Here is a 55,309-nt window from a genome sequence, read left to right on the forward strand (position 1 = left end):
TGCGGGGGTGGGTGCGGCGGCGGTGTTTTTTCAGGGCCCAGGAGGCGAGCATGAGGGCCAGGAGCGCCAGGATGGCGTAGTCGAACCAGGAGCTGTAGCGGTCGATCTGGTTCCAGCGGGAGCCGAGGGCGTAACCGAGGCCGATGAAGAGGCCGTTCCAGAGGGCGCTGCCCAGCGTGGTGAGGGTGACGAACTCGACCAGGGGCATGCGGTTCGCGCCGGCCGGGATCGAGACCAGGCTGCGGACCACCGGGGCCATCCGGCCGAAGAAGACGGCCCAGCGGCCGTACCGCTCGAACCACCGGTCGGCCTTCTCCAGGTCCTCCAGGTCCACCAGGGGCAGCCGGTCGAGCCAGCGTTTGAGTCGGTCCTCACCGACGGCGGCACCGAGCCAGTAGAGCACCAGCGCGCCGAGCACCGAGCCGACGGTCGCCGCCACGGTCACCACCACCACGCTGAACCGGCCCTCACCGGCGAGATAGCCGGCCAACGCCAGGACGATCTCGCTGGGGATCGGCGGGATGATGCTCTCCAGGGCGACCAGCAGGGCGACACCCAGCGGGCCGGCCGCCTCGATCACCCCGGCCACCCAGCCGGTCAGTCCGCCGACCTGGCTGGGGTCGACATCCTGGGCGAGCGCCATGGTGGTGCCTCCACGGGTAGTCGGCGTGCCGACGTTCCTACCCGCTGACACCCCGGCGAACACCAGGCGGCGGCGTCCCTCACTCCTGTGGGTGCAGCGTCGCGTCGGCCGGGCCCTGCCGCCAGCCACTGAAGCGGACGGTCAGGCCACCTCGGCTGGGCGAGCAGCAGTACGGCCCGGCGGCTGCCGGTGCGTCCCCGGGCAACGGGGCGAGCCGGACCAGTTGCCAGGGCTCACCGGCCGGCCGGGCCCGTACGATCAGCGCGTCAGCGGCCCGACTGACCCGTACGGTCACCTCCCGGCCCGCCCACTGCGGCACCGGGGCCACCGACCAGTCGGAGAACTCGTTTGTCACCACCGCGCCGACCTGTGGCTGGCCGTCGCTGATCTCCACGCCGGTCTTCACCCAGTTCCGGTCGTCCACCCGCACCAGCACCCCGGCCTGGTCGAACTGTTCGGCGTAGTCCAGCCGGAAGTCCACCTCCACCGCGCTGCCGACGGGGAAGTCCACGAGCAGGGCCGGTGCGTAGTCGTGCACGAACCCGTAGCCGGTGTGGCGCCACAGGTCGCTACCCGCCTGCGGTTCCACGCTCAAGCCGCCGTCGGCGTCCTCGACCGCCCGCACCGGCTGTTGGTGCCAATTGCCGCTGGACCACTCGATGCTCTGCACCACGGCACGTTAACGGGTCGCTCGGGTTTGCCGTCGCCGTGCCCGGGAGAAGGTACGGGGGCATGTCTGACAGGTGGTACTCGGAGGCGGTCGTGTACTGCCTCGACATCGACACGTTCGCCGATTCCGACGGCGACGGGGTGGGTGACTTCCAGGGGCTGATCGGTCGGCTCGACTATCTGGCCCGGCTCGGAGTCACCTGCATCTGGCTCAACCCCATCCATCCCTCACCCAACGAGGACGACGGGTACGACGCGACCGACTTCTACAACGTCGACCCACGACTCGGCACGCTCGGTGACTTCGCCGAGCTGCTGCACCAGGCGAGCAACCGGGGCATCCGGGTGATCATCGACCTGGTGGTCAACCACACCTCCAACAAGCATCCGTGGTTCATCTCCGCCCGATCGTCGCCGGACTCTCCGTACCGTGACTGGTACATCTGGTCCGAGCACGAGCCGGCGGACCGGCACCAGGGCATGGTCTTCCCGGGCGAGCAGCACGAGACCTGGACCTACGACCGCACCGCCAAGGCCTGGTACTACCACCGGTTCTACAAGTTCCAGCCCGACCTGAACATCGAGAACCCGAAGGTACGGGCGGAGATCAAGAAGATCACCTCGTTCTGGCTCCAGCTCGGGGTCTCAGGTTTCCGGATGGACGCGGTGCCGTTCATCATCGAGCGCACCGAGCCCGGCAATCCGGACTCGCCAAAGGACTTCGACTTCCTCACCGACCTGCGCCAGCATGTGCAGTGGCGGCGCGGCGACGCGGTCCTGCTGGCCGAGGCGAACGTCGAGCCGGATCAGCTGCCGGTCTTCTTCGGTGACGGCAGCGGCTCGGGCAACCGGATCCACATGCTCTTCGACTTCATGCTCAACGGTCGGCTGATGCTCGCCCTGGCCCGGGAGGACCCAGAGGTGATCATCGAGGCGTTGCGGGACACCCCGAAGCTGCCCACCGGTGGGCAGTGGGCGACCTTCCTGCGCAACCACGACGAGATCGACCTGTCCCGGCTCACCGCCGACCAGCGCAACGACGTGCTGGCGAAGTTCGGGCCGAAGAAGAACATGCAGCTCTACGGCCGGGGCATCCGTCGTCGGCTCGCCCCCATGCTCGGCAACGACCGCCGGCACATCGAGCTGGCGTACTCGTTGCAGTTCTCGCTGCGCGGCACGCCGGTGTTGCGGTACGGCGAGGAGATCGGGATGGGGGAGGACCTGACGTTGGAGGGACGCGACGCGATCCGTACCCCGATGCAGTGGTCCTACCAGGAGAATGCCGGCTTCTCCACCGCCGAGCCGGAGAAGCTGATCCGCCCGGTGATCGACAAGGGGGAGTACGGCTACCAGAACGTCAACGTCACCGCCCAGCGCAGGGACCCGCGTTCGCTGCTGGGCTGGTTCGAGCGGATGATCCGTACGCTGCGGGAGGCGCCGGAGACCGGCTCGGGCAGCACCAGCCACATCGACGTACCGATGCCCCCGGGCGTGCTGGCGCACCGCGCCGACGGGCCTACCGGGACGATGGTCTTCCTGCACAACCTCGGCACCGAAGATGTCGAGGTCGACCTGAGCATCCTGGCCGACGAGGCGGAGTTGCCGATCGACGTGCTCAGCGACCGCAACTACCCCGACGTCGGCAAGCTCGACCGGCTCAAGCTCGCCGGGTACGGCTACCGGTGGATCCGACTGCGCCTGGGTCACGAACGCTAGGCGCGGCCCGGCCCGCGTCGGCTCTTTCGTCGCGGGCCCGGCTGCGGCGTACGACTGCGTTACGCTCCTTCGATCGAGCCACAAGTTACCGGGAGGTAATCATGTCGGAGGAGCCCCGCGTCGCCATCGTGACCGGAGCCGCGCGCGGCATCGGCGCGGCGACCGCCCGCCGGTTGGCGGCCGACGGCCTGGCCGTCGCCGTGGTCGACATCGAGGAGTCGGCGACGAAGGAGACCGTGGACGCGATCGCGGCGGCCGGGGGCCGGGCGCTCGGCGTCGGCGCCGACGTGTCGGACCGGGCCCAGGTGGAGGCCGCCGTCGAGCGGGTCGTCGCCGAGTTGGGCGCCCCGACCGTGCTCGTCAACAACGCCGGCGTGCTTCGGGACAACCTGCTGTTCAAGATGACCGACGCCGACTGGGACACCGTGCTTGGCGTACACCTGCGGGGTGCCTTCCTATTCAGTCAGGCCGCGCAGAAGCACATGGTCGAGGCGAAGTGGGGTCGGATCGTCAACCTCTCCAGCACCTCGGCGCTGGGCAACCGGGGGCAGGCCAACTACGCGGCGGCCAAGGCCGGTATGCAGGGCTTCACCAAGACCCTCGCCATCGAGCTGGGGCCGTTCGGGGTGACCGTCAACGCGGTCGCGCCGGGCTTCATCGTCACCGACATGACCGCCGCCACCGCCGCCCGGATGAAGATCGACTTCGAGGCGATGCAGAAGCACGCCGAGTCGGAGATCCCGGTCCGGCGGGTCGGTCGGCCCGAGGACGTGGCCCACACCATCTCGTTCCTGGCCAGCGAGGGGGCGTCCTTCGTCTCCGGCCAGGTCATCTACGTCGCCGGCGGCCCTCGGGACTGACCCCGGCGGTTGTTAAGAAGGGTCCCTTCCTATGCACCAGGCGTTAAGAAGGGGCCCTTCCTTACCGGGTCCGGTAGAGCCAGGCGAGGCCGAGGACGGGCAGCAGCAGCGGGATGTAGCCGTAGCCGCTGCCGAAGCCGGACCAGACCGTTTCGTCCGGGAACAGGTCGGGCCGTACCAGGCTGAACGCGCCCACGCCCACCACGCCGACCAGTTCCACGGCGCAGCAGGCCAGCGCGACGCGCCGACCCGCGTGTCCGGCCCGGGCCAGGCCGACCGCCGCCACGATGTAGACCACCGCGGCGAGCGCGGAGAGCAGGTACGCCAGCGGCGCCTCGTCGAGCCGGGTGACGATCTGCAGGGTGGCGCGACTGGTGGCGGCAATGGCGAAGATCAGGTAGACCGCGATCAGCAGACGGCCGGGACCGGTGTTGGTCCGCACCGGCTGTTCGGTACGCGCCTCAGCCACCGAGCACCTCCCAGGTCTGCTGGAGCCGTACCACGACCACCGGGGTGACCAGGCAGATCGCGCAGACGATCGCCGAGCCCCAGCGGGTCGGCTCCATCCTGGCCAGCACCCCGGCCAGCGGCGGCAGGCAGACCAGCGTCACCAGGTAACCGAAGAAGGCCCCCGGCTCACCCGGCTGGTCGCCGCCGGCGAGCGCCACACCGGCCAGCACCGCCAGGGCGAGCAGAGCCAGTTCGAGTACGCCCAGGCCGATCAGCTGAATCCGGTCCGGTGCCCGGTGCCGCAGCGTGGCGATCAGCGCCCACACGGCGACCAGCAGCGACAACACGATGGCGGCGACGGCCGGTACGCCGTCGACCGGCGACGCGGCGGCGTTCATCCGACTCGTCCGGTGCTGGTTCCGATCACCGGCCCACTCTACTAACCCGCGTAGTAAGACGAGTCGGCACGGCGGGCGTACGTTCGGTGCGCCGCAGCGGCAGCGGTTAGCGTGGGCGCAGACGAGGCTGGAGGTACGGGTGATGCGGTTCGGGTTGTTCGGTACGGGTCACTGGGCGGCCCAGACGCACGGGGCGGCACTTGACGCACACCCGAGGGCGGAACTGGTAGGTGTGTGGGGGCGCAACCGGGACCGGGCCGCCGCGCTGGCCACCCGTTACGGCGTACCGGCGTACGACGAGGTCGACGCGTTGATCGAGGCGTGTGAGGCGGTCGCCGTCGCGCTGCCCCCGGACGTGCAGGCGGAGATCGCCGTACGGGCCGCCACCGCCGGGCGTCACCTGCTGCTGGACAAGCCGCTCGCGTTGACCGTCGCCGACGCCGATCGGGTGGTCGACGCGGCGGCCGGCTCGGGCGTGGCGTCGGTGGTCTTCTTCACCGCTCGGTACCAGCCGGAGGTGGCAGGCTTCGTCGCGGCGACGGCGGCCGCCGGTGGCTGGCACACCGCCAACGTGATCCGGTTCGCCTCGATCTTCCAGCCCGGCAGCCCGTACGCCCAGTCGCCCTGGCGGCGCGAGCGCGGCGCGCTGTGGGACATCGGCCCGCACGCGCTGGCGATCCTGCTGCCGGTGCTGGGCCGGGTGACCCGGGTGGCTGCCGGCGACGGGCCGGGTGGCCTGGTGCACCTGCTGCTGACCCACGACGGCGGTGCCACCAGCAGCGTGGCACTGACCCTGGACGCCCCGCCGGCGGCGGTGGCCGCGGAGTTCACCTTCTACGGGGACAACGGCGTAGAGACCCTGCCGTCCGGCGGCGCGAGTTCGGCGACCGCCTTCGGGGTGGCGATCGACCAACTGCTCGCGGAGGTCGACGCCGGCACCCGGGATCACCGATGCGACGTGCGCTTCGGCCGCGAGGTGGTGAGAGTGCTCGCCGCCGCCGAAACCGCCCGTGCCCAGGGCGCCGTCATCGACCTGCCCAGCTGATCAGTGGCCCCACGCGCCGGGCAGGGCGTCGGACAACTCGGTGGCGGAGCCGATCTGCTCCACCGGCAGGGCCCGTACGGCCTGCAACTGCTCCGTGCTCGCGCCGTTCTCCTGGCACCAGCGGATCAGGTCCTCGCGGGAGACGGGATAGTCCAGTCCCGCGAGGTACTCCGGTAACGCCCCGCCGCGGTCGGTCATGACCTCCGCTCTACCCGTCCAACCGCGTCGGCACACCACCGGAAGGCCCTCGCGTTTGCCCGTCCGGGTGCCGGGTAGCCGCAGGCATGCTGGTACAGCGGCTCGGTGCGCCGAGCGACCTCGACCCGTTGCTGGAGCGAGCCCGCGACGCCCGGGTGGTGATGATCGGGGAGGCGACGCACGGCAGCTACGACTACTACCGCATCCGGGAACAGCTCACCCGGCGGTTGATCGCCGAGTGCGGGTTCGACTTCGTCGCGGTGGAGGGCGACTGGCCGGACTGCGACCGGGTGCACCGCAGTGTGGTCGGCGCGGCGGGCGGCGCGGTCGAGCCGCAGGTCGCGTTGGAGCGTTTCGAACGCTGGCCGACCTGGATGTGGGCCAACGCCGAGGTCGCCCGGTTCTGCAGTTGGCTGCGGGCGTGGAACGTGGAGCGGGCCGAGGCGTCCCGGGTCGGCTTTCACGGCCTGGACGTCTACAGCCTGTGGGAGTCGATGCAGGCGATCTTCGACTATCTGGGCGAGGAGGACCCGGCGTCGCTGGAGGCGGCGCAGGACGCGTACCGGTGCTTCGAGCCGTACGGCAAGCGGGTCGAGGAGTACGGCCTGGCCAGCCGGTTCGTCTCGGCCCGCTGCGAGCAGGAGGTGGTACGGCTGTTGGCGCGTACCCGGCAACTCGCCGCCGCCGACGGCCCGGACGCCTTCTCGGCCTGGCAGAACGCGGAGGTGGTGGCCGGCGCGGAGCGTTACTACCGGGAGATGGTCGCCGGTGGTCCGGGGTCGTGGAACGTGCGGGACAGCCACATGGCCGACACGCTGGATCGCCTGCTGGAGCGGTACGGGCCGGACGCCCGGGGGGTGGTCTGGGCACACAACACGCACATCGGTGACGCGCGGGCGACCGACATGGCCGCCGACGGGATGCTCAACATCGGGCAGTTGGCGCGGGAACGGCACGGTGCCGACGAGGTGGTGCTGATCGGCTTCGGCAGTTGGCGGGGCTCGGTGATCGCGGCCCCTCGGTGGGGTTCGCCCGCCGAGGCGATGGTCGTACCGCCGGCCCGGGCCGGCTCGGTGGAGGACCTGCTGCATCAGCTCATGCCGAAGCGGGCGGTGCTGGTCTTCGGCGGCCCGGACCAGCCGGGCTGGGTCACCGACCCGCTCGACCACCGGGCGATCGGCGTGGTGTACGACCCGTCCTTCGAGTCGTGGGGCAACTACGTGCCGACCCGTCTGGGGCAGCGGTACGACGCGTTCATCTGGTGCGACGAGACGACGGCGCTGCATCCGCTGCCCGCGCTCAGCACGCCCGGCGAGATGGAGACGTACCCGGCGGGCGTGTGACGACCTGCCGGGTACGCGCTGGCGTTAAGAGGGGCCCCCTGCTATGCACGAGGCGTTAACAGGGGGCCCTTCCTTACACCGTTGCCTTGTTGTCGAGGGTGGCGCGCAGCTTCTCGCCCTCGATGTCGACGTTGGGCAGGCCCCGGTCCAGCCAGCGCGGCAGCCACCAGGCAGCCTTGTCGAGCAGGGACATCACCGCCGGGACGATTGTCATCCGGACCACGAAGGCGTCGATCGCCACGCCGACGGCCAGCGCGAAGCCCATCGACTTGATCACCGGGTCGTCGAGGAAGACGAAGCCGCCGAAGACCGAGGTCATGATCAGCGCGGCGGCGGTGACCACCCGGGCACCGTGGCCCATCCCGTTGATGGTGGCCTGCTGGGCGGTGTCACCGTGCACGAAGTCCTCCCGCATCCGGGAGACCAGGAAGACCTCGTAGTCCATGGCGAGCCCGAACAGGATGCCGATGAGCAGGATCGGCAGGAAGCTGATCAGCGGACCCGGGGTGTCCAGGCCGACCAGGTCGGCCAGATGACCCTGCTGGAACACCGCCACCGTGAGGCCGAAGGTGGCGGCCACGGTGAGCAGGAAGCCCAGCGCCGCCTTGACCGGCACCAGCAGCGAGCGGAACACCAGCATGAGCAGCAGGATCGACAACCCGACCACCAGGCCCAGGTAGATCGGCATCGCGTCGGAGAGCTTCTCCGAGATGTCGATGCCGACCGCGGTCACGCCGGTCAGCAGCACGTCGGCGCCGGGCACGTCGGCGACGGCGGCACGGATGTCGTGCACCATCGTCTCGGTGGCCGGGTCGGTCGGGCCGGTCTTCGGGATGACCCCGAGCAGCGCCGTCTTGCCGTCCGGGCTCAGCTGCGGCGGAGCCACCGCCAGCACGTTCTCGGTGCCCTGGACGAGGTTTGTCACCTGCGGGATGGCCGCGGTGGTGGCCTGTGCGTCGTCGCCGGCCACGACCACCGCGAGGCGGCCGGTGAAGCCGGGACCGAAGCCCTCGGTGATCAGATCGTTGGAGACCCGGGCGGGGGTACCGGCCGGGGCGGTGCCGGCGTCCGGCAGGGCCAGCCGCATGTCCGGCGCGGGCAGCGCGAGCAGCCCGAGACCGAGTACGCCGACCAGGATCACCGGAATGCGGAACCGGGTGATCAGCCGGGCCCAGCGGAACCCGAAGGCCGAGCGGTCCTCACCGGTGAGGGTGGCCGCCTCCGGTGCCGCGTGGTCGGTGGAGGCGCTGCCGGCGCCCTCGGCGATCCGGGAACTGTCCTCGGTCGTCACCGCGACTGTGGAACGCAGCCGTCGGGGCAGCACCCGGCCACCGGCGAAGCCCAGCAGGGCCGGCTGGAGCGTGATCGCCACCAGGACCGCGACGGTCACCGTGCCGGCGGCGGCCAGACCCATGACGGTCAGGAACGGGATGTTCACCACGGCCAGGCCGGCCAAGGCGATGACCACGGTGGCGCCGGCGAAGACCACCGCCGAGCCGGCGGTGCCGACCGCGCGGCCGACTGCCTCGTCGGCGGGCAGCCCGTCGAGCAGGTTCTGTCGGTAGCGGGAGGTGATGAACAGCGAGTAGTCGATGCCGACGGCCAGGCCGAGCATCAGCGCCAGGATCGGTGCGGTACTGGTCAGCTCGACCACGCTGCTGAGCGCGAACAGGCCGGCCATGCCGACACCGACGCCGATCAGCGCGTTGAGCATGGTCATGCCGGCGGCCACCAACGAGCCGAAGGTGATGATCAGGACGACGAGGGCCACCGCCACGCCGATCGCCTCGGTGGAGCCGACCTCGGGTTCGGCGTTGAGCACCTCACCACCGGGGGCGACCTGCCAGCCCTGCGACTGCGCCTCGGCGCCCACCTTTTCGTAGGCGTCGCGCTGTTCGTCGGTCACCGTGTCCACGCCGCCGCTGAACTGCACCTGGATCAGCGCGTACTGGCCGTCGGGGGAGACGGCGCCGACCTGGAACGGGTCCACTGCGCCGAGCACGCCGGGTACGGCGGTGGCCTCCTGGGTGACCTTCTGGACGACCGCCTGACCCTCGGGCGTGCCGAGCTGGCCGGGGTTGGGGGCCTTGACGGCGATCGTGCCGGTCGCGCCGGCGGCTGCCGGGAACTGCTCGGCGAGCAGGTCGATGGCGCGCTGGGACTCGGTGCCGGGCATGGAGAAGTTGCTGGCCGTCGGGCCGCGCAGGGTCGCTGCGGCCAGGCCGAGCGCGACGAGTACGACGAGCCAGATCGCGGCGACGAGTCGCCGCCGGCGCATCGAGCCCCGGCCGAGCCGGTAGAGCAGGGTCGCCATGAGGTCCTTTCCCTCAATCGTGGATGGTGGGACTGGTCAGCGGGCGGGCTCCAACGCCCGCCGCAGCAACGCCAGCAGGGCGTCGCGCAGTTCGTCGTCGGGTACGTCGGCGAATTCGCCGCAGGTCTCGGCGATGCCGGCGACCAGTACGAACGCGGCGACCCGGGCCGAGGGGCGCTCGGACCGGGCGGCGAGCGCGTCGAGCAGCCGTTCGGAGATCTGCTGGATGTGGGTGAAGCCGGGCTGTTGCAGCAGGTTCGGAAATTCGCCACGGAGCAGCGCGATCTCGGCGCGGAAACGGACCGCCAGATCCACGAAACCCTCGGCGGCGGCCCGCTGGGCCCCCTCGGGTTCCGGCTGGGCCACGATCCGTTCGTCGAGCGTTCGCAGCGCCTCGATCGCCGGGGCCATCAGCTCGGTGAGGATGGCTTCCTTGTTGGCGAAGTGGTAGAGCACGGCCGCCTTGGAACAGCCCACCTCGCTGGCGATGTCCTGCAGGGAGGTGCCCCGGTAACCGGTGACGCCGAACCGTCGCGCTGCGGCGGCCAGGATCTCGTCGTGGGTCTGCGGGGCGAGGCGAGCCATGACCACCAGCATGCCTGACCGATCGGTCAGCGGCTGACCGAACGGTCAGGTTCGTGGTCTTCGCCACAAACCACCGTCGGTGGATTGGATCTGCGCCGATGCCTCCGGGCTGCCCAGAATCATCACCATGACCAACTCTCCGGCGGTACGGGCGGCCGCCCTTCGTGCCCTGCATCGGCCCGGTGACCCGCTGGTGCTGCCGAACGCCTGGGACGTCGGTTCGGCCCGCGCGGTGGTCGAGGCCGGCTTCGGTGCGGTCGCCACCGCCAGCGCGGCCGTCTCCCAGTCACTCGGGTACGCCGACGGCGAGGGCACACCCGCGGGGGAGATGTTTGCTGCGGTGTCGCGGATCACCCGCGCGGTGACCGTGCCGGTCACCGCCGATCTGGAGCGGGGGTACGGACTGCCCCCGGCCGAACTGGTCCAGCGGCTGCTCGACGCCGGGGCCGTCGGGCTGAACCTGGAGGACTCGGCACCGCGCGGCGGTGCGCTGGTGGACCCGCAGGAGCAGGCCGAACTGCTGGCCGGGGTACGGGCCGCAGCCGACGCCGCCGGGGTGCCGATCGTGATCAACGCGCGGACGGACGTGTTCCTGCGCCAGCACGGCGAGCCGGCCGGACGACTCGACGAGGCGATCCGTCGGGCCCGGCGCTACCTGGCGGCCGGCGCGGACTGCGTCTACCCGATCATGCTCGCCGGCCCCGCCGAGCTGCGTACCTTCGTCGAGTCGGTGGCGGCACCGGTGAACGTGCTGGCCCGCCCGGCGGCACCGGCACCGGCCGAGCTGGCCGCCCTCGGCGTGGCCCGGATCAGCTACGGTCCCGGCCTGTACGCGGCCACCCACGCGCACACCGCCCGGCTGCTCGCCTCGATCGCCGCCGGCGACGTCCTCGCCTGAGCGACACGGCGCGATACGTGGCGTTGCGGTTGACCGACGGGCATCGAGCCGCGATGGTGGTCCGGTGAGCGGGGCAGCCGACGAGACCCGGGACGGGGTACCGCTGACCAACCTGGACCAGGCGTTGTTCGACGGGTCCGGCGCGGTCAAGCGTGACCTGGTCGACTACCTCGACGCGATGGCCGACCGGATCGTTCCGCACCTGCGGAACCGGCCGCTGTCGGTGGTCCGGGTACGCCCCGGGCAGCCCCCGTTCATGCAGAAGAACCTGCCCCGTTACACCCCGGACTGGGTACGGCGGGTGCCGATCTGGGCCGAGGCGTCCCGGCGGGAGATCGCGTACGCGCTCTGCGACGACCACCGCACCCTGCTCTGGTTCGCCAACCAGCGGGCGGTCGAGTACCACCCCACCCTGGCCACGGCCGACGACCTGAGCCGTCCCACCCATCTGGTTCTCGATCTCGACCCGCCGGAGGGCGACAGCTTCGCGGTCGGGGTGGCCGCGGCCCTGCTGGTCCGGCAGGCGCTCACCGATGCCGGGCTGGCCGGTGCGGTGAAGACCAGCGGCGCCAAGGGCGTGCACGTCTTCGTTCCGGTCGCCGCCGGGCCGGACGCCGAGCAGTTGGCCGCCGCCACGCGGGCGCTGGCCGCCCGGGCGCAACTGTTGGATCCGGCGCTGGCCACCACCGCCTTCATCCGCGAGGACCGCGACGGCAAGGTCTTCATCGACCCGACCCGCACCGGCGGCGCGACGGTGGTCTCCGTCTACAGTCCCCGGCTGCGTCCCGGCGTACCGGTCTCCTTCCCGGTGCCCTGGGAAGAGTTGGAGTCGGTGGCTCCGGGGGACTTCACCATCCGTACCGTCCCGGGCCTGCTGGCCCACGGTGACCCCTGGGCGGACCTGATGCCGCTACCGCAGTCCCTCCCCGCCGACCTGATCGAGGAGGGGCGGGCCATTCCGGTGCCCCGGGTGCAGGCCATGCACGAGGGCCGCCGCCGCGCCCGCGCCCGCCGCGCCGCCGCCGACTGAGCCAGTCGCATCGGCCGGTGCCCGCTGCGGACATGGCGGTGCGCCGGACCGTGGGTACGGTCCGGCGCACCGGGCGTCGAGCAAGGTCAGAGCATCCAGCGGTTGCGCTGCACGAAGGGCAGCTGCGCCCAGCGCCGGCCGAGACCCCAGGTGTGTCCGGCGTACGCGGCGGCAAGGACGACAAGCACCAGGGCGTACATCAGGTGGGAGTCGACAACCGGGTTGGTCGAACCGGTCGGGTCACCGGCGGCGTTGAAGCGGGCCAGCGGGAAGTCGGCCAGCCACATCAGCGCCATCATCAGGCTGCCCGAGGCGGCCGCGATGCGCAGGCCGATACCGGCGAGCAGAGCGATACCGATGGCGGCCAGACCCCCCATGAACAGCAGGTTCGCCCACCAGGCGCCCGCGATCGAGTGGGCGATCGACTGGAACGGCCCGACGTCGACGTTGGCCAGGAAGCCCTTGGTCGGGGAGCCGCCGTTGATCCAGGCCCGCTCGGTGGGGGTCGAGTAGCCGAGGCCGAACATCTTGTCCAGGAACGCCCAGCCGAAGATCAGGCCGGTGGCGACCCGCAGCACGGCCAGGGCGCGGGCGGCGGTGGTGGTCAACATCGAGCCGGGCATCTCCGCCCGCTCAAGGGGCCGCTCGATCGAACGCTGGGTGTTGTGGTGGATGGTCATCGTTGCCTCCGGTGTCTGTTTCCGTCACCACCACTGTCGCCCGGGAGGGCATTGCGCCGCGCGGGCCGGAACACCCCAAGGCACCGGGACCAAGGTCCCGACCTGAGGGGGTACGTTCAGCCCCGCTCCCGTACCGCCGTGGTGGCGGCAACCGGCCAGCGGAGCGCGGAACCTGCGCGCCGGTATGGTTCTGGCGTGCACATCCGGTTCGACGTCCCCGCAGATCCCACCTATCCGGGCCGGGTGGCCGCTGCGCTCAGCGGTGACCGGCTACGCAGGTACGGCTACGTCGGCGCGGTGCTCACGGCGGTCGGAGCGATCGGATTCGCCGTCTCCCGGGGGACGTCCTGGGGTGAGCTGATCTCGCCGTTCTGGGTGACGATGGCCGTGGGCGGCCTGCTGGCGATGCTGTACTGGCCGTGGTTGCAGTTGCGGGCCCGACGCCGCTCCAGCGGCTACGCCGTGGACGGCAGCTACGACATCACCGATGAGCAGATCCTGATGCGCAGCGGTACGGAGTCCGGGAGCATCGCCTGGGACGGCGTCGCCCAGGTGAAAGGCACCCCGGATTTCTGGATCGTGTACGTCGGCGGGATGCCGGCGACAGTGATTCCCCGCTGGCTGATGTCCGCCGAGGACGCCGAGACGTTGCGTGCCTTCATGACCGAACGTGGCCTGCTCCAGGCGCGGTGAGCCGGCCGTGACGGGTTGGTACGGTGCGGGCTGTGCAGCCCACCCGGATCGGTTCCTACCGCATCGAGCGGCTGCTGGGGGTCGGCTCCTTCGCCACCGTCTGGCTCGGCTACGACGAGTCACTCGACGCGCGTGTCGCGATAAAGGTGCTGGCCGAGAACTGGAGTCACGACCTGCGGGTACGCGAACGGTTCCGGCAGGAGGCTCGGCTGTTGTGGCGGCTCGACCACGAGCGGCTGGTAAGCGTGCACGCGGTCGGCGAACTGGACGACGGTCGGCCGTACGCGGTGCTGACCTGGGCCGACGGCGGTAGCCTGCGCGACCGCCTCGCCGCCGGACCGTTGCCGGCAGAGCGGAGTGTTCGGCTGCTGCGCGAGGTGGCCGCGGGCGTGGCGGTGCTCCACGACAGCGACATCGTGCACCGGGACATCACCCCGGGCAACGTGCTGTTCCGGACCCGCGCCACCGGCGAGGAACAGGTGCTCATCGCCGATCTCGGTCTGGCCAAGGCGCTCGCGGCCGCGTCCGGTCTGACCGCCCGGGCCGGCACCCCCGGCTACATGGCGCCGGAACAGGACGACCCGCTGGCGATCGTCGACGCCCGTGCCGACGTGTACGGCCTCGGCCGTCTCGGTGTCACACTGCTGGCCGTGTCCCGGGACGGGCAGCCGCCGGCAACGACGTTCCGGTTGCGGCCGGAGGTGCCCGCAGCTGTCGCGGCGGTGTTGGGCACCGCGACCGCTGTTTCCCCGGCCGATCGGTACCCGGACGCGGCGGCTTTCGGCGCAGCGCTCGACGAGGCGCTCGCGGTGCCGTCGGAGGTGGCGGAGCCGGGCGTTCCCACGCCGCCCCGGCGTCGCCTGGCGATGGTGAGCGCGCTGGCGGCCGTCGCCTGTCTCACGCTCGCGGGCACCATCGGCGGGGCGGCCTGGGCGTGGTCTCAGCGGGGTCCGCAGACCGGCACGGACACCAGTGGGCGGGTCAGCGTCAGCCTGCCGGACGGTTGGCGGGTCGCCGGTTCCGGCTGGTCAGGGCAGCGCAACGCCGACGGTGGACTGGAGCCGGCGATGCTGATCTCGCCCGACCCGGACCGCTGGGCGGCGGACCCGGGCGTGCCGGGTGCGTTCGTCGGGGCGTCCGCTGCGCTGGCCGCCGAGACCACCCCGCGCCGGCTCGTCACCGATCGGGAACACGCCCAGTGTGTGGCGTCGGGGGTGCGTACCACCCGCCAGGCGGGCATCGACTGGACGGTGGCGTCGTTCACCGGCTGCTCTTCCGGCAAACCGGAGGTCATCGAGGCCGCTGGGCTCACCCCGGACGGCGGCAGGCTGGTGTATGTGCAGGTCGCGCCCCCGGCAGGCGGCGGGACGACCTTCGTCGACTCGCTGCTCGCCGGGGTGCGCGTGACCGGGTGACTCAGGGCAGCGGCACCGTGATCCGGACCTGCTTGCCACCGAGGCTGCCCCACTCGATCTCGACCTGGCCGGAGTCGGGGATGTCGAAGACGAGGTACTGGCGGTCGGTGGCCCCGGCGGCGACGTTCGTGGTGCCGCCCAGCTCGGGGTAGTCGCCGAGCCGGTCGCCGTCGACGATCAGGTGGACGTCACCGCCGCTGCCGGTGGCGATGAAGCAGCCGCTGCGGTTGGCCGGCCCGGTGACCGCGAGCCCGAGGTGAAGCTTGAGCCGACCGGCCTCGGCCTGCTTGGTGGTGTGCGAGCGGCCGCCCTCGTCGAAGCCCACCCAGTGGGCCAGGTACGCCTCCTCCACCTCGACTGTCAGCGGACAGCCGCTGTTACCGGTGAGCACGCTGCCCGGCGAGGCCACGGTGATCGCCTTCGGGTATTCCGGCGTCGGCAGGTCGCCGATCAGCGGCAGACGTTCCTGCCGGTGACCGGCCGGGCCGAACACCAGCGAGGCATCCTCCAACGTTGCCCCGGCGGGCAGTTCGAAGGCGTACCACCCGGTGGCGGTCGCACCGGGAGCGATCACGTCGGTCGCCGGGCTGCCCGAGGAGTCGAGCGGGATGAGTTCGTCGGTGGCGAGCGCCAGGAAGACGCCGTCCTGGACGAGGAAGGTGGTGAAGTTGAGCTGGTTGGCGACCTTCACCGCGAGGTACGCGTAGTGGGCGTCGCCGTACTCGGGGGTGCCTGTCGTGTCGCCGTAGCTGCGCGGGGTCTGCTGGGACACCTCCACCCCGGTCACGGTGATCTCGGCGTTCAGGTACGAGATCGACCGGGGGGTGAAGCCCACCAGCGGGGCGGGCGCATCCGGCGTCGGCGACGGCTCGGGCTCGGCATCGAGGTTGGCCGCGGCTTGTTGACCGTCGAGCGGGGCGACAGGCTCCTCGGTGGCGCATCCGGCCGCGAGCACCGGGATGGCCACCGCCAGAGCGATGGCCTGGGAGAGACGCCGGAGGGGTCGGCGAGGCATGCGGTCATCTCCTTGGGTCAGTGGATCTTCATGGTGTTGGTCCTCTGACGCGCCGAAGTTGTTCGGGCCATCCGCTGTGACCTGGCCCTCAGCATGATCAGGAGTCGTTGGCGCGCGGCCCGGCGTCGGTGAGTCGGGCCCGCAGCCGGCGCCGCCCCTCGTGAATGCGGGACTTCACGGTGCCTTCGGGCAACCCCAGTAGTTGGGCGACCTCGCGGTAGCTCAGCCCCATCACGTCCCGCAGCGCCACCGGCTCCGCGAGGTCGGCGCCGATGGCGTCGAGCCCCTCCAGCAGGTCCAACCGGGTACCGGCGATCACGCTGGTACGAGCGGGATCGGCCCGCTCCGGGGGCAGGGCACGTGCGGTCTCGACCATCCACCGACGTCGCAGTGCCTGATAGGTCGAGCGGGACCGGTTGGCCGCGACCCGGTAGAGCCAGGTCCGGAAGGACGAGCGCCCGTCGAACGACCCGATGCCGGTGGCCAGCGCGAGCAGCGTGTCCTGGCAGGCTTCCTCGGCGTCCTCCCGGTTGGGCAGGAACCGCCCGCAGAGCCGCAGCACCTCCGGCCGCACCTGGGCGAGCAGCGCCTCCAGCGCATCCCGGTCCCCGTCGGCGGCGGCTCGTGCCGTCCGCTCGATCACATCATGATCATCTTGCATCAGGGAAGTGTATGAGCCGCCTCTGAACTGGGCGGACACCATTCGCGGCGCAGGCGTTCAGGCAACGGTGGCCGGAAACGGTAAAGGCCGCTGACCGGATTTCCCTGGTCGGCGGCCTTGTCGCGCTGATCGATCTCGCGCTGAGCGAATCCTTGCTAGCAAGTGTGCCCCCGGCAGGATTCGAACCTGCGCCCCCGCCTCCGGAGGGCGGTGCTCTATCCCCTGAGCTACGGGGGCTCAGCGACTGGAGAAGACTAGCAAACTCCTCCTTGAATCGCCGAATCGGTACCCGTCCGTCCCTGATCACGCTTCCGGTCGGGTGCGGGTCCGTGCCGAGACCGATTCAGGCCCTGGTCAATCGGGTGGTCGAGGTCAGGCGGCGGCGGTGCGGCCGCAGCTCGGCAGCGGGTGCGGCACGATGCGTCGGGGCAGCCGGCGGGGCCATTCGTTGCGCGCCCAGGAGCCGTCCACGATCAGGTGTACGGTCCGCTGCTCGGCACCGCTGAGCCGCAGGACGAAGTCCCGGGGCAGCGCCGGGTCGAGCGACGGCGTGGTGATCATGAAGCGGACCCGTCCCCGGGACGAGACGGCGGAGATCACGTCGGCGGCCGGCATCGTGCCCCGCAGCCGTACCCGGCCGAGCCAGTAGACCTCGGCGAGGTGCTCCTGGGCGGCCCGGGTGATCGCCGGGTACTCGCTGCGTACCCAGCGCTCGACCGCGCCGACGCAGAGGCCGCAGGCCCGCTCGCGGGGCTCGCGGGGACCCAACCCCCAGGCCCGCAGGTACGCCCCGACCGCGCCGTTCTCCATGGTCAGCCCGAAGTGCTGCTGGATCAGAGCCTGGAGGCTCTGTCGGGTCCACAGCTCCTCGTCCAGGCCGAACTCGTCGGGGTGGACGCCCCGCAGGGTGTCGATGAGTTCCAGCTCCTGTTCGCGGCTGAGCGATCCCGGCTCACCCTGCCGCTGTCCGCGACGGACGGCTGCCACCGTCCCGTCACCGCCGATGGTGTGGCGCCGGCACCAGCTGGTGACGGAACGCCGTGCGTCTCTGAGTGCAACCCCCACGTCCTGGACAACGAGTGCACTTCTCTCTAAGTAACCCCTAGAGGGAAAATCGGTCTTATGCCACCAAGCCATGACGGAGGACCCGATACCGGGTGCCCTTGGGGCGGGTGCCGACAGGGATCGTCATCAGCGGGAAAACGGTGCCGCCCCGCTCGATGTGAGCGGGGCGGCACCGGTCAGGCGCGGGTACAGGGGTCAGCCGACGCCCTGCTGGAGCTTCCGCAACTCGTTGATCTCCTTCTGCTGACCCTGCTTCATCGACTGGGCCATCCGAACCACCTCGGGGCGGTCAGTGGCGTCGAGCACCCCGTCGGCCATGTGCACGCCGCCGATGTGGTGCTTGATCATCAGGTCGAGGAAGAGGCGGTCGACCTCGGCGCCCTGGGCCTCGTGCAGGCTGGCGATCTCCTCGCGGGTGGCCATGCCGGGCATCAGGCCGTCGGCGTCCGCCGTGACCCCGTCGGACATCCACTCCATCGACGGCCGGGAGCCGGTGGGCAGCAGATCCCACTCCTGCAGCCAGCGCTGCATGTGACCGATCTGGGCCTGCTGGGTCAGGGCGATGTCGTACCCGATCTGCCGGACCGCCGGATCCTGGCCCTTGGCGTACGCGATCATGGCCATCTCCACCGCCTGGGCGTGGTGGCGCGACATGTCCCGCGCGAACCCGGCCTCGGCCGACGTCTCACCCGGCGTGCGCCCGGCGTAAAGGGTGGCCGCCGTCCAGCCGGCGCCGAGCAGCAGCAACGCCGTCATGGCCAGGGTCAGGTAGCGCAGCATCGGGGACCCCGGCCGTGGCTGCGCCGAGGCGGCCCGCTCCTCGACCGCCGTCTCCTGCACCGCGCTGGGCATGTCAGCCGCCCATCGACGGCTGCATGTCACGCGGCTCCGTGCCGGTGCCGGTGGTGTAGTTGCCGGCGGAGCAGGTGGCGCCCGGCTCCACGGTGGCGTTCTGCGCCAGGGTGGTGGCGAACTCCTTGATCCGCGGGTCGTCGGCGCTGTCGACCTTGAGCTGGTAGCCCCAGGCCTGGATCGAGACCGGCTTGTCGAGGCCCTCGTACGGGCTCATCATCATGAAGTCGTTACCACGGATCACACTGGCCAACTTCTCCACGTCGGCGGCCGGCAGGTCGGGGCGGTAGGTGAGCCAGACCGCGCCGTGCTCCATGCTGTGCAGGGCGTGCTCAGCGGCGATCGGCGCGTCGTAGACGTCACCGAGGCAGCGCTGCCAGGTGTTGTTGTGCGGGCCGCCGACCGGCGGGCTCTGCGCGTACTCCTGCTTGCCGGAGCGGTGCTCCGAGTTGGCGATGGCTTCCGGGTCGGTCTCGCGGAAGTTGACGATGCCCTCGATCTGGGCCGCCTTCTCCTCCCACGTCTGGGCGCCCCGGATGGCCGCCCAGGCGCCGTACCCGATGATCGACGTGGCGAGCACGCCGACGGCGACGAAGAGGGCGATCGGGCCCCAGGAACGGCCCTGGCTGACCTTGACCGGGGTGATTGGCTTGCGTGGTCCCTTGCCGCCCCCACCAGCACGTTTGGGTGTCGCCGGCTTGGTGGAAGCGGCCTTGGTGTCGGCGGCCGGCCGGCCCGCCGCCGGCTTCTTGCCGGTGCTGACCACGGTCGGGCGCCGCTGCGGGCCGCCCGGGGTGCTGATGCTCATCGGTCCTCGTCAGGTCGGTCGGTCAGGGGATCCGGCGGCCCAGCCCCCGATGCCGGGTCGCCGCCGCGGAGGCCGAGTCTACCCCCGATAACATGGTTCGGTGACTCCCGCAGAACTCGCCGAAGCTGTCCTAGCCGCCGCTCACGCCGTCTTTGCCGACCGAGGCCTGGACCGCTCGGCGCTGCCGGAGCAGACGACGGTCGAGCGACCGCGTAATCCCGATCACGGCGACTACGCCTCGACGCTGGCGCTCCAACTGAGCAAGAAGGTGGGCGTACCGCCGCGCGAGCTGGCCGGCGACCTGGCTGCCCGGCTCGGCAGCACGCCGGGGATCAAGTCGGTGGAGATCGCCGGTCCGGGCTTCCTGAACATCCGGCTCGACGCCGCCGCCGCCGGCCAGTTGGCCCGCACGATCGTGACGGCGGGCGAGGAGTACGGCCGGGGTGAGGTGCTCGCGGGTCTGAAGATCAACCTTGAGTTCGTCTCGGCCAACCCGACCGGCCCGGTGCACATCGGCGGGGTCCGGTGGGCGGCGGTCGGCGACGCGTTGAGCCGGCTGCTGCGCGCCGCCGGCGCGGACGTCGGCACGGAGTACTACTTCAACGACGCCGGCTCCCAGATCGACCGGTTCGCCCGCTCGCTGCTCGCCGCCGCCAAGGGGGAGCCCGCTCCGGAGGACGGCTACGGCGGCGCGTACATCGCCGAGATCGCCAACCAGGTCACCGCCCTGCGGCCGGAGGTGCTGTCGTTGGACGAGGCCGCCGCCCAGGAGGTCTTCCGGGTCGAGGGCGTCCAGCTGATGTTCGCCGAGATCAAGTCCTCGCTGCGGGACTTCGGGGTGGAGTTCGACACCTACTTCAACGAGAAGGACCTGCACGACCGGGGTGAGTTGGAGCACGCCCTGAACCGGCTGCGTGAGCAGGGGCACATCTTCGAGGCCGACGGCGCCACCTGGCTGCGCACCACCGACTTCGGTGACGACAAGGACCGGGTGCTGCGCAAGTCCAACGGCGAGTGGACGTACTTCGCCGCGGACTGCGCCTACTACCTGGACAAGCGCGAGCGTGGCTTCGACCGGGTCGTGATCATGCTGGGTGCGGACCACCACGGCTACATCGGCCGGATGAAGGCGATGTCCGCCTGCTTCGGCGACGACCCGGCCCAGAACCTGGAGATCCTCATCGGCCAGCTGGTCAACCTGGTCCGCGACGGCGCACCGGTACGGATGAGCAAGCGCGCCGGCACGGTGATCACCCTGGAGGACCTGGTCGACGCGATCGGCGTGGACGCCTCCCGGTACGCGCTGGCCCGCTACTCCAGCGACTCTCCGATCGACATCGACATCGAGCTGTGGACCAAGGCGGGCAACGACAACCCGGTCTACTACGTGCAGTACGTGGCGGCTCGGACGGCGAACGTCGCGCGTAACGCCGCCGAGGTCGGGCTGACCCGGGGTGACGCCGACGCGTTCCGCCCCGAGCTGCTCGACCACGACAAGGAGAACGAGCTGCTCAAGGCGCTCGCCGAGTTCCCCGCCGTGGTCGCCGCCGCCGCCGAGCTGCGCGAGCCGCACCGGGTGGCCCGCTACCTGGAGATCACGGCCGCCGCGTACCACAGGTTCTACGACAACTGCCGGGTCCTGCCGCGCGGTGACGAGGAGGTCACCGACCTGCACCGGGCTCGGCTCTGGCTCAACGACGCCACCCGGGTGGTCATCGCCAACGGCCTGCGCCTGCTCGGCGTCTCGGCCCCGGAGAGGATGTAGTTCTCAAAATGCGTGCTCATGAGGCTGGTGCGCTGCACGGCGACATCGGCAACCGGGGGCCGGCCTGGCTGCGTACCCCGGCCGACGTCAACGCCCTGATGCCGCAACTGTGGCCACGCAACACGACGCGCGGCGCCGACGGCGACCTGGTCGTCGCGGGCCTGGGCGTACGCGACATCGCGGCCGAGTTCGGCACCCCGGTCTACGTGCTCGACGAGGACGACCTGCGCTCGCGCTGCCGGGACTTCCGGGCGGCCTTCCCCACCGAGGACGTCTACTACGCCGGCAAGGCGTTCCTGTGCCGCGCGGTGGTCCGGATGATCGCCGAGGAGGGCATGTTCCTCGACGTGTGCAGCGGTGGTGAGCTGGCCGTGGCGCTGGCCGCGGGGATGCCGCCGGAGCGGATCGGTTTCCACGGCAACAACAAGTCCGAGGCGGAGCTGCGGCGGGCGCTGGACGCGGGCGTCGGCCGGATCATCGTCGACTCGTTCGCCGAGATCGACCGGTTGACCGCGCTGGCCCGGGAGCGGGCGATCCGCCCGAGGGTGCTGATCCGGGTCACCGTCGGTGTCGAGGCACACACCCACGAGTTCATCGCCACCGCCCACGAGGACCAGAAGTTCGGCTTCTCTCTCGCCGGCGGCGCGGCCATCGCCGCTGCCCTGCGCATCCTCGACGAGGGCGTGCTGGAGCTGCGCGGGCTGCACTCGCACATCGGCTCGCAGATCTTCGACACCAGCGGGTTCGAGGTCTCCGCCCGTCGGGTGCTCGCCCTTCAGGCGCAGATCCGCGACGCCCGCGGGGTGGAGTTGCCCGAGTTGGACCTCGGTGGCGGTTTCGGCATCGCGTACACCAGCCAGGACGACCCGGCCGCCCCGCACGACCTGGCCAAGCGGCTGCGCAAGATCGTCGACTCGGAGTGTGCGGCGGAGCAGTTGGCCGTGCCGCACCTGTCGATCGAGCCGGGCCGGGCGATCGTCGGCCCGGCCGTGTTCACGCTCTACGAGGTGGGCACGGTCAAGGACGTCGATGGCATCCGGACGTACGTCAGCGTCGACGGCGGGATGAGCGACAACATCCGGACCGCCCTCTACGACGCCTCGTACTCGGCCACCCTGGCCGGCCGGGCCAGCACCGCCGAGCCCATGCTCGCCCGCGTGGTGGGAAAGCATTGTGAGTCCGGGGATATCGTGGTGAAGGATGAATTCCTGCCCGCGGACGTGCAGCCCGGAGATCTTGTCGCGGTGCCTGGCACAGGTGCCTACTGCCGCAGCATGGCCAGCAATTACAACCACGTGCCCCGACCCCCCGTGGTCGCGGTACGCGACGGCCAGGCCCGGCTGATCGTCCGGCGGGAGACCGAAGCTGACCTGCTCGCCTTGGATGTGGGATGAAACAACCTGTGCGCCTGGCCCTGCTCGGCTGTGGCACTGTCGGTGCCGAGGTGGTCCGGCTGCTGCACGAGCAGTCCGCTGACCTCGCCGCCCGGATCGGTGCCCCGCTGGAGATCGCCGGCATCGCCGTACGCCGGATCGGTCGTGACCGGGGTGAGCTGCCGGTGGACCCGGCGCTGTTCACCACGGACGCGCTCGGTCTGATCAAGCGCGACGACGTCGACGTGGTGGTCGAGGTGGTCGGCGGCATCGAGCCGGCGCGCAGTTGGCTGGTGGAGGCGCTGCGGGCCGGCAAGAGCGTGGTCACCGCCAACAAGGCCCTGCTCGCCGAGGACGGCGGTGCGCTGCACGACGCGGCGGTCGAGGGCGGCGGCGACCTCTACTACGAGGCGTCCGTGGCCGGTGCGATCCCGCTGCTGCGCCCGCTGCGCGAGTCGCTGCACGGGGACCGGATCACCCAGGTCACCGGCATCGTCAACGGCACCACCAACTTCATCCTCTCCGCCATGCACGCCACCGGCGCCGGCTTCGCCGAGGCGCTGGAGGAGGCGACCGCACTGGGGTACGCCGAGGCCGACCCGACCGCCGACGTGGAGGGCTTCGACGCGGCGGCCAAGGCCGCCATCCTCGCCTCGCTGGCCTTCCACACCCGGGTCGGCGCGGCCGACGTGCACCGGGAGGGCATCACCGAGGTCACCGCCGCCGACGTGGCCAGCGCCAAGGCGATGGGCTGCACCATCAAGCTGCTCTGCATCGCGGCCCGGAGCACCGACGCGCAGGGCCAGGAGTCGGTGAACGTCCGGGTGCACCCGGCACTGATCCCGCTGACCCACCCGCTGGCCAGCGTCGGTGACGCGTTCAACGCGGTCTTCGTCGAGGCCGACGCGGCCGGTCAGCTGATGTTCTACGGTCGGGGTGCCGGTGGCGCGCCGACCGCCAGCGCGGTGCTCGGCGACGTGGTGGCGGTGTCCCGCAACCGGCTCGCCGGAGTCCGTTCGGCAAGCGAGTCCTCGTACGCGGCGCTGCCGGTGCGGCCGATGGGGGAGGCGCTCACCCGCTACCACATCAGCCTCGACGTGGCCGACCGTCCGGGCGTACTGGAGGCGGTGGCCGGGGTGTTCGCCCGGCACGAGGTCTCCCTCGCCACCGTGCGGCAGGGCCCGGCAGGCGGCGGCAACGGCGACGCCGTACTGGTGATCGTGACCCACGTGGCACCGGACGCGGCGCTCGCGGCCACCGTCGACGAGCTGCGCGGTCTGGAGATCGTCCGGTCGGTGACGAGCGTGCTGCGGGTCGAGGGCGGCTTCTGACCACGCGGCTCGCACTGGCGACCTGACCCGGCCCGACCTGACCTGGCCGTACGGCCGCTGCCGGGCGGTCGGGTCGGGCTGGTTGACTGGTGGGGTGACAGGCGTGTCCCGCCAGGTGGGTGGGGGTGGGTGCGCCGACAGGAGCTCGGCACGGCCGCGCGAGGCTGGTAGTGGCCGACACGGCAGACTTGAGACGAGGAGAACGACATGTGGCGGGGCCTGATCGACGCCTACCGGGACCGACTGCCGGTCACCGACGCCACGCCGGTTGTCACGCTGCACGAGGGGAACACCCCGCTGCTGCCCGCGCCGGTGCTCTCCGCCCGGCTCGGCTGTGACGTCTACCTCAAGGTGGAGGGGGCGAACCCGACCGGCTCGTTCAAGGACCGTGGCATGACGATGGCCGTCTCCAAGGCGGTCGAGGCCGGCAACAAGGCGATCATCTGCGCCTCCACCGGCAACACCAGCGCCTCCGCCGCCGCGTACGCGGCCCGTGCCGGGGTGACCTGTGCGGTGCTGGTGCCGCAGGGCAAGATCGCGTTGGGCAAGCTGGCCCAGGCGCTCGTGCACGGTGCCAAGCTGCTCCAGGTCACCGGCAACTTCGACGACTGCCTGGCGCTGGCTGCCAAGCTCGCCCAGGACTACCCGGTGGCGCTCGTCAACTCGGTAAACATCGACCGGCTGCACGGCCAGAAGACGGCAGCCTTCGAGATCGTCGAGGCCCTGGGTGACGCACCGGACATCCACTGCCTGCCGGTCGGCAACGCCGGCAACATCTCCGCGTACTGGATGGGCTACACCGAGGACGTCGCGGCCGGCAACGCCACCCGCACCCCCCGGATGTACGGCTTCCAGGCCGCCGGTGCCGCGCCGATCGTCACCGGGCAGGTGGTGCCCGAGCCGTCGACCATCGCCACCGCCATCCGGATCGGCAACCCGGCCAGCTGGACCAAGGCCCTGGACGCCCGGGACGCCTCCGGCGGCCTGATCGACGCGGTCACCGACCGGGACATCCTCGCCGCGTACCGGCTGCTGGCCCGGGAGGTCGGTGTCTTCGTCGAGCTGGGCAGCGCGGCCAGCGTGGCGGGTCTGCTCCAGCAGGCCGCCGCCGGTCGGGTACCGGCCGGCTCCACAGTCGTCTGCACGGTCACCGGCCACGGCCTCAAGGACCCGGAGTGGGCCATCTCCACCGCCCCCTCCCCGGTAACCATCGCCAACGACCCCCTGGCCGCCGCCCGCTCCCTGGACCTCGCCTAACCTCCCCCTCCCCTCACCGCCCACCCCCCCCGACCTTTGCGTTGATCAAGAAGTTTGCGTCTCGGTCGGCGCCGTTTCTGACGCAAACCTCTTGATCAACTCAACCGGGGTGGGGTTTTACCGCGTTGGTGAGGGTGCGGAGGACCAGGGCCAGGGCTTCGTGGCGGGAGATCTGGTGGTCGGTGAGGTAGCTCCAGCCGGCGTAGAGCTGGGACCAGAGGACCGACTGCAACCACGTCGCGGGTAGTGCCGGATCGATGCTGCCGTCGGCGTGGCCCCGGGCGACCATGGCGTGGAAGTCGTCGTCGCAGACCTCGGTGCTCCAGGCGGGGTCGTTCACCAGCGCGGGCTCGGAGAAGACCAGCGAGAGCAGGTCGCCGAGGTCGAAGTACGCCGCGCAGAGCCGCAGCAGGGCCTCGGCGCCGGTGCCCTCGGCGAGGCGGGCGCGGGTGGTGGCCTCGTTCAGCCGGGACCTGATGGCATCGCTGCGTATCGGCACCGCGACAGGAACGGTCACTACCGCCCCGGAAGCAGACGAAGGGAACGGGTCGGGCACACTGCTCGTGCCCCACGACCGTCTCCCCCAGGAGTGAGTCACGCCGATGTCGCTGCTCGCCAGATTCAGCCTCGCCAACCGGGGGCTGGTAGCCCTCATCGCAGTGGTGACCACGGCGTTCGGTGCGTACGCCGTGCCGTCGCTGAAGCAGCAACTCCTGCCCTCGCTGGAGTTCCCCGCCGCGTTCATCGTCGCCTCGTATCCCGGTGCCGCGCCGGAGGTCGTCGAGTCCCAGGTCACCGAGCCGATCGAGAACAGCCTGCGGAGCATCCCGGCGCTGGACACCGTCACCTCGATCTCCCGCGAGGGCCTGACCACCATCACCGTCCAGTACGAGTTCGGCACCGACCTGGACGACGTGGTCAGCAAGATGCAGACCGCGCTGAACCGTACCCGGCTGCCCGACGGCGTCGACCCGCAGGTCTTCGCGGGCAGCACCGACGACCTGCCGGCCGTGGTGCTGGCCGCGTCCGGTGGCGGTGACGAGCGGGAACTCGCGTCGAAGCTGCGGGATGTCGTGGTGCCCGAGTTGGCGGCGATCGAGGGCGTACGCGGCGTCGAGTTGACAGGCGTCCGCGACGAGCTGGTGGTGATCACGCCCGATCCGGCGAAGCTGGCGAAGGCGAAGGTGCAGCCGACCGCGATCACCACCGCGTTGAAGGCCAACGGGGTGGCGGTACCGGCCGGTGCCGTGCTGGACGGCGACCGCAGCCTGCCGGTGCAGGTCGGTGCCCCGCTGACCACGTTGGACGAACTGCGGGACGTGATCGTCGCCCCGCCGGTCAAGAAGGCCGGTCCGGTCCGGCTCGGTGACGTCGCCACGGTCGAGGAGCAGCTGACCCCGCCCACCGCGATCACCCGTACCAACGGCCGGGAGAGCCTGGGCATCGCGGTCACCGCCGACCCGGACGGCAACGCGGTCCAGATCTCGCACGCGGTCGCCGACCGGCTCGACGACCTGCGCGGTGCGACCGGGGCCGAGCTGACCGTGGTGCTGGACCAGGCGCCGTTCGTGGAGAAGTCGATCAAGACGCTGAGCACCGAGGGTCTGCTGGGCCTGATCATGGCCGTGGTGGTCATCCTGGTGTTCCTGCTGTCGATCCGGTCCACGATCGTCACCGCGGTCTCCATCCCGCTGTCGGTGGTGGTCGCGCTGCTCGCCCTCTGGATCGGCGACTACTCGCTCAACCTGCTCACCCTCGGCGCGCTGACGGTGGCGGTCGGCCGGGTGGTGGACGACTCGATCGTGGTGCTGGAGAACATCAAACGGCATCTGACCTACGGCGAACCGAAGCGGGAGGCGATCCTCACCGCCGTCCGCGAGGTGGCCGGGGCGGTCACCGCCTCCACCCTCACCACGGTCGCCGTCTTCGCCCCGATCGCCCTGGTCGGCGGCTTCGTCGGGCAGCTGTTCGCGCCGTTCGCGATCACGGTCACCGTGGCGCTGCTCGCCTCGCTGCTGGTGTCGTTGACGGTGATCCCGGTGCTGGCGTACTGGTTCCTCAAGCCGGTTGCCGGCACCGACGGCGAGGCGATCCGCCGGGCCGCCGAGGAGCGCGAGCTGCGCAGCCCGTTGCAGCGGGCGTACCTGCCGGTGATCCGGTTCGCCACCGGCCGGCGGGCGTACCGCTGGGCCACGCTGGCCGTGGGCGTGCTCGTGCTCTTCGGCACCTTCGGTCTGGCCCGGCAACTGGAGAGCAACTTCCTCGACGACTCCGGTCAGGACACCCTCAACATCCGGCAGGAACTGCCGGTGGGCACCGGGCTGGCCGGCACCGACGCGGCGGCCCGCCGGGTCGAGGCGGTGCTGGCCGACACCCCGGGTGTCGAGTCGTACCAGGTCACCGCCGGGGGTGGGGACAGTCCGTGGACCGGCAGCGCCGGCAACAACGTGGCCAGTTACGCGCTGCGGCTCGACGGCGAGACCGACGCCAAGGCCATGCGCGGCATCCTGCGCGAGCGGTTCGCGTCGCTCGGTGCGACGGCCGGCGAGATCACCTTCCCGGCCGGTCAGGGTGGCGCGTCCGCAAACGAACTGGCGGTCATCGTGCGCGCCGCCGACCAGGAGACGCTGGCGGCCGCCGCCGAGCAGGCCCGGGTGGCGCTTGCCGGCATCTCCGGCGTCGAGGACGTCTCGACCACCCTCGCCCAGCAGGTGCCGCGGGTGGACGTCGCGGTCGATCGGGTCGCGGCCAGCCGGGCCGGGCTCACCGAGGCGGCGATCGGCCAACTGGTGGCGCAGTCGTTCCGGGGCACGCCGGTGGGTCAGGTGAGCATTTCCGGCGGCAGTCGGGACGTGGTGCTGCGCCTGTCGGCGAAGCCGCCGCTGACGGTGGACGAGCTGAAGGCACTGCCGGTCGGCCCGGTCAAGCTCGGCGACATCGCCGAGGTCACCGAGACCGAAGGGCCGCAGCAGGTACGCCGGATCGACGGTGAGCGCAGCGTCTCGGTGACCGGTACGGTGACCGGCTCCGACCTCGGCGCGATCAGCACGGAGTTGCAGCAGCGGCTCGACGCGATCGACGTACCGGGGGCCACGTTGACCCTGGGCGGGGTCAGCGCCGAGCAGCGGGAGACCTTCGCCGACCTGGGCCTGGCCGTGCTGGCCGCGATCGCGATCGTGTTCCTGATCATGATGGCCACGTTCCGTAGCGTGGTGCAGGCGTTGATCCTGCTGGTCTCCATTCCGTTCGCGGCCACCGGGGCGGTCGCCCTGCTGCTGGCCACCGGGACGGCGTTGAGCGTGCCGGCGCTGATCGGCGTACTCATGCTCGTCGGCATCGTGGTGACAAACGCGATCGTGCTGCTGGACCTGGTCAACCAGTACCGGGCGCAGGGGATGGGCGTACGGGAGGCCGTGGTCGAGGGTGGACGGCACCGGCTGCGTCCGATCCTGATGACCGCCATCGCCACCATCTTCGCGTTGACGCCGATGGCCTTCGGGCTCACCGGCGAGGGCGGCTTCATCTCCCGACCGCTGGCGATCGTGGTGATCGGCGGACTGCTCAGCTCCACCCTGCTCACGCTGATCCTGGTGCCCACCCTCTACGCGATGGTGGAAGACACCAAGCAGTCGGTGCGCAGTTGGCGGGCGGGTCGCTCCGGCGGCGCCTCCGACTCCGGTCCAGCCGTGTCGGACACCGACGCGACGAAGCCGGACGACGAGCAGCCGCCCACCGCCGAGCCCGCCACGCAGGGGCCCGCGACCGACAAGCGTCCGGCGCAGAGCCGTCCGGTGCCGGCGGCGCCGTCCGGCGCGCTGGTGGACGGCACCGACCAGTTCGAGGTGCTCCGGCTGCCCAAGAGCCGCAACTCACCCTTCCCACCCGCGGAGTAACGGCCGGACAGCACCAGGACCGACACCAGCACCAGGACCGACGCCCCCGGCGACCGCCGGGGGCGTCGGCGTCCGGCAGGGCCGTGCGTACCGACGAGCCCGTGTGTACCGACGAGCCGGGCCGTACCGACGAGCCCGGTCGTGCCTCGGCGGTGGTCCTGGTTACGCGATCGTGGCGTATCTCCGTCGATGTCCGCGCCGCGACTCAGTCGGCGACGCCTGCCAGGTATGGTCCGCCTCGTGGCGTCCACCCTCTCGGTCCTCACTCGCAACCGGAACTTCCGCAATCTGTTCCTGGCCGAGTTGGTGGTCTTCGGTGCCGACTGGTTCGTGATGGTGCCGTTGCTCGTCCTGCTGCCGAAGCTGACCGGTAGTGGCGTGTGGGGTGCGCTGGTGCTGGCTGTGGACACCGGCATCGTGGCGTTGCTGCTGCCGTACACCGGGACCATCGCCGACCGGTTCGACCGCCGCAAGATCATGATCATCTCGAACGGCGCCGCGCTCGTCGGTGTGCTGCTCCTGCTCGGCGTACGCAGCGCCGGTACGGCCTGGCTGGCGATGCTGGGCATCGGCGTGGTCGCGGTGGCCAAGGCGTTCTACTCCCCGGCCGCACAGGCCGCCCTGCCCAACGTCCTCGAACCGGAGGAGTTGGCCGCGGGTAACGCGGTGGCCGGATCGGCCTGGGGCACGATGACCATCGTCGGCGCCTCACTCGGCGGTGTGCTCGCCGCCGCTACCGGCCCGTACGTCTGCTTCTGGGTGGCCGCGGTCGGCCTGGTGATCGCCGCGGTCCTGGCCGGGCGCATCCGCCGGCCGTTGCAGGCGCCCCGCGACGAGAACGCGCCGGTGCCGCAGACCTGGACGGCGATCCGCGAGGCACTGGGCTACATCGGGCACCGCCCGCGGGTGCTGGCCCTGGTCACGGTGAAGTCGGCGGTCGGGCTGGGCAATGGGGTCCTGACCGTCTTCCCCCTGCTGGCCGGGCTGTACGGGGTCGGCCCGCTGGGCGCCGGCCTGCTGTTCGCGGTACGCGGCGCGGGCGCGCTCGTCGGCCCGATCCTGATGCGTCGGGTGCTTACCAACCGGGCCTGGCTGCTGCCGGGGCTGGCACTGTCCATGTCGGCGTACGGGCTGGCCTACCTCGGCACCTCAGTGGTGTCCTGGTTTCCGTTGGTGCTGGTCCTGGTCTTCGTGGCGCACTTCGCCGGTGGCAGCAACTGGGTGATGTCCAACTTCGCGTTGCAGGGTGAGGTGCCGGACCGGTTGCGCGGCCGGGTCTTCGCCACCGACATGATGCTGGCGACCCTGGCCATCTCGGTAAGCCAACTCGTGGTCGCCTCCGTCATCGACGTGGTGGACGAGCGGGTCGTGCTGGCCAGCTGTGGCCTGGTCACGTTGACCTACGCGATCGGCTGGCGGCTGGCCACCCGACGGCTGTCACTGGCCGCCCCGGCACCGACCGTCGCCGAGACCGGCACTCGGTAGGAGCCTCAGCGCAAGCGTGTTCGGGCGCGAGGTGCGTCTCAGGGGTCGGGCATCCGCGTCGGACCGCGTCGGTCGAGCCCTAGCATGGGCGGCGTGCCGACCACTTTCGCCGCCGGCCCGGTCCGGGTCCGGGTCCCCGCCACCAGCGCGAACCTGGGGCCCGGCTTCGACGCGCTGGGTCTCGCCCTCGCGCTCTACGACGACGTGGCCGCCGAGGTGACCGCCAGCGGCGTGACCGTCTCCGTGGACGGTGAGGGCGCCGGTGACCTGCCGCGCAACGACGGGCACCTGGTGGTACGCGCGATGCGGGCGGCCTTCGACGAACTCGGCGGGCAGCCGTCCGGGTTGGCGGTGGAGTGCGTGAATCGCATCCCGCAGGCCCGCGGGCTCGGCTCCTCCTCGGCCGCCATCGTCGCCGGGGTGCTGCTGGCTCGGGCCCTGGTGACCGACGGGACCCAGCGGCTCGACGACGAGGCCGCGCTGCGGCTGGCCGCCCGGATCGAGGGGCATCCCGACAACGTGGCACCCTGCCTGCTCGGCGGGTTCACCCTGGCCTGGACGGAGCCCTCCGGCGCGCGGGCCGTGTCGTTGCCGGTGGCCGAGGGCGTACGCCCCACGGTGCTGGTACCCACCGAACGCGGCCTGACCGCCTCCGCCCGGGCGGCGCTGCCGGCGACCGTGCCGCACGGCGATGCCGCGCTCAATGCCGGTCGGGCGGCGTTGCTGGTGCACGCGTTGACCACACAGCCGGATCTGTTGCTGCCGGCCACCGTCGACCGGCTGCACCAGGATTACCGGGCGGCCTCGATGCCCGATACGGCGGCCGTGGTCCACGCGTTGCGTGCGGCCGGTGTGCCGGCCGTGGTCAGTGGGGCGGGCCCGACCGCGCTCGCCCTGTCTGACCTGCCCGAAGGGTTCGAGGCGGGAACAGAATGGCAGATTCTGCGGTTGGCGGTAGACGTGCGCGGGGCGCAGGTCGAGCAAGGTAGACTCGGACACGCGGAGCGGGACCCTGTTGCCGCAGGTCGCAAGAGTTGATTACGCTCTAGACTTAGCACAGCCGCGAAGCATGCGATCTCCTGCGGGTCGGCGCACCCCCGAAGCTTTCGGCGGTAAGCCCGTCACCCCTGCCTAGGCCACGCCGCACCGCAGTCTTCACTGGTCGCCGCAGACGGCGAAGCCCCGCTCGCCGCTTTCATGGTGGGTCGGGCGACCGACCGGCTGCTGTGTCACAGACTCCCGCAAAGCGTCATGCGAGGCGGGTGCACCGAGGCCGCCCGGCCACCTGTAGTTCGATTCCGGGCAGTCCCGGCCTATCGAGGGAAGGAATCCATTGAGCGACACCACCGACGTGACGTCGGATGTTTCCAACGTCGCTGGCGATGCCACCACCGCTGCTCCTGCCCGCCGCCGGCGCAGCGGCACCGGCTTGTCGGCGATGCTGCTGCCGGAGCTCCAGAGCCTGGCTGCGTCGCTCGGCATCTCGGGGACAGCTCGCATGCGCAAAGGCGAGCTGATCAGCGCGATCACCGAGCGGCAGGGCAGCGCCGCGGGCGCCCCTCGACCACGGGCCGAGGTGGCGGCGGCCGCTGCGCCCGCTCGCGAAGAGGTCCACGCCGAGGTACGCGAGACGGCTGAGCGGCCGGAGGCCGGGCGCCGCGCCGCCGAGCAACCAGCGGCGAGCGTGGAGACCGAGGGCCGTACCCGGACCCGGCGCACGCGGGCCACCGCTGTGGCGGAGCCGCGGGCCGAGGAAGCCGCCGCCGAGACCGGCGAGCGGAGCGAGGGCCGGTCCGGCCGCGCCGCCGCCGAGCGTGGCGGTGAGCGTACTGCGGAGCGTGCCGAGCGTACGGCCGACCGCAGCGGTGACCGTGCCGCCGAGCGCGGTGACCGTACCGAGCGGGCTGCCGAGCGCGGGGATCGTGCTGAGCGGGCTGCTGAGCGCGGCGAGCGTGCTGAGCGCGGTGAGCGTGCTGAGCGCGGTGAGCGTGCTGAGCGCGGTGAGCGTGCTGAGCGCGGGGATCGTGCCGCCGAGCGCGGTGAGCGTACGGAGCGCGGGGACCGCGGTGAGCGTACGGAGCGCGGCGACCGTGGTGAGCGCGGGGATCGTGGCGAGCGCGGGCAGCGTACCGAGCGGGACAACAACACCGACGACGATGACGAGAACGGCGGCCGGCGCAGTCGGCGTAGCCGCTTCCGGGACCGTCGGCGGGGCCGTAACGAGCGCGGCGATTCCGGCGGCGAGGGCGGCCGTGAGGGCGGCCGTGAGCCGCAGGTCGGCGAGGACGACGTACTCGTGCCGGTGGCCGGCATCGTCGACGTGCTCGACAACTACGCCTTCGTCCGGACCACCGGCTACCTGGCCGGCGCGAACGACGTGTACGTGTCGATGTCCCAGATCAAGAAGTACGGCCTGCGGCGCGGTGACGCGATCACCGGTGCGGTGCGGGCGGCCCGGGACGGCGAGCAGCGTCGCGACAAGTACAACCCCCTGGTCCGGCTGGACACCATCAACGGGATGGAGCCGGACGAGGCCAAGCGGCGGCCGGAGTTCTACAAGCTCACCCCGCTCTACCCGCAGGAGCGACTGCGGCTGGAGACCGAGCCGCACATCCTCACCACCCGGGTCATCGACCTGGTCATGCCGATCGGCAAGGGGCAGCGGGCGCTGATCGTGTCGCCGCCGAAGGCCGGTAAGACCATGGTGCTCCAGGCGATCGCGAACGCGATCACGCACAACAACCCGGAGTGCCACCTGATGGTGGTGCTGGTCGACGAGCGGCCCGAAGAGGTCACCGACATGCAGCGTTCGGTGAAGGGCGAGGTCATCGCGGCCACGTTCGACCGTCCGCCGCAGGACCACACCACGGTCGCCGAGCTGGCGATCGAGCGGGCCAAGCGCCTGGTCGAGCTGGGCCACGACGTGGTCGTACTGCTCGACTCGGTGACCCGGCTCGGTCGGTCGTACAACCTGGCGGCGCCGGCCAGCGGCCGGATCATGTCGGGTGGTATCGACTCCACCGCGCTGTACCCGCCGAAGCGCTTCCTCGGTGCGGCTCGCAACATCGAGAACGGCGGCTCGCTGACCATCCTCGCCACCGCGCTGGTGGAGACCGGTTCGATGGCGGACACGGTCATCTTCGAGGAGTTCAAGGGCACCGGTAACGCGGAGCTGAAGCTGGACCGGAAGATCGCCGACAAGCGGACCTTCCCGGCCGTGGACGTCAGCGCCTCCGGTACCCGCAAGGAGGAGATCCTGCTCGCGCCGGAGGAGCTGGCCATCATCCACAAGCTCCGCAAGGTGCTGCACTCGCTGGACTCGCAGGCGTCACTGGACCTCCTGCTGGACCGGCTCAAGCAGTCCCGCACGAACATCGAGTTCCTGATGCAGATCGCGAAGTCGACGCCGGGGGAGTAGTTCCACCGACGAAGATCGACGAAAGGGGCGCGGCCAATCGGCCGCGCCCCTTTCGCACAGCCGCCCCGGCCCGCGTCGGCATCCGGGTCCGCGTCGGCATTCCGATCGCGCCAGCGGGCATCTCCGGACGCCGGTCGTACACCTGGGTTCTGGCCCCTTTGCTCTGCTTCACCCCACGCACCGGAAACCGGTCGAAAATGATGCGCCGGTTGGAGCAGAGCAAAGGGGGCAAGGAGGGGATTATCTCCGCCGAGCGGTGCGTGGCTGGGGGACGGCGGGAGGGGTGGAGCCGCCGGGACGGGGTCGTCGGGATGGATGCGGCGGGTGGAGGAATGCTGCCGGCGGGGGGCGGGAATGCGTACGGACGGCCCGATGTTGCTACCGGCGACCAGCTGGTGTGGCCCGATACCGGGGCCCGGCGAGGGCCATGGCAGACTGGTCAATCGGCCACCGGTTCCGGTTCACGCCCCTTGATCGGCGCGCAGCGGCGCGCCAGGGCGACCCGGCGACCACGACGAGAGGACCGAGGCGACATGAAGCAGAACATCCACCCGGAGTACGTGAGCACCGACGTCACCTGCTCCTGCGGCAACACCTTCACCACCCGCAGCACCGCCAAGGGCGGCTCGATCCACGTCGAGACCTGCAGCGCCTGCCACCCGTTCTACACCGGCAAGCAGCGCGTCCTGGACACCGCTGGTCGGGTCGCGAAGTTCCAGCAGAAGTACGCCAAGGTTCAGGCCAAGAAGGCCAAGTAGCTCCTGGTCCGACGCCCGCGTCCGGTTCCCGCCGGACGCGGGCGTCGTCCGTCTGTTCCCACCCGTAGCCACCGTCGAAGGAGCGATGCCCCGCATGAGCAGCGAGCGCCTGGCCCGGCTCCTCGACGAGTACGCCGAGCTGGAGAAGCGGCTGGCCGACCCGGCCATCCACGCCGACCAGGGCACCGCCCGGCGGGTCGGCCGGCGGTACGCCGAGCTGGTCCCGCTGAACAAGGCCGCCGCGGAGCTGGAACAGGCCCGGGCGGATCTGGCCGCGGCGCGGGAGTTGGCCGCCGAGGACCCGTCCTTCGCGGCCGAGGCGGAGACGCTCGCCGCGGAGCTGCCCGCGATCGAGGAACGGCTGGCCGAACTGCTGATTCCGCGCGATCCGCACGACGCCAAGGACGTCATCGTCGAGATCAAGGCCGGCGAGGGCGGCGAGGAGTCGGCCCTGTTCGCCGGCGATCTCCTGCGGATGTACACCCGGTACGCCGAGCGACGTGGCTGGCTCACCGAGGTGATCGACGCCCAGGACTCCGACCTCGGTGGGGTCAAGGACGTCTCGCTGGCCATCAAGACCAAGGGTGTTCCCGAGGGCGGCAACGGCGTGTGGTCCCGGCTCAAGTGGGAGGGCGGCGTCCACCGGGTGCAGCGGGTGCCGGTCACCGAGTCGCAGGGCCGCATCCACACAAGTGCCGCCGGGGTGCTGGTGCTGCCGGAGGCCGAGGACGTCGACGTCACCATCGACCCCAACGAACTGCGGATCGACGTGTTCCGCTCGTCCGGGCCCGGCGGCCAGTCGGTGAACACCACCGACTCGGCAGTGCGCATCACCCACCTGCCCACCGGCATCGTGGTGTCCTGCCAGAACGAGAAGTCCCAGTTGCAGAACCGGGAACAGGCGATGCGGATCCTGCGGGCCCGGTTGCTCGCCGCCGCCCAGGAGCAGGCCGACGCGGCCGCCTCGGATGCGCGCAAGGCCCAGGTGCGCACGGTCGACCGGTCGGAGCGCATCCGCACCTACAACTTCCCGCAGAACCGGATCACCGATCACCGGATCGGCTACACGGCGTACAACCTCGACCTGGCGCTCGCCGGCGAACTCGACGGCGTGCTGGACGCGCTCAGCGAGGCCGACCGGGCCGCCCGGCTGGCCGGCGATCCGGAACTCGCCCGCCGCTGAGCCTGCTCAGGCTGCCCAGCCCACTCAGGCGCTGCGGGGGCGATCCTTGGCCCGCAGCATCTCCCGGTCGGCCGCCTCGAACGCGGCGCCGAGGGCGTCCCGCTGCCCCGGACCACCCGGAGCGACCTCGGAGAACCCGATGCTGACCCCGACCGGGGTGCCGGGCACCAGCGACTCCCAGTCCTCGGTGCGGATGGCGGCGTCGATGCGCCGGGCCACCTCGGCGGCCTCGGTCATCCCGGCGCCCGGCAGCACGACCACGAACTCGTCGCCGCCGTAGCGGGCCACGAAGTCACCCCGACGCATCACCCGGTTGATCACCCCGGCGATCCGCTGGAGGACCAGGTCCCCCGAGTGGTGCCCGTGCCGGGTGTTGACGGCCTTGAAGCCGTCCAGGTCGCAGACGCCGATCACGACCCGCTCGCCCCGGGCGACCACTGCCGCGATGTAGCGCTCCAGCCGGCGGCGGTTCGGCAGCCCGGTCAGCGGGTCGGTGAGCGCCTCACCCTCGAAACGGGCCGCCTCGCGGCGCATCTCCTCATGGTCGATGCGGGCCGCGATGCCGTCGATGTATACGTCGCGCAGCCGGTCGTGACGCTGGGCGGCGAGTCGGAAGGCCAACCGGTCGGCCCGGTGCGCCCCCGCATGGTCACCGGCCCGACCCAGCGCGATGCTGCGCAGCCGGGCCGGCTCGGCGGCGCCGAGGGTCTCGGCGGAGACCTGCACGCTGCCCAGCCGGGTGACCGCCTCGATGGGCCGACCGTCGGCGATGGCCAGACAGACCTGGCCGAGTTGGCGCATGTCGCGGGCGCGGGCGCTGTCCGCCCCGTGCCCGAGCAGTCGGGCCGGGTCGGCGCCGCGGACGGTCTCGACGACGTCGCCGAGGGCGGCTCGCCGGGCCCCGGCGTAGCCGTAGGCGGCGAGGCTGCTGGGACGCAGCCGGTCGGCGGTGCCGGTGGCGATGAACCGGTCGAGGTCGGTGGCGATGTCCCGCAGTACCCGCAGGCAACCGTCACCGTCACCGGTGTGGTCGAGGGCCACCGCGTTGCGCAGCCGGATGCCCGGGGCGGCGAACGTTTCCTCCGGGATGCCGGCGGCGTTACCGAGTTGCCGGGCCCGTTCGATCGCACCGAGGGCGTAGCCGTGGAAGCTCAGGTAGGAGTAGGCCATCGCCAGGTCGTGCCAGCCCCAGGCGGTGTCCCGATCCGGGTCGTCCACCGCCCCCAACGCGCGGGCGGATCGCACCAGGTGGGTCACGCAGCGGTCCAGCGCGCCCTGGTGGTGCGCGGCGAGCGCGGCCAGCGCGTTGAGGTGCCCGTGCAGGTAGGGCTCGGCGAGATCGCGTACCGCGGCGGACGCCTCTTCGATGGCCCGGGTGTACTCGGCCGTGCGGCCCAGGTTGATCAGCGCGGAGAGGCGCTGCACCAGCGCATCGGCACGGGCGTGGGGAGCACTTGTGGTACGCAGCACCTGCTCCAGGATCGCGTACGCCTCTGTGGAGCGGCTCACCTCTTGGAGCGCCCGCGCCTTTCTCAGGGCGTCAACCTGGTCGTCGACCCGGTCGAGCCAGCCCACCCGCGACCTCCTGTCGGTGCGCCGCTGCACCTGCTTTTGCACGTGCACCGCGACGATTCATGATTATGGCGTGACCACCGAGCCGCAATACCCGTCCGAAGGTACGAGACGACACCGCCCGTCTCCGCTGGTGGCCGTCGCGGCCCGGGAACTGCTCGCCGCCGGGGTGACCTCGGCCCGGGTGGAGGCGGAGCTGCTGGCCGCGTACGTGCTCGGGGTGCCGCGGGGTCGGTTGGCCATCGCCGACGGTTTCACCGACGAGCAACTGGACCGTTACCGAGCGCTTGTGGGTCGGCGGGCGCGGCGGGAGCCGCTGCAACACCTCACCGGTGACGCCGCTTTCCGGCATCTGGAGCTGGCGGTCGGGCCGGGTGTCTTCGTCCCGCGCCCGGAGACCGAACTGCTCGCCGGCTGGGGGATCGAGCAGGCCCGTCGGGCGGGCCGGCCCCGGCCGTTGGTGGTGGACCTGTGCAGCGGGTCCGGGGCGATCGCGCTGTCGGTGGCCCAGGAGGTGCCGGACGCCCGGGTGGTCGCGGTCGAGCGTTCGTCGGCCGCGCTGGCCTGGCTGCGGCGCAACGCCGCCGACCGGGCTGCGGCGGGGGACCGGCCGATCGAGGTGGTCGAGGCGGACGTCACCGACCCCGACCTGCTGGCCGGGCTGGTCGGTCAGGTCGACGTGCTGTTGTGCAACCCGCCGTACGTGCCGCAGGCGGTGGCCGTACCCCCGGAGGTGGCCGGGCACGACCCGGCGGAGGCGGTGTTCGCCGGGGCGGACGGCCTGGGCGTCATCCGTCCGGTGATCGACCGGGCGGCGACGCTGCTGCGGCCGGGCGGTCAGCTCGGCGTGGAACACGACGACACGCACGGCGCGGCGGTGCCCGAACTGCTTGCCGAGGACGGTCGCTACACCGCGATCAGCGCGCACCGGGATCTCGCCGGGCGGGCCCGGTTCGCCACCGCGTCCCGCCGTGCGGACCACCCGGCAGCCGGTCCGGTCGACACGTGGCAGACTGACTCCTCGTGATGCTCTACGACTGCCGGTCAATGGCCGACCGGGACCGCGGCATCGCTGCGGCCATCGAGGCGGTCCGCAACGGCGAGTTGGTGGTCCTGCCGACCGACACGGTCTACGGGATCGGCGCGGACGCCTTCACCCCGTACGCGGTCAGGGCCCTGCTGGACGCCAAGGATGCCCCGCACTCGCCGCCGCCGGTGCTGATCGGTTCCCGGCACACCCTCGACGGCCTGGTCTTCTCGCTGCCGGCCGCGGCGCGAGACCTGGTGGAGGCGTTCTGGCCGGGCGCGTTGACGATTCTGGTGCAGCACTCGGCGAGCCTGCGCTGGGATCTCGGCGACGACAGCGGGGTGGTGGCGGTGCGGATGCCGCTGCATCCGGTGGCGTTGGAGGTGCTGCGCGAGACGGGCCCGATGGCGGTCGCGTCGGCCAACAAGTTCGGCCAGCAGCCCGCGCTCACCGCCGACGAGGCGCGTGACCAGCTCGGGTACTCGGTGCGGGCGTACCTGGAGGCGGGACCGGCCGTGGATCCGGTGCCCAGCACGATCGTGGATCTCACAGGTGACGTGCCGGTGCTCGTCCGGGAGGGTGGCATCGGGCTGGCCAAGCTCCGCGAAGTGGTGCCGGAGCTGCGCGAGAGTCAGGTGGCGTAGATGCCTCCGTTCACCGTCCTGCACGTCTGCATGGGCAACATCTGCCGCTCGCCGATGGCGGAGCGGCTGCTCGTCGTCGCCGTACGGGAGCGGTTGGTCCGGCGTGACGTCGACCCGGCCCGCGCCGACGAGGTCCTGCACAGTCACAGTGCCGGCACGGGCGGCTGGCACGCCGGCGAGGAGATGAACCCGCCGGCCGCGCGGCAGGTGGTCAACCGGGGTGGCAGCACCGCCGGGTTCGCCGCCCGGAAGCTGCGCTCGGATCACATCGACGCGGCGGACCTGGTGTTGACCGCCACCGCCGACCAGCAGGAGTACGTGGTGGCGCTGCGCCCGGACGCCGCGTCGCGCACCTTCGTGCTCGGCGAGTTCGGCCGGATGCTCGCCACGGTGGATCCGGCGACGTTGCCGGCGGCCGAGGCGACGCCGGAGGCGGTGCACGCCCGCGGGGTGGCACTTGTCGAGGCGGCACACGCGGCCCGTCAGGGCGGCGCGCTGCTGCCCGGCGACGACCTCGACGATCCGTGGGGCCGTGGTGACCAGTGCTTCACCCGGGTAGCCGACGAGATCGAGGAGACCGTTCATCCGCTCGCGGCGGCATTGCTGCCCTGATCGGTGAATTTCCTCCGTATTCGGGGGAAAGGGCGGCGTACGTGGTGAAAAGCGCCATTCTGAGAGGGTCCTGACGGCTCCTGCGGGGAGAGCTGATGACCCGGGCGTTGCTGCCGAAAGTGTTTACCGTCCTGTTGGCCGGCGCGCTGGCCGGACTGGCGCTGGCGGTGGCGGCGCTGCCCGCCGCGCTGGTGTACGGCGTCGGTCTCTCGGCGCTCTCCGCGCCGTACGCGGATCTGCCCAACACGCTGCGTACGCCGCCGACCGCCCAACGGTCCAACCTGTACGCCAACGACGGCACCACCCTGATCACCTCCTTCTACCAGGAGGACCGGGTGGACGTGCCGTTGGACGAGGTGGCGCCGGTGATGCGCCAGGCGATCATCGCCGCCGAGGACGCCCGTTTCCACGAACACAGCGGGGTCGACCTGCGTGGCATCCTGCGGGCCTTCACCGTCAACCGGCGCGACGGCGCCACCCGGCAGGGTGCCTCCACGCTGACCATGCAGTACGTGCGCAACGTACTGAGCAACGATCCCCGGCTCAGCGAGGCGCAGCGGGCCGCCGCCACCGAGGTGAGCACCGCGCGCAAGGTTCAGGAGATCCGGTACGCGCTCGCCCTGGAACGGGAGCTCACCAAGGATCAGATCCTGGCCCGGTACCTCAACATCGCCTACTTCGGCGCCGGCGCGTACGGTGTCGCCGCCGCCAGCAAGCGCTACTTCTCGGTCTCGCCGGCCGAGTTGACGCTGGCTCAGGCCGCGTTGCTGGCGGGGTTGGTGCGCTCGCCGCACACCGACGACCCGATCCACGGCGACGCGGACAGCGCGATGGCCCGCCGGGGGTACGTCCTGGACCGGCTGGTCGAGTCCGGCCAGGTCCCGCCCGACGTGGCCCAGCGCGCCCAGGCCGAGCCGTTGAACCTGCGCCCGAGCGAGACCCCGAACGACTGCACGGCGGTGCCCGAGGGATACAACGACTGGGGCTTCTTCTGTGATTGGTTCACCCGCTGGTGGAACGACCAGCGGGCGTTCGGCAGCACCGTCGACGAGCGGCAGCGCACCCTGCGCCGGGGCGGCTTCACCATCGTCTCCACCCTCGACCCGGCGGTGCAGCGGTCCACCACCGAGCAGGTGCGTCGGGTCTACTCGGCGCAGGCCCGGTACGCGATGCCGACCGCGGTCGTGCAGCCCGGCACCGGGCGGGTGCTGGCCATGTCGGTGAACCGGACCTACAGCGTGGCGGCGAACCCGCCCGGGCAGAAGAACCACCCGAACACCGTCAACCAGCTCGTCGGCGGGGGCGGCACGATCGTCGGCTACCAGGGCGGCTCCACGTTCAAACTCTTCACGCTGCTGGCCGCGCTGGAGGCCGGGTTGCCGTTGAACACCGTGTTCGACGCGCCGGACCGGATTCGCACCAGGTACCAGATCAGCGGCGAGACCAGTTGCGGCGGGTACTGGTGCCCGGAGAACGCCAGCGCGTCGATGAGCGGCGAGCATGACATGTGGACCGCCTTCGGGCAGTCGGTCAACACCTACTTCGCCTGGCTGACCGAGCAGGTCGGTGCCGACCGGGTGGTGGAGATGGCCGAACGGCTCGGCATTGTGTTGCGGGCCGGCGACGACGCCCAGCTGGCCCGGCACGGGGCACGTGACTGGGGGCCGTTCACGCTCGGCGTGGCTGCTACCACCCCGCTGGACCTGGCCGGGGCGTACGCCACGGTGGCGGCGGAGGGGATCTGGTGCGCCCCCACTCCGATCACCTCGATCACCGACGCCACCGGACGGCGGGTCGGTGCCGGGCAACCGGACTGCCGGCAGGTGCTCGACGTGGACGTGTCCCGTGCGGCGGTGGACGCGGCGCGTTGCCCGGTCGGTGACCAGTCGATGTACCACACCTGCGACGGCGGCACGGCCACCCGACTGCGCGGCCAGCTCAATCGGCCGGTGGGCGGCAAGACCGGCAGCTCCGAGCGGTACGCCACGGAGACGGTGGTGGCGTTCACCCCACAGTTGGCGGTCGCCGCGATGGCGGCCAACCCGGACGATCCCCAGGACGCGGTGGGTCACGCGGTGCAGCGGGCGATGGTGGATTCGGTGGGGGAGATCCTCGCCTTCGCCCTGCGGGACCAGCCGGTCCGCGATTTCGTGCCGCCCAGCGACACGACGGCCTGGCGGGTCACCGGCGAACGCACCGGCAACTGAGCCTGAGCCTGACTGTTAAGAAGGGGCCCCTGCTCTACAGAAGGCGATAAGAAGGTGCCCTTCCTTACCGCTCGGCGCTTACCGCTCGGCGCGGCCGGTGATGTTGCGGGCCATGCCGCCGAAGACCAGGGCGTGGAAGGGTGCCACCGCAGCCCAGTAGGCGTGCCCGGCCAGACCGTGCGGCAGGAAGACGGCGCGCTGCCGGTAGCGGACGCCACCGTCGTCGCCGCGCTGGACCCGCAGCTCCAGCCAGGCCCGGCCGGGTAGCCGCATCTCGGCGCGCAGGCGCAGCAACTCGCCCGGCACGATCTCCTCGACCCGCCAGAAGTCCAGCGCCTCGCCCACTCTCAGGTGCTGCGGGTGGCGTCGCCCCCGGCGCAGTCCCACCCCGCCGACCAGCTTGTCCAGCCAGCCGCGTACCGACCAGGCCAGCGGGAACGAGTACCAGCCGTGCTCGCCGCCGACGCCTTCGATGACCTGCCACAGCGCCTCAGGTGAGGCCGTCACCGGCCGTTCGCGTACGTCGGTGTAGGCGGTGCCGCCGCTCCAGTCGGGGTCGCTGGGCAGCGGCTCGGCAGGTGCGTTCGGTCCGGCCGCCGTGGACCAGCAGGTCTCCACCTGGGCGTCGCGGACCTTGGCCAGGGCCAGTTCGACAGCCTCGTCGAAGCCGGTCAACCCGCCTGGCGGGTCCGGCAGGTACGCCGCGATGTCGTGCTCGTGCGCGACGGCCTCGTGGATCAGGCTGGCGACCAGCGGCCGGGCCAGCGCGTTGGGTACCGGGGTGACCAGCCCGACCCAGTACGACGAGAGCGTCGGGGTCAGCGGGCGGACCGGCAGCAGCAGCCGGCGGGGCAGCCCGGCGACCCGGGCGTAGCGCTGCATCATCTCGCCGAAGGTGAGCACGTCCGGGCCGGCGATGTCGAAGCCCCGGTCGACCTCGGCCGGCAGGCTCGCGCAGCCGACCAGGTAGTGCAGTACGTCGCGGACCGCGATCGGCTGGATCCGGTTGGTCACCCAGCGTGGGGTGACCATCACCGGCAGCCGCTCGGTGAGGTAGCGCAGCATCTCGAACGACGCCGAGCCGGAGCCGATGATCACCGCTGCTCGCAGCACCACCGTCGGCACCCCGCTGGCCTGCAGGATCCGCCCCACCTCGCTACGCGAGCGCAGGTGCGCCGAGGTGGCCGGGTCGTCCGCCGCCGGCTCCGGACCGCCCAGATAGACGATCCGGCGTACGCCAGCCGCCCGGGCCGCGGTGGCGAAGTTCGTGGCGGCCTGCCGGTCGGTGGCCTCGAAACCGGCCTGTCCGAGCGAGTGCACGAGGTAGTACGCCACGTCGACGCCGTCGAACGCCGCAGGTAGGGTCTCCGCCCGACTCAGGTCGGCCTCGACGATCTCGACCTGCCCGGACCAGGGCACGTCACGCAGCCGTCCGGCCCGTCGGGCCAGGCAGCGCACGTCGTACCCCTGTGCCAGCAGGCGGGGCGCCAGACGTCCGCCGATGTAACCTGTCGCGCCGGTGACCAGGCATCTCACGGCTTCCAGTCTGCGGCCCAATAGACTCATGCGCTGTGGAGACCGCGACAGGCACCTTTTGGGGGCCGGACTTCGAGCAACTGAGCACCAGCGATCCGGAGATCGCGGAGGTGGTGCTCGGCGAACTCGACCGGCTGCGTACCGGCCTGCAACTGATCGCCAGTGAGAACCTCACCTCGCCGGCGGTGCTGGCCGCGCTGGGCTCCACGCTGACCAACAAGTACGCCGAGGGTTATCCGGGGCGGCGTTACTACGGCGGTTGCGCCCAGGTGGACCGGGCCGAGGAGATCGGCATCTCCCGGGCGAAGGACCTCTTCGGTGCCGAGCACGCCAACCTCCAGCCGCACTCGGGGGCGAGCGCCAACCTGGCCGCGTACGCCGCCCTGGTGCAGCCGGGGGACACGGTGCTGGCGATGGAGTTGCCACACGGTGGGCACCTGACCCACGGCAGCCGGGTCAACTTCTCCGGCAAGTGGTTCCAGCCGGTCGGCTACACCGTCCGGCGGGACACCGAGCTGATCGACTACGACGAGGTACGCGACCTCGCCCTGGCCCATCGACCCAAGATGATCATCTGTGGCGCGACAGCGTACCCCCGACTGATCGACTTCGCGCTGTTCCGGGGGATCGCCGACGAGGTCGGGGCGTACCTGATGGTGGACGCGGCGCACTTCATCGGGCTGGTCGCCGGGCAGGCCGTGCCCTCACCGGTGCCGTACGCCGACGTCGTCTGCGCCACCACGCACAAGGTGCTGCGCGGACCGCGCGGCGGGATGATCCTCTGTCGGGAGTCGCTGGCCGAGCGGATCGACAAGGCGGTCTTCCCGTTCACCCAGGGCGGCCCGCTGATGCATGCCGTCGCGGCCAAGGCGGTCGCCCTGCACGAGGCGGCCCAGCCGGAGTACCGGCGCTACGCCGCCCAGGTGGTGGCGAACGCTCAGGCGCTGGCCGACGGGCTGGCCGCCGAGGGCATGCGCCCGGTCTCCGGCGGCACCGACACCCACCTGGCGTTGATCGACCTTCAGGAGACCGGGGTGACCGGGGCCGAGGCCGAGGCGCGGTGCGACGCGGCGACCATCACGCTGAACAAGAACGCCATTCCGTACGACCCGCACAAGCCGATGGTCGCCTCCGGTATCCGGGTGGGCACCCCGTGCGTCACCACCCAGGGCATGACCGAACCACAGATGCGGCAGGTAGCGGAGTTGATAGCCCGAGCGGTACGCGCTGATCCGTCGGCTCCGGGCGGGGCCGACGTACTGGCCGGGGTCGCCGCCGACGTGGCCGAGCTGGTCGCCGAGTTCCCGGCGTACCCCCGATGACCGCGCCGCGTGCCGGTGAGCCCGGCGTGGCCGCGACGACCGCACCGCGGGCGGGGGAGCCGGGTGCGATCCGGGCCCGGCTGCCGCACCTGCGCCTGCCGCTGCTCGCCTGCGCCGCGTTGGCGGTGGTCGCGGTGCCCGTCGCGGCCTGGTTGCGCGGGCCGACCAGCGCGGCCGGAGTGGCCGCCGGCATCGCCCTGGTGATCGTCAGCTATCTGATCTCCAGCTTCTCGGTGGCCTGGGCCGACGCGGTGCACCCGAAGCTGATCATGTCAGTGGGCTTGATCACGTACGCCACGAAGATCGTGATTCTGGGCGTGGCGATGGCGGCGGTCGCGGCCACCGGTTGGCCCGGACTGCCGGATATGGGCGTGGCCATCATCGCGGCCGTGGTGGTATGGACCGGGGCTCACCTGACCTGGGCGCTGCGCACCCCGCTGCCCACCGTGGACCGTTCGGTCGACCACTGACCGTACGGTTGGTTCTCTCCGGGCGTTTCGTGGTCCTGTTCCGGTGGCCGGACAGGAGTACTCTTACCCGAGGCTCGACCCGCCGGCTCCCAACGCCCGCACGCTGCTCGCAGTGTGGGGGGTGCCGCACACTCGTGAAACTCCCGGCTGATAGTGTTCGCCACGTCATGGCCGACAACCCTCACCGCAAAAGCTCCGACGAACACTCGTCGGAAGGCGCAGCCGGATCCGTCGTTGGTTACCTGCTCGCCGGCATCGTGGTGTGGGGATTCCTCGGCTGGTTGGCGGGGGAAATCCTCGGACTGCCGACCGGCATCGGGATCGCCGTTGGCATGATGCTCGGCGCAGCCGGAGCGATCTACCTGATCATGAAGAGGCTCAGTGCCTGAGTGCCGGCACGCGCGGGTCTGTCGAGTGCGGAGGATGACACGGTGAGCGGACAGCTTGTCGCCGCAGAGGGCCTTCCCTGGCCCCCCAGCGTCGGAGACTTCTACCCGCCGGATCTCGCCGGTCCGTGGGTCACGAAGTTCACGCTGATGATCTGGCTGGCCGTCGGGCTTCTGATCATCTTCTTCATGGCCACCTACCGGAACCCGAAGCTCGTGCCGAGCAAGGGTCAGTGGATGGCCGAGTCCGTCTACGGCCTGGTCCGGGACAACATCGCCCGCGAGCAGATGGGCAAGGACGGCATCCGGTTCGCGCCCTACTTCACGGTGTTGTTCTGCTTCATCGTGGTGACCAACCTCTTCGGCATCGTCCCTGGGTTGCAGATCTCGCCGAACTCGCACATCGCCTTCCCGATCGTGCTCGCTGTGATCACCTACGTGATGTACCTCTACATCGGCGTCCGTAAGCACGGTCTGGGTAGCTACCTCAAGCAGACCCTGATCATCCCGGGCGTGCCGTGGCCGATGCACTTCCTGCTGATCCCGATCGAGTTCCTGCAGAACTTCATCAACCGGCCGGTCACCCTGGCAGTGCGACTCTTCGCCAACATGTTCGCCGGCCACCTGATCCTGCTGGTGTTCACCGTCGGCGGCTTCGTGATGCTCGCCTCGGACAACCTGTTCATCCAGGTCTCGTCGATCGCCGCCTTCCTGATGGCCATCCTGATGGCCTTCTTCGAGGTGCTGGTCGCGCTGTTGCAGGCATACGTCTTCGTCACCCTGACCGCCAACTACATCGGCAGCTCGCTCGCCGACGAGCACTGACCACAGACTTCGGCGGGCCGCCCGGCCCGACCAGAGCTTCCGGTACGACCGCGTACGCGTGAGGGATCACGCGTCTACTAGGAGGAATACCAGCAATGGACGTTATTGCCGCCATCGAGGGCAGCGTCAACACCATCGGTTACGGTCTCGCCGCCATCGGCCCCGGCATCGGTGTCGCCCTGGTCTTCGCGGCCTACATCCAGGCCAGCGCCCGCCAGCCGGAGTCCGCCGGCTACAACCGCACCTGGCTGGTCCTGGGCTTCGCGCTGGTCGAGGCGCTCGCCCTGTTCGGCCTGGTGCTCGCGTTCGCAGTCTGACACCTCGCCCGACGCGACCCGGAGGTCTGACATGAATCTCGCCGCTGAAGGCGTGGAGCACCACCCGCTCGTGCCGATCTGGCAGGAGCTTGTCGTCGGGTCGATCGCGTTCGCCCTGCTCTGCTTCGTCCTGATGAAGTTCGTGCTGCCGCGCATGGAGACGATGTACCAGGCGCGGGTCGACGCGATCGAGGGCGGCCTCAAGCGTGCCGAGGCTGCTCAGGCCGAGGCGAACCAGCTGCTGGAGCAGTACCGGGCCCAGCTCGCCGAGGTGCGTACCGAGGCGGCGCAGATCCGGGACGACGCCCGCGCCGACGCCGAGTCGATCCGTACCGAAATCCTGGCCAAGGCCCGGGAAGAGTCGGACCGGATCATCGCCGCCGGCCGGGAGTCGCTGGCCGTGGAGCGGCAGACCATCGTGCGCGAGCTGCGCGCGGAGGTCGGCGGCCTCGCGGTCGACCTGGCCAGCCGGATCGTGGGCGAGTCGCTCGCCGACGAGGCCCGTCGTAAGGGCACGGTCGAGCGGTTCCTCACCGACCTCGAGAGCGCGGGGGCCCGCTGATGCAGGCCGCCAGCCGGGAGTCCTACGCCACCGCCCTGGCGCGGTTGGAGGAGTACATCTCCCGCGCCGAGCCGTCGGCGGTCGCCGCCACCGGTGCCGAACTGCTCGCCGTGGCGGACCTGCTGCGGCGGGAGGTTCGGCTGCGCCGGGCACTGTCCGACCCGGCCCGTGCCGGTGCGGACCGGACCGGGCTGCTGACCTCGGTGCTCTCCGGCAAGGTCGGCGCGGACACGCTCGACCTGCTCGGCACGCTTGTCGCCGGCCGGTGGTCGGCGCCGTCGGAGCTGCTCGACGGTGCCGAGCGCCTCGGCGTGCAGGCCCTGCTGGGCAGTGCCGACCGGGCCGACGAACTGGGCGAGGTCGAGGACGAGCTGTTCCGCTTCGGCCAGGTGGTCGCCGCAGACCCGCAGCTGTCCAACGCCCTGTCCGACCCGAACGCGCCGGTGGCGCAACGGGCCGAGCTGGTCGGGATGCTCCTGACGGGCAAGGCCCGCCCGGCGACGGTGCGACTGGTCGAGGCGGCCCTGGCCGGCTTCGGCGGCCGATCGTTCTCCACCGCGCTGTCCCGGCTGGTGGAGTTGGCGGCGGAACGGCGGGACCGGCAGGTCGCGTACGTGACCGTCGCGGCACCCCTCAGCGAGGACGAGGAACGTCGGCTGAGTGACCGGCTCGCGGCCATCTACGGTCGCGCGGTCGCCGTGAAGCTTACGGTTGACCCGGCGATCCTCGGTGGAGCGAGCGTCCGGGTGGGTTCGGACCTGTACGACGGGACGATCCTGCGCCGCCTCAACGAGACCCGTAACGCGCTCGCGAAGCGCTGACCAGCACCCCGCGAAGCGCCCGGAAACGACAGTCGACCCGAGGACCGGTCGGTACTAGGTATCCCGGGCCCCTGATACTTAAGGAAGCAGAGGATGGCCGAGCTGACCATCTCGACGGAGGAGATCCGCGGCGCGCTTGAGCGCTACGTCTCCTCCTACTCGCCCGACGTCTCCCGTGAGGAGGTCGGCACCGTCGCCGACACCGGCGACGGCATCGCCCACGTCGAGGGCCTGCCCTCGACCATGACCAACGAGCTGCTGGAGTTCGAGGACGGCACGCTCGGCGTGGCGCTGAACCTCGACGTCCGGGAGATCGGTGTCGTCGTCCTCGGCGACTACTCCGGGCTTGAGGAGGGGCAGCGCGTCAAGCGCACCGGCCGGGTTCTTTCCGTACCGGTCGGCGACGCCTTCCTCGGCCGCGTGGTCAACGCGCTCGGCCAGCCGATCGACGGCCTCGGCGAGATCGTCGACGAGGGCTACCGCGAGCTGGAGCTCCAGGCTCCGAACGTGATGGCCCGGCAGTCCGTCTTCGAGCCGATGCAGACCGGCATCAAGGCCATCGACGCGATGACCCCGATCGGTCGGGGCCAGCGGCAGCTGATCATCGGTGACCGGAAGACCGGCAAGACCACTGTCGCCCTGGACACCATCCTCAACCAGCGCGAGAACTGGGCCACCGGCGACCCGAAGAAGCAGGTCCGCTGCATCTACGTCGCCATCGGCCAGAAGGCCTCCACCATCGCCTCCATCAAGGGGCAGCTGGAGGAGGCGGGCGCGATGGAGTACACCACCATCGTCGCCTCCCCGGCGTCCGACCCGGCGGGCTTCAAGTACCTCGCTCCGTACACCGGCTCGTCCATCGGGCAGCACTGGATGTACGGCGGCAAGCACGTTCTGATCGTCTTCGACGACCTGAGCAAGCAGGCCGAGGCGTACCGGGCCGTGTCGCTGCTGCTGCGTCGCCCGCCGGGCCGTGAGGCGTACCCGGGTGACGTCTTCTACCTGCACTCTCGGCTGCTGGAGCGCTGCGCGAAGCTCTCCGACGAGATGGGCGGCGGCTCGATGACCGGCCTGCCGATCATCGAGACGAAGGCCAACGACATCTCGGCCTTCATCCCGACCAACGTCATCTCGATCACCGACGGTCAGATCTTCCTGGAGACCGACCTGTTCAACCAGGGGGTCCGGCCGGCCATCAACGTCGGTACCTCGGTCTCCCGGGTCGGTGGCGCCGCGCAGATGAAGCCGATGAAGAAGGTCTCCGGTTCGCTGCGGCTGAACCTCGCCCAGTTCCGTGAGCTGGAGGCCTTCGCGGCCTTCGCCTCGGACCTGGACAAGGCCTCCCGCGCTCAGCTGGACCGTGGTGCCCGTCTGGTCGAGCTGCTCAAGCAGCCGAACTACTCGCCGTACCCGGTGCAGGACGAGGTCGTCTCGGTCTGGGCCGGTACCGAGGGCAAGCTGGACGACATCCCGGTCGGTGACGTGCGGCGCTTCGAGACCCAGTTCCTGGAGTACCTGCGGCGCAAGCACAACGCCACCCTCCAGGCGATCGCCGACAACAAGTGGGACGACGAGATCATCGCCGCCCTCGACGCGGCGGTCGCGGAGTTCAAGAAGGGCTTCCTGGGCCGCGAGGACGAGCGCACGGTCAACGAGGCGCCGGCGGAGCCGCTGGAGGGCGAGTCCGAGCACGAGACGGTCACCCGCTACAGCGGCGGTGCTCCGGCCGAGAAGCGTTAGGGTCGGGCCATGGCGGCGCAGGTACGTGTTCTTCGTCAACGCATTCGCTCGGCGAAGGGGATGAAGAAGATCACCAAGGCGATGGAGCTCGTGGCGACGAGCCGGATCGCCAAGGCCCAGGCCCGGGTGGAGGCGTCCCTGCCGTACGCCCGCGCCATCACCGGCGTGCTCACGGCGCTGGCGTCCAACGCGCGGATCGACCACCCGATGCTGACCCCGCGCGAGCGGGTGCGGCGGGCGGGCGTGCTGCTGGTAACCGCCGACCGGGGTCTGGCCGGCGGTTACAGCTCCAACGCCATCCGGACGGCGGAGTCGCTGATCGCCCGGCTGCAGGCCGACGGCAAGGAGCCGGTGCTCTATGTCATCGGTCGCAAGGGTGTCTCGTTCTACCGCTTCCGCAACCGGCCGATCGAGGCCAACTGGACGGGCTTCTCGGAGCAGCCGTCCTTTGCCGACGCCCGTGAGGTCGGTGAGACGCTGATCAAGGCGTTCGTCGCCGGTGCGGACGACGTGGACGGCGGCCCGGGTCCCGACGGCGTACGCGGGGTGGACGAGTTGCACATCGTCTACACCGAGTTCAAGTCGTTGATGACCCAGAACCCGGTCACCCGGATCATCGGTCCGCTCCAGGTCGAGGAGCGGCCCCGCTCGGAGGCGGCGCCCGGCGCCCTGCCGGACTACGACTTCGAGCCGGACCCGGAGGCACTGCTCGACGCGTTGCTGCCGAAGTACATCAACACGCGGATCTACGCGGCGTTGCTGGAGTCGGCGGCGAGCGAGTCGGCGGCTCGTCGGCGGGCGATGAAGAGCGCCACCGACAACGCCGAAGAGATGATCGACAAGTACACGCGTGAGATGAACTCGGCCCGCCAGGCCGGGATCACCCAGGAGATCAGTGAGATCGTCGGCGGCGCTAACGCGCTGGCCGCGTCGGGAAGTGAAGTGTGATGACTGCCCCAGTAGAGACCAAGACGGCCACCGGTCGCGTGGTCCGGGTCATTGGCCCGGTCGTCGACGCCGAGTTCCCGCGCGACGCCATGCCGGACCTGTTCAACGCCCTGCACGTGAACGTGACCCTCTCCGGCGGTGAGAAGACGCTGACCCTGGAGGTCGCCCAGCACCTGGGTGACAACCTGGTCCGCGCGATCTCGATGCAGCCCACCGACGGTCTGGTCCGGGGTGCCGAGGTGAGCGACACCGGCTTCCCGATCCGGGTGCCGGTCGGCGACGCGGTCAAGGGCCACGTCTTCAACGCGATCGGCGAGTGCCTCAACCTCACCGAGGGTGAGACCATCCAGGCCGACGACCACTGGGGCATCCACCGTAAGGCCCCGGCGTTCGCGGACCTGGAGCCGAAGACCGAGATGCTGGAGACCGGCATCAAGGTCATCGACCTGCTCGCCCCGTACGTCAAGGGTGGCAAGATCGGCCTGTTCGGCGGTGCCGGCGTGGGCAAGACGGTGCTCATCCAGGAGATGATCACCCGAGTTGCCCGTAACTTCGGTGGTACCTCGGTCTTCGCCGGCGTGGGTGAGCGCACCCGTGAGGGCAACGACCTCATCCACGAGATGACCGACTCCGGCGTCATCGACAAGACCGCGCTGGTCTACGGCCAGATGGACGAGCCGCCGGGCACCCGGCTGCGGGTCGCTCTGTCCGCGCTGACCATGGCGGAGTACTTCCGGGACGTGAAGAAGCAGGAGGTGCTGCTCTTCATCGACAACATCTTCCGCTTCACCCAGGCCGGTTCCGAGGTCTCCACCCTGCTGGGCCGGATGCCCAGCGCGGTGGGTTACCAGCCGACCCTGGCCGACGAGATGGGCGAGCTCCAGGAGCGGATCACCTCCGTCCGGGGCCAGGCCATCACCTCGATGCAGGCGATCTACGTGCCGGCGGACGACTACACCGACCCCGCCCCGGCGACCACCTTCGCCCACCTGGACGCGACCACCAACCTTGAGCGGTCGATCTCCGACAAGGGCATCTACCCGGCGGTGGACCCGCTGGCGTCCTCGTCGCGGATCCTCGCGCCCGAGTTCGTCGGCCAGGAGCACTTCCAGGTGGCCAGCGAGGTCAAGCGGATCCTCCAGCGGTACAAGGACCTGCAGGACATCATCGCCATCCTTGGCATCGAGGAGCTCTCCGAGGAAGACAAGATCACGGTCCAGCGGGCCCGGCGGATCGAGCGCTTCCTGTCGCAGAACACCTACGCGGCGGAGCAGTTCACCGGCGTGCCGGGCTCGACGGTCCCGATCAAGGAGACCATCGAGGCGTTCCGGAAGATCAGCGAGGGCGAGTACGACCACTTCCCCGAGCAGGCGTTCTTCATGTGCGGTGGGCTCGACGACCTGGAGAAGAAGGCCGCCGAGCTGATGAAGGGCTGACCCTTCGGTCAGATCGCATGAACGAGAAAGGCCGTCCCGGACAACTCCGGGGCGGCCTTTCGTTCACCTTTGGCACGTACCATCGCCGCTGCCCGGTTTTCCGTGGTCGGCGATCACGACCTCCGCGAGATACCGTCTACTCCACGCTCATGCGCCGATGAGTGGTGATCGTGTTCAACCATTCGGATGTGCGTACCCGTATCCCCTGCGGGGACGCGACGAACGGAGATGCTCGTGGGTAAGGCCGGCAGACGCGGCAAGCGTGGTGGGCGACCGTCGATCTGGCGCGGTGTCCCGGTCTGGGCCAGGTTCTGCACCATCTTCGGCGTGGTGCTGATGATGCTCAGTGGCACGTCCCTTGTGGGTGCCGAGGCGTTGATGGCCCGCTACGAGGGCGCCATCGGCAAGGCCGACCTCTTCGGCGACCAGGCGGCCGGTGCCAGCGAACGCAAGAGCGACATCAAGGGACCGCTGAACATCCTGCTGGTCGGCATCGACCCACGAAACGACAGGACCGCACCGCTGGCTGACGCGATCATGGTCCTGCACGTGCCGGAGGAGTTGGACCGGGCGTACCTCTTCTCGCTGCCCCGCGACCTCTACGTCGAGATCCCGGCGTACCCCAAGGCGGGCTTCAACGGCAGCATGTCCAAGCTGAACGACGCGATGTCCTTCGGCAGCCGGGTGCCCGACGGCGGCAAGCCGGATGCGGCCCGCGGCTTCGAACTGCTCGCCACCACCGTGCAGAACGTCACCGGAATCAAGCGCTTCGACGCCGGTGCGATCATCAACTTCTCCGGCTTCCAGAAGATCGTCGACGCCATGGGCGGCGTCACCATGAACATCGAGCGGGAGGTCCGCTCCGAGCACCGCGAGCCGAACGGCAAGCACCGCAAGGGCAACCCCAACGGCGAGGGCTACATCGGCCCGCAGGCGGTCTACCCGAAGGGCAAGCAGCACCTGAGTGGCTGGCAGGCGCTGGACTACGTCCGCCAGCGGTACCCGGAGAACGGCGTGCCCGACGGTGACTACGGGCGGCAGCGGCACCAGCAGCAGTTCGTCAAGGCGATGGCCGGCCAGGCGTTCAGCGCCGACGTGGTGACCAACCCGGTCAAGCTGGACCGGGTGCTGCGGGCGGCCGGTGAGTCGCTGATCTTCAGCGGTCGGGGGCACAGCGTGGTCGACTTCGCGCTGGCGCTCAAGGACATCCGGCCCGGCAACATCCAGATGATCAAGCTGCCGGGCGGAGGCATCTTCAACAACAGGGGCGGCTATATCGGCGAGCGCTTCGAGCCCGAGGTGGACGACTTCTTCGTCGCGCTGGAGCGTGGAGTGCTCGATCCGTTCCTGCTCGAACATCCCAAGCTGGTCAACAAGGGCTGAGGAGTGGTGCAGCTCTCGGTACCCGCGTGAAGAACAGCTCCGGGACGCTACTAGACTTTCCCCAATCCGCCTCAGCAAGGAGACAGCGTGGCAGAGCAGCTCAACGTCCAGCTCGTGGCCGTAGAGGAGAAGGTCTGGTCCGGCAAGGCCGAGATGGTCATGGCCCGGACGACCGAAGGTGAGCTGGGTGTGCTGCCGGGGCACGCGCCTCTGCTCGGCCAGCTCGCCGAGCCCGGCCAGGTACGCATCAAGCTTCCCGGTGGCGAGCAGGTCGCCTACGAGGTGTCCGGCGGCTTCCTCTCCGTGAGCGGGCAGGGCGTCACCGTGCTCGCCGAGAGCGCAAGCCCGGCCTCCGCCGCTTCGGGTAACTGAGCCGACCCGCCGATGGAGATCGTGGAAGGGATCGGAATCGGCTTCGCCGTGATTGTCGGCGCGATTCTGTTCCTCTTCATCCGGCGGGCAGTGGTCACCAGAAGCGGAGGCATCATCCGGCTCAGCGTCCGGACCTCCACGATGCTCGACGGCCGGGGCTGGTCGCCCGGCTTCGGCAGGTTCGTCGGCGACGAACTCCGCTGGTACCGGATGGTCAGTTTCGCGGTACGCCCCAAGCGGGTGCTCTCCCGCGACGGGCTGAGCGTGGAGCGACGGCGGTTGCCGGAGGGCCAGGAACGACTGGCCATGCCGGCGGACTGGGTCATTCTCCGCTGTACGAGTCGACACGCTCCGGTCGAGATCGCCATGGCACGATCCACCGTTACCGGATTCCTTTCCTGGCTCGAGGCCGCTCCTCCGGGGGCGGTCTCGCCACGTCTGGCCCCTCAGCAGGACTGGCCCGCCGCCTGACCTCCGCCCGGACCGCCTGAAGGGCCTGTCAGGCGCTGTCTGGCCACGTGTGGGCTCAGCCTGTTTGATTCCGGCTGCCTGTGGAAGGTTTTGCCGCGTTTGGCCCGTCGGCAGGCCGGCTCGTCGCCTGACCTCGATCGACCGCCCGCGCGGCCGTCAGCTGTCGTGCTGTCCTGGCCACAGGTCGTCCTGGCCACAGGTCGTCCTGGCCTTGGGTCGTCCTGGCCTTGGGCTTGGGCTGTCCCGGCTCGGGTCGTTCTGTTCATGGGTCGTCTTGGCCTCGGGCTGTGCTGGCCTCGGGTCGTCTTGGCCTCGGGTCGTCCTGGCCTCGGGCTGTCTTGGCCTTCGGCTGTCTTGGCCTTCGGCTGTGCTGGCTGTGCTGGCCACCGGGTTGTCCATGCCGCGAGCGGCCTTGAGTTTGTTTTGGGTGTGTTTGGGTGGTTTGCTGTTGAAGTGGGCCAGGGGTGGCTGCTGGGGTGTGCCCCCCGCCGCGCGGTGATCGACACCGTTTCGGCGAAATGGCGGTATCCCGCCGAGCTGGACCCCGCCGTTTCGGCGAAACGGTGCGAGCTCCTCCTGCCGACGCCGTTTGCCTCGGCCGTTGCCGTCTGCCTCCGCTCCTCCGGTGGCCGGAAGTGCGGCCGGCGCGCGGTATGTCCGGTCTGGTGTGCGGGCGTCCGGGCAATGATGGCGGCCAGCGGGCGGTTGGACGGACGACCTACCTTGACCGGCCGACGAAGGCTGCGGTGCCGAGTAGATGGCTCCGACGAGTGGCCGCCCCCGGCACGTGGATGGCCAGTTCCGGGAATGGTGGTGGCCGGCGGGTCGTTGTACATGTCTGACCGGCCGATGGAAGC

Annotated in this window: 50 protein-coding genes, 1 tRNA gene and 1 pseudogene; 35 read left to right on the top strand and 17 right to left on the bottom strand. The window is 70.7% G+C overall.

Annotation, left to right across the window (positions count from 1 at the left end):
* Both C1A38_RS19620 and C1A38_RS19625 read right to left on the bottom strand, forming a co-directional pair.
* A partial coding sequence (locus tag C1A38_RS19620; RefSeq protein ID WP_102659225.1) for a DedA family protein occupies positions 1–643 on the bottom strand: 643 nt, incomplete at its 3' end.
* Positions 644–722: 79 nt separating this feature from the next.
* Positions 723–1,313 (bottom strand): DUF1349 domain-containing protein, encoded by a 591-nt coding sequence (locus tag C1A38_RS19625; protein WP_233196913.1) that lies wholly within the window; start codon positions 1,311–1,313, stop codon positions 723–725.
* A 62-nt stretch (positions 1,314–1,375) separates the two neighbouring features.
* Here C1A38_RS19625 and C1A38_RS19630 point away from each other — a divergent pair, with 62 nt between their 5' ends.
* Both C1A38_RS19630 and fabG read left to right on the top strand, forming a co-directional pair.
* A complete protein-coding gene (locus C1A38_RS19630; protein ID WP_102659227.1) occupies positions 1,376–3,028 on the top strand; it encodes an alpha-amylase family protein in 1,653 nt (550 codons plus the stop codon).
* Between the two features lie 101 nt (positions 3,029–3,129).
* Positions 3,130–3,888 carry a 3-oxoacyl-ACP reductase FabG gene (gene fabG / locus C1A38_RS19635; protein WP_102659228.1) on the top strand — a complete coding sequence of 253 codons (759 nt, stop codon included), beginning with the start codon at positions 3,130–3,132 and terminating at the stop codon, positions 3,886–3,888.
* A 64-nt stretch (positions 3,889–3,952) separates the two neighbouring features.
* On the opposite strand, the pseudogene C1A38_RS19640 reads toward fabG, so the two are convergent.
* Together C1A38_RS19640 and C1A38_RS19645 are read right to left on the bottom strand one after the other, a co-directional pair.
* Positions 3,953–4,357, bottom strand: a pseudogene (locus C1A38_RS19640) (hypothetical protein); the annotation flags it as partial.
* Positions 4,350–4,736 (bottom strand): hypothetical protein, encoded by a 387-nt coding sequence (locus C1A38_RS19645; protein ID WP_102659230.1) that lies wholly within the window; start codon positions 4,734–4,736, stop codon positions 4,350–4,352. The gene C1A38_RS19645 and the pseudogene C1A38_RS19640, both read right to left, overlap by 8 nt.
* A 142-nt stretch (positions 4,737–4,878) precedes the next feature.
* Here C1A38_RS19645 and C1A38_RS19650 point away from each other — a divergent pair, with 142 nt between their 5' ends.
* A complete protein-coding gene (locus C1A38_RS19650) occupies positions 4,879–5,781 on the top strand; it encodes a Gfo/Idh/MocA family protein (protein ID WP_102659231.1) in 903 nt (300 codons plus the stop codon).
* Here C1A38_RS19650 and C1A38_RS19655 read toward each other — a convergent pair whose 3' ends face one another.
* Positions 5,782–5,979 (bottom strand): DUF2795 domain-containing protein, encoded by a 198-nt coding sequence (locus tag C1A38_RS19655; protein ID WP_102659232.1) that lies wholly within the window; start codon positions 5,977–5,979, stop codon positions 5,782–5,784.
* Between the two features lie 86 nt (positions 5,980–6,065).
* Between C1A38_RS19655 and C1A38_RS19660 the strand changes: the two genes are divergently transcribed.
* Positions 6,066–7,322: an erythromycin esterase family protein gene (locus C1A38_RS19660; protein ID WP_102659233.1), complete on the top strand. Its 1,257-nt coding sequence runs from the start codon at positions 6,066–6,068 to the stop codon at positions 7,320–7,322.
* A gap of 73 nt (positions 7,323–7,395) precedes the next feature.
* On the opposite strand, the gene C1A38_RS19665 is transcribed toward C1A38_RS19660, so the two are convergent.
* Together C1A38_RS19665 and C1A38_RS19670 are read right to left on the bottom strand one after the other, a co-directional pair.
* On the bottom strand, positions 7,396–9,636 hold the full coding sequence (locus C1A38_RS19665; RefSeq protein WP_102659234.1) for an MMPL family transporter: 2,241 nt from the start codon (positions 9,634–9,636) through the stop codon (positions 7,396–7,398).
* 36 nt (positions 9,637–9,672) lie between these two features.
* Positions 9,673–10,221 carry a TetR/AcrR family transcriptional regulator gene (locus tag C1A38_RS19670; RefSeq protein WP_102659265.1) on the bottom strand — a complete coding sequence of 183 codons (549 nt, stop codon included), beginning with the start codon at positions 10,219–10,221 and terminating at the stop codon, positions 9,673–9,675.
* A 127-nt stretch (positions 10,222–10,348) separates the two neighbouring features.
* Between C1A38_RS19670 and C1A38_RS19675 the strand changes: the two genes are divergently transcribed.
* Entirely contained in the window at positions 10,349–11,119 is a 771-nt protein-coding gene (locus C1A38_RS19675; RefSeq protein WP_102659235.1) for an isocitrate lyase/PEP mutase family protein, read from the top strand.
* Between the two features lie 64 nt (positions 11,120–11,183).
* A complete protein-coding gene (locus tag C1A38_RS19680; RefSeq protein WP_102659236.1) occupies positions 11,184–12,149 on the top strand; it encodes a DNA polymerase domain-containing protein in 966 nt (321 codons plus the stop codon).
* 86 nt (positions 12,150–12,235) lie between these two features.
* On the opposite strand, the gene C1A38_RS19685 is transcribed toward C1A38_RS19680, so the two are convergent.
* A complete protein-coding gene (locus C1A38_RS19685) occupies positions 12,236–12,772 on the bottom strand; it encodes a hypothetical protein (protein WP_233196914.1) in 537 nt (178 codons plus the stop codon).
* A gap of 252 nt (positions 12,773–13,024) precedes the next feature.
* Here C1A38_RS19685 and C1A38_RS19690 point away from each other — a divergent pair, with 252 nt between their 5' ends.
* Both C1A38_RS19690 and C1A38_RS19695 read left to right on the top strand, forming a co-directional pair.
* Positions 13,025–13,522 (top strand): YcxB family protein, encoded by a 498-nt coding sequence (locus C1A38_RS19690; protein WP_102659238.1) that lies wholly within the window; start codon positions 13,025–13,027, stop codon positions 13,520–13,522.
* A gap of 32 nt (positions 13,523–13,554) precedes the next feature.
* The gene (locus tag C1A38_RS19695; protein ID WP_102659239.1) at positions 13,555–14,937 is read left to right on the top strand and encodes a serine/threonine-protein kinase; all 1,383 of its coding nucleotides are present in this window, start codon (positions 13,555–13,557) and stop codon (positions 14,935–14,937) included.
* A 1-nt stretch (position 14,938) separates the two neighbouring features.
* Here C1A38_RS19695 and C1A38_RS19700 read toward each other — a convergent pair whose 3' ends face one another.
* The 6 genes from C1A38_RS19700 to C1A38_RS19725 all read right to left on the bottom strand — a co-directional run bounded on the left by C1A38_RS19700 (position 14,939) and on the right by C1A38_RS19725 (position 19,338).
* The gene (locus C1A38_RS19700; RefSeq protein WP_102659240.1) at positions 14,939–15,952 is read right to left on the bottom strand and encodes a hypothetical protein; all 1,014 of its coding nucleotides are present in this window, start codon (positions 15,950–15,952) and stop codon (positions 14,939–14,941) included.
* A 97-nt stretch (positions 15,953–16,049) separates the two neighbouring features.
* Positions 16,050–16,613: an RNA polymerase sigma factor gene (locus C1A38_RS19705; RefSeq protein ID WP_102659266.1), complete on the bottom strand. Its 564-nt coding sequence runs from the start codon at positions 16,611–16,613 to the stop codon at positions 16,050–16,052.
* A gap of 165 nt (positions 16,614–16,778) precedes the next feature.
* Positions 16,779–16,850 (bottom strand) — tRNA-Arg (locus C1A38_RS19710).
* Positions 16,851–16,985: 135 nt separating this feature from the next.
* A complete protein-coding gene (locus C1A38_RS19715) occupies positions 16,986–17,678 on the bottom strand; it encodes a winged helix-turn-helix domain-containing protein (RefSeq protein WP_102659241.1) in 693 nt (230 codons plus the stop codon).
* A gap of 195 nt (positions 17,679–17,873) precedes the next feature.
* Entirely contained in the window at positions 17,874–18,530 is a 657-nt protein-coding gene (locus C1A38_RS19720) for a DUF305 domain-containing protein (RefSeq protein WP_102659242.1), read from the bottom strand.
* 1 nt (position 18,531) lies between these two features.
* Positions 18,532–19,338 (bottom strand): thioredoxin-like domain-containing protein, encoded by an 807-nt coding sequence (locus C1A38_RS19725; protein WP_102659243.1) that lies wholly within the window; start codon positions 19,336–19,338, stop codon positions 18,532–18,534.
* A 100-nt stretch (positions 19,339–19,438) separates the two neighbouring features.
* Between C1A38_RS19725 and argS the strand changes: the two genes are divergently transcribed.
* The 4 genes from argS to thrC all read left to right on the top strand — a co-directional run bounded on the left by argS (position 19,439) and on the right by thrC (position 25,064).
* Entirely contained in the window at positions 19,439–21,103 is a 1,665-nt protein-coding gene (gene argS / locus C1A38_RS19735; RefSeq protein ID WP_102659244.1) for an arginine--tRNA ligase, read from the top strand.
* Between the two features lie 8 nt (positions 21,104–21,111).
* A complete protein-coding gene (gene lysA, locus C1A38_RS19740) occupies positions 21,112–22,497 on the top strand; it encodes a diaminopimelate decarboxylase (RefSeq protein WP_102659245.1) in 1,386 nt (461 codons plus the stop codon).
* Between the two features lie 8 nt (positions 22,498–22,505).
* Positions 22,506–23,807 carry a homoserine dehydrogenase gene (locus C1A38_RS19745; protein WP_013735659.1) on the top strand — a complete coding sequence of 434 codons (1,302 nt, stop codon included), beginning with the start codon at positions 22,506–22,508 and terminating at the stop codon, positions 23,805–23,807.
* 207 nt (positions 23,808–24,014) lie between these two features.
* Positions 24,015–25,064 carry a threonine synthase gene (thrC, locus tag C1A38_RS19750; RefSeq protein ID WP_013735658.1) on the top strand — a complete coding sequence of 350 codons (1,050 nt, stop codon included), beginning with the start codon at positions 24,015–24,017 and terminating at the stop codon, positions 25,062–25,064.
* Positions 25,065–25,164: 100 nt separating this feature from the next.
* Here the strand turns inward: thrC and C1A38_RS19755 are convergent, their stop codons facing one another.
* On the bottom strand, positions 25,165–25,581 hold the full coding sequence (locus C1A38_RS19755; protein ID WP_102659246.1) for a hypothetical protein: 417 nt from the start codon (positions 25,579–25,581) through the stop codon (positions 25,165–25,167).
* Between the two features lie 85 nt (positions 25,582–25,666).
* On the opposite strand from C1A38_RS19755, the gene C1A38_RS19760 reads away from it, so the two are divergent.
* The 6 genes from C1A38_RS19760 (at position 25,667) to prfA (ending at position 35,801) form a co-directional block, all read left to right on the top strand.
* Entirely contained in the window at positions 25,667–28,957 is a 3,291-nt protein-coding gene (locus tag C1A38_RS19760; protein ID WP_102659247.1) for an efflux RND transporter permease subunit, read from the top strand.
* A 240-nt stretch (positions 28,958–29,197) separates the two neighbouring features.
* Positions 29,198–30,442 carry an MFS transporter gene (locus tag C1A38_RS19765; protein ID WP_102659267.1) on the top strand — a complete coding sequence of 415 codons (1,245 nt, stop codon included), beginning with the start codon at positions 29,198–29,200 and terminating at the stop codon, positions 30,440–30,442.
* 93 nt (positions 30,443–30,535) lie between these two features.
* Positions 30,536–31,480 (top strand): homoserine kinase, encoded by a 945-nt coding sequence (gene thrB / locus C1A38_RS19770; RefSeq protein WP_502696947.1) that lies wholly within the window; start codon positions 30,536–30,538, stop codon positions 31,478–31,480.
* Positions 31,481–31,775: 295 nt separating this feature from the next.
* Positions 31,776–33,860 (top strand): transcription termination factor Rho, encoded by a 2,085-nt coding sequence (gene rho / locus C1A38_RS19775; RefSeq protein WP_102659249.1) that lies wholly within the window; start codon positions 31,776–31,778, stop codon positions 33,858–33,860.
* A 533-nt stretch (positions 33,861–34,393) separates the two neighbouring features.
* The gene (rpmE, locus tag C1A38_RS19780) at positions 34,394–34,618 is read left to right on the top strand and encodes a 50S ribosomal protein L31 (RefSeq protein ID WP_102659250.1); all 225 of its coding nucleotides are present in this window, start codon (positions 34,394–34,396) and stop codon (positions 34,616–34,618) included.
* Between the two features lie 94 nt (positions 34,619–34,712).
* Positions 34,713–35,801, top strand: a complete 1,089-nt coding sequence (gene prfA, locus C1A38_RS19785) for a peptide chain release factor 1 (RefSeq protein ID WP_102659251.1) — start codon at positions 34,713–34,715, stop codon at positions 35,799–35,801.
* Positions 35,802–35,825: 24 nt separating this feature from the next.
* Here prfA and C1A38_RS19790 read toward each other — a convergent pair whose 3' ends face one another.
* Positions 35,826–37,376, bottom strand: a complete 1,551-nt coding sequence (locus C1A38_RS19790; RefSeq protein ID WP_102659252.1) for a GGDEF domain-containing protein — start codon at positions 37,374–37,376, stop codon at positions 35,826–35,828.
* A gap of 70 nt (positions 37,377–37,446) precedes the next feature.
* Here C1A38_RS19790 and prmC point away from each other — a divergent pair, with 70 nt between their 5' ends.
* The 4 genes from prmC (at position 37,447) to C1A38_RS19810 (ending at position 41,863) form a co-directional block, all read left to right on the top strand.
* Positions 37,447–38,400 (top strand): peptide chain release factor N(5)-glutamine methyltransferase, encoded by a 954-nt coding sequence (prmC, locus tag C1A38_RS19795; protein ID WP_199180262.1) that lies wholly within the window; start codon positions 37,447–37,449, stop codon positions 38,398–38,400.
* Positions 38,400–39,044, top strand: coding sequence for an L-threonylcarbamoyladenylate synthase (locus C1A38_RS19800; RefSeq protein ID WP_102659253.1), 645 nt, complete (start codon positions 38,400–38,402; stop codon positions 39,042–39,044). Before prmC ends, C1A38_RS19800 begins: the two co-directional genes overlap by 1 nt.
* Positions 39,045–39,656, top strand: a complete 612-nt coding sequence (locus C1A38_RS19805) for an arsenate reductase/protein-tyrosine-phosphatase family protein (protein WP_102659254.1) — start codon at positions 39,045–39,047, stop codon at positions 39,654–39,656.
* A gap of 95 nt (positions 39,657–39,751) precedes the next feature.
* On the top strand, positions 39,752–41,863 hold the full coding sequence (locus C1A38_RS19810; protein ID WP_102659255.1) for a transglycosylase domain-containing protein: 2,112 nt from the start codon (positions 39,752–39,754) through the stop codon (positions 41,861–41,863).
* 78 nt (positions 41,864–41,941) lie between these two features.
* On the opposite strand, the gene C1A38_RS19815 is transcribed toward C1A38_RS19810, so the two are convergent.
* The gene (locus C1A38_RS19815) at positions 41,942–43,399 is read right to left on the bottom strand and encodes an SDR family oxidoreductase (protein WP_102659256.1); all 1,458 of its coding nucleotides are present in this window, start codon (positions 43,397–43,399) and stop codon (positions 41,942–41,944) included.
* 35 nt (positions 43,400–43,434) lie between these two features.
* Between C1A38_RS19815 and glyA the strand changes: the two genes are divergently transcribed.
* The 13 genes from glyA (at position 43,435) to C1A38_RS19880 (ending at position 54,452) form a co-directional block, all read left to right on the top strand.
* A complete protein-coding gene (gene glyA, locus C1A38_RS19820; RefSeq protein ID WP_102659257.1) occupies positions 43,435–44,721 on the top strand; it encodes a serine hydroxymethyltransferase in 1,287 nt (428 codons plus the stop codon).
* Positions 44,718–45,191, top strand: a complete 474-nt coding sequence (locus C1A38_RS19825; RefSeq protein ID WP_102659258.1) for a hypothetical protein — start codon at positions 44,718–44,720, stop codon at positions 45,189–45,191. The genes glyA and C1A38_RS19825 overlap by 4 nt, the downstream gene beginning before the upstream one ends.
* Before the next feature lie 167 nt (positions 45,192–45,358).
* Entirely contained in the window at positions 45,359–45,580 is a 222-nt protein-coding gene (locus tag C1A38_RS19830) for a hypothetical protein (RefSeq protein ID WP_102659259.1), read from the top strand.
* Positions 45,581–46,402, top strand: a complete 822-nt coding sequence (atpB, locus tag C1A38_RS19835; RefSeq protein ID WP_081476197.1) for a F0F1 ATP synthase subunit A — start codon at positions 45,581–45,583, stop codon at positions 46,400–46,402.
* Between the two features lie 95 nt (positions 46,403–46,497).
* Positions 46,498–46,719 carry an ATP synthase F0 subunit C gene (gene atpE, locus C1A38_RS19840; protein ID WP_013735640.1) on the top strand — a complete coding sequence of 74 codons (222 nt, stop codon included), beginning with the start codon at positions 46,498–46,500 and terminating at the stop codon, positions 46,717–46,719.
* A 31-nt stretch (positions 46,720–46,750) separates the two neighbouring features.
* Entirely contained in the window at positions 46,751–47,281 is a 531-nt protein-coding gene (locus C1A38_RS19845; protein ID WP_013735639.1) for a F0F1 ATP synthase subunit B, read from the top strand.
* Complete coding sequence (locus C1A38_RS19850; protein WP_013735638.1) at positions 47,281–48,102, top strand: F0F1 ATP synthase subunit delta; 822 nt, start codon at positions 47,281–47,283, stop codon at positions 48,100–48,102. The genes C1A38_RS19845 and C1A38_RS19850 overlap by 1 nt, the downstream gene beginning before the upstream one ends.
* Positions 48,103–48,195: 93 nt before the next feature.
* Complete coding sequence (gene atpA, locus C1A38_RS19855; RefSeq protein ID WP_102659260.1) at positions 48,196–49,842, top strand: F0F1 ATP synthase subunit alpha; 1,647 nt, start codon at positions 48,196–48,198, stop codon at positions 49,840–49,842.
* Between the two features lie 9 nt (positions 49,843–49,851).
* Positions 49,852–50,790, top strand: coding sequence for a F0F1 ATP synthase subunit gamma (locus C1A38_RS19860; RefSeq protein ID WP_102659261.1), 939 nt, complete (start codon positions 49,852–49,854; stop codon positions 50,788–50,790).
* Entirely contained in the window at positions 50,790–52,226 is a 1,437-nt protein-coding gene (gene atpD / locus C1A38_RS19865; RefSeq protein ID WP_013735635.1) for a F0F1 ATP synthase subunit beta, read from the top strand. The genes C1A38_RS19860 and atpD overlap by 1 nt, the downstream gene beginning before the upstream one ends.
* A gap of 228 nt (positions 52,227–52,454) precedes the next feature.
* A complete protein-coding gene (locus C1A38_RS19870; RefSeq protein ID WP_102659262.1) occupies positions 52,455–53,609 on the top strand; it encodes an LCP family protein in 1,155 nt (384 codons plus the stop codon).
* Between the two features lie 87 nt (positions 53,610–53,696).
* A complete protein-coding gene (locus C1A38_RS19875) occupies positions 53,697–53,981 on the top strand; it encodes a F0F1 ATP synthase subunit epsilon (protein WP_102659263.1) in 285 nt (94 codons plus the stop codon).
* A gap of 12 nt (positions 53,982–53,993) precedes the next feature.
* A complete protein-coding gene (locus tag C1A38_RS19880) occupies positions 53,994–54,452 on the top strand; it encodes a DUF2550 domain-containing protein (RefSeq protein WP_102659264.1) in 459 nt (152 codons plus the stop codon).
* The last annotated feature ends 857 nt before the right edge of the window (positions 54,453–55,309 follow it).

The organism is Verrucosispora sp. ts21, assembly GCF_002879555.1.
Taxonomy (GTDB): domain Bacteria; phylum Actinomycetota; class Actinomycetes; order Mycobacteriales; family Micromonosporaceae; genus Micromonospora; species Micromonospora gifhornensis.

Excerpts from the sequence above, each read along its gene's own strand:
- C1A38_RS19630 (WP_102659227.1), top strand. The coding sequence starts at position 1,376 with ATGTCTGACAGGTGGTACTCGGAGGCGGTCGTGTACTGCCTCGACATC.
- fabG (WP_102659228.1), top strand. The coding sequence starts at position 3,130 with ATGTCGGAGGAGCCCCGCGTCGCCATCGTGACCGGAGCCGCGCGCGGC.
- C1A38_RS19645 (WP_102659230.1), bottom strand. The coding sequence starts at position 4,736 with ATGAACGCCGCCGCGTCGCCGGTCGACGGCGTACCGGCCGTCGCCGCC.
- C1A38_RS19650 (WP_102659231.1), top strand. The coding sequence starts at position 4,879 with ATGCGGTTCGGGTTGTTCGGTACGGGTCACTGGGCGGCCCAGACGCAC.
- C1A38_RS19655 (WP_102659232.1), bottom strand. The coding sequence starts at position 5,979 with ATGACCGACCGCGGCGGGGCGTTACCGGAGTACCTCGCGGGACTGGAC.
- C1A38_RS19660 (WP_102659233.1), top strand. The coding sequence starts at position 6,066 with ATGCTGGTACAGCGGCTCGGTGCGCCGAGCGACCTCGACCCGTTGCTG.
- C1A38_RS19665 (WP_102659234.1), bottom strand. The coding sequence starts at position 9,636 with ATGGCGACCCTGCTCTACCGGCTCGGCCGGGGCTCGATGCGCCGGCGG.
- C1A38_RS19670 (WP_102659265.1), bottom strand. The coding sequence starts at position 10,221 with ATGGCTCGCCTCGCCCCGCAGACCCACGACGAGATCCTGGCCGCCGCA.
- C1A38_RS19675 (WP_102659235.1), top strand. The coding sequence starts at position 10,349 with ATGACCAACTCTCCGGCGGTACGGGCGGCCGCCCTTCGTGCCCTGCAT.
- C1A38_RS19685 (WP_233196914.1), bottom strand. The coding sequence starts at position 12,772 with ATGCCCGGCTCGATGTTGACCACCACCGCCGCCCGCGCCCTGGCCGTG.
- C1A38_RS19700 (WP_102659240.1), bottom strand. The coding sequence starts at position 15,952 with ATGCCTCGCCGACCCCTCCGGCGTCTCTCCCAGGCCATCGCTCTGGCG.
- C1A38_RS19705 (WP_102659266.1), bottom strand. The coding sequence starts at position 16,613 with ATGCAAGATGATCATGATGTGATCGAGCGGACGGCACGAGCCGCCGCC.
- C1A38_RS19720 (WP_102659242.1), bottom strand. The coding sequence starts at position 18,530 with ATGCCCAGCGCGGTGCAGGAGACGGCGGTCGAGGAGCGGGCCGCCTCG.
- C1A38_RS19725 (WP_102659243.1), bottom strand. The coding sequence starts at position 19,338 with ATGAGCATCAGCACCCCGGGCGGCCCGCAGCGGCGCCCGACCGTGGTC.
- lysA (WP_102659245.1), top strand. The coding sequence starts at position 21,112 with ATGCGTGCTCATGAGGCTGGTGCGCTGCACGGCGACATCGGCAACCGG.
- thrC (WP_013735658.1), top strand. The coding sequence starts at position 24,015 with ATGTGGCGGGGCCTGATCGACGCCTACCGGGACCGACTGCCGGTCACC.
- C1A38_RS19760 (WP_102659247.1), top strand. The coding sequence starts at position 25,667 with ATGTCGCTGCTCGCCAGATTCAGCCTCGCCAACCGGGGGCTGGTAGCC.
- rpmE (WP_102659250.1), top strand. The coding sequence starts at position 34,394 with ATGAAGCAGAACATCCACCCGGAGTACGTGAGCACCGACGTCACCTGC.
- prfA (WP_102659251.1), top strand. The coding sequence starts at position 34,713 with ATGAGCAGCGAGCGCCTGGCCCGGCTCCTCGACGAGTACGCCGAGCTG.
- C1A38_RS19800 (WP_102659253.1), top strand. The coding sequence starts at position 38,400 with ATGCTCTACGACTGCCGGTCAATGGCCGACCGGGACCGCGGCATCGCT.
- C1A38_RS19805 (WP_102659254.1), top strand. The coding sequence starts at position 39,045 with ATGCCTCCGTTCACCGTCCTGCACGTCTGCATGGGCAACATCTGCCGC.
- C1A38_RS19810 (WP_102659255.1), top strand. The coding sequence starts at position 39,752 with ATGACCCGGGCGTTGCTGCCGAAAGTGTTTACCGTCCTGTTGGCCGGC.
- C1A38_RS19825 (WP_102659258.1), top strand. The coding sequence starts at position 44,718 with ATGACCGCGCCGCGTGCCGGTGAGCCCGGCGTGGCCGCGACGACCGCA.
- C1A38_RS19830 (WP_102659259.1), top strand. The coding sequence starts at position 45,359 with ATGGCCGACAACCCTCACCGCAAAAGCTCCGACGAACACTCGTCGGAA.
- atpE (WP_013735640.1), top strand. The coding sequence starts at position 46,498 with ATGGACGTTATTGCCGCCATCGAGGGCAGCGTCAACACCATCGGTTAC.
- C1A38_RS19845 (WP_013735639.1), top strand. The coding sequence starts at position 46,751 with ATGAATCTCGCCGCTGAAGGCGTGGAGCACCACCCGCTCGTGCCGATC.
- C1A38_RS19850 (WP_013735638.1), top strand. The coding sequence starts at position 47,281 with ATGCAGGCCGCCAGCCGGGAGTCCTACGCCACCGCCCTGGCGCGGTTG.
- atpA (WP_102659260.1), top strand. The coding sequence starts at position 48,196 with ATGGCCGAGCTGACCATCTCGACGGAGGAGATCCGCGGCGCGCTTGAG.
- C1A38_RS19860 (WP_102659261.1), top strand. The coding sequence starts at position 49,852 with ATGGCGGCGCAGGTACGTGTTCTTCGTCAACGCATTCGCTCGGCGAAG.
- atpD (WP_013735635.1), top strand. The coding sequence starts at position 50,790 with ATGACTGCCCCAGTAGAGACCAAGACGGCCACCGGTCGCGTGGTCCGG.
- C1A38_RS19870 (WP_102659262.1), top strand. The coding sequence starts at position 52,455 with ATGCTCGTGGGTAAGGCCGGCAGACGCGGCAAGCGTGGTGGGCGACCG.
- C1A38_RS19880 (WP_102659264.1), top strand. The coding sequence starts at position 53,994 with ATGGAGATCGTGGAAGGGATCGGAATCGGCTTCGCCGTGATTGTCGGC.